This is a genomic window from Hyphomicrobium sp. (genome assembly GCF_041674905.1).
GTDB lineage: Bacteria > Pseudomonadota > Alphaproteobacteria > Rhizobiales > Hyphomicrobiaceae > Hyphomicrobium_B.
Genome location: NZ_JBAYUV010000001.1, coordinates 1 through 56,861, shown reverse-complemented (window position 1 = coordinate 56,861; position 56,861 = coordinate 1). Strand labels below are relative to the sequence as shown.

At 60.5% G+C, this 56,861-nt stretch carries 54 protein-coding genes and 1 pseudogene (1 of these 55 running past the window's edge); 28 read left to right on the top strand and 27 right to left on the bottom strand.

All coding sequences use genetic code 11. From position 1 onward, the window contains the following. Positions 1-374, top strand: the 3' portion of a protein-coding gene (locus WC026_RS00275; RefSeq protein ID WP_372708788.1) for an NYN domain-containing protein. It extends 271 nt beyond the left edge of the window; only the last 374 of its 645 coding nucleotides appear in the window; its start codon lies off the left edge, out of view; its stop codon occupies positions 372-374. Between the two features lie 32 nt (positions 375-406). After that, positions 407-1,078: a uracil-DNA glycosylase gene (locus WC026_RS00270; protein WP_372708787.1), complete on the top strand. Its 672-nt coding sequence runs from the start codon at positions 407-409 to the stop codon at positions 1,076-1,078. On the opposite strand, the gene WC026_RS00265 is transcribed toward WC026_RS00270, so the two are convergent. Genes WC026_RS00265 through dapA form a run of 4 tightly spaced genes read right to left on the bottom strand, consistent with a single transcriptional unit; the run spans position 1,059 to position 3,577 of the window. After that, positions 1,059-1,610: a peroxiredoxin gene (locus WC026_RS00265; RefSeq protein ID WP_372708786.1), complete on the bottom strand. Its 552-nt coding sequence runs from the start codon at positions 1,608-1,610 to the stop codon at positions 1,059-1,061. The genes WC026_RS00270 and WC026_RS00265 overlap by 20 nt on opposite strands. After that, positions 1,607-2,167, bottom strand: coding sequence for a peroxiredoxin (locus tag WC026_RS00260; RefSeq protein ID WP_372708907.1), 561 nt, complete (start codon positions 2,165-2,167; stop codon positions 1,607-1,609). The genes WC026_RS00265 and WC026_RS00260 overlap by 4 nt, the downstream gene beginning before the upstream one ends. 21 nt (positions 2,168-2,188) lie before the next feature. Next, positions 2,189-2,662, bottom strand: coding sequence for an SsrA-binding protein SmpB (smpB, locus tag WC026_RS00255; RefSeq protein WP_372708785.1), 474 nt, complete (start codon positions 2,660-2,662; stop codon positions 2,189-2,191). A 24-nt stretch (positions 2,663-2,686) separates the two neighbouring features. Further along, positions 2,687-3,577, bottom strand: coding sequence for a 4-hydroxy-tetrahydrodipicolinate synthase (gene dapA, locus WC026_RS00250; protein WP_372708784.1), 891 nt, complete (start codon positions 3,575-3,577; stop codon positions 2,687-2,689). Between the two features lie 294 nt (positions 3,578-3,871). On the opposite strand from dapA, the gene WC026_RS00245 reads away from it, so the two are divergent. Next, a complete protein-coding gene (locus WC026_RS00245) occupies positions 3,872-6,091 on the top strand; it encodes a lytic transglycosylase domain-containing protein (protein WP_372708783.1) in 2,220 nt (739 codons plus the stop codon). A gap of 16 nt (positions 6,092-6,107) precedes the next feature. Further along, positions 6,108-7,097: an alpha/beta fold hydrolase gene (locus tag WC026_RS00240; protein ID WP_372708782.1), complete on the top strand. Its 990-nt coding sequence runs from the start codon at positions 6,108-6,110 to the stop codon at positions 7,095-7,097. Here the strand turns inward: WC026_RS00240 and WC026_RS00235 are convergent. From WC026_RS00235 to WC026_RS00215, 5 genes are all read right to left on the bottom strand, one after another. Then, positions 7,037-8,983 (bottom strand): hypothetical protein, encoded by a 1,947-nt coding sequence (locus tag WC026_RS00235; protein WP_372708781.1) that lies wholly within the window; start codon positions 8,981-8,983, stop codon positions 7,037-7,039. The two genes, WC026_RS00240 and WC026_RS00235, sit on opposite strands and share 61 nt — an antisense overlap. Before the next feature lie 178 nt (positions 8,984-9,161). Continuing rightward, positions 9,162-11,312: an OmpA family protein gene (locus WC026_RS00230; RefSeq protein ID WP_372708780.1), complete on the bottom strand. Its 2,151-nt coding sequence runs from the start codon at positions 11,310-11,312 to the stop codon at positions 9,162-9,164. Positions 11,313-11,622: 310 nt separating this feature from the next. After that, entirely contained in the window at positions 11,623-12,705 is a 1,083-nt protein-coding gene (locus tag WC026_RS00225; protein ID WP_372708779.1) for a siroheme synthase, read from the bottom strand. A 179-nt stretch (positions 12,706-12,884) separates the two neighbouring features. After that, positions 12,885-14,642 (bottom strand): PQQ-dependent sugar dehydrogenase, encoded by a 1,758-nt coding sequence (locus WC026_RS00220; protein WP_372708778.1) that lies wholly within the window; start codon positions 14,640-14,642, stop codon positions 12,885-12,887. Positions 14,643-14,696: 54 nt separating this feature from the next. Further along, positions 14,697-15,629 (bottom strand): SMP-30/gluconolactonase/LRE family protein, encoded by a 933-nt coding sequence (locus WC026_RS00215; RefSeq protein WP_372708777.1) that lies wholly within the window; start codon positions 15,627-15,629, stop codon positions 14,697-14,699. 386 nt (positions 15,630-16,015) lie between these two features. Here WC026_RS00215 and WC026_RS00210 point away from each other — a divergent pair, with 386 nt between their 5' ends. From WC026_RS00210 to WC026_RS00190, 5 genes are all read left to right on the top strand, one after another. Next, positions 16,016-16,297: a hypothetical protein gene (locus WC026_RS00210; RefSeq protein ID WP_372708776.1), complete on the top strand. Its 282-nt coding sequence runs from the start codon at positions 16,016-16,018 to the stop codon at positions 16,295-16,297. Positions 16,298-16,987: 690 nt separating this feature from the next. Next, the gene (locus WC026_RS00205; RefSeq protein ID WP_372708774.1) at positions 16,988-17,185 is read left to right on the top strand and encodes a CsbD family protein; all 198 of its coding nucleotides are present in this window, start codon (positions 16,988-16,990) and stop codon (positions 17,183-17,185) included. Between the two features lie 131 nt (positions 17,186-17,316). Then, positions 17,317-17,685: a hypothetical protein gene (locus WC026_RS00200; protein WP_372708773.1), complete on the top strand. Its 369-nt coding sequence runs from the start codon at positions 17,317-17,319 to the stop codon at positions 17,683-17,685. Between the two features lie 497 nt (positions 17,686-18,182). Then, on the top strand, positions 18,183-18,383 hold the full coding sequence (locus WC026_RS00195) for a hypothetical protein (protein ID WP_372708772.1): 201 nt from the start codon (positions 18,183-18,185) through the stop codon (positions 18,381-18,383). A 78-nt stretch (positions 18,384-18,461) separates the two neighbouring features. Further along, on the top strand, positions 18,462-18,686 hold the full coding sequence (locus WC026_RS00190) for a hypothetical protein (protein ID WP_372708771.1): 225 nt from the start codon (positions 18,462-18,464) through the stop codon (positions 18,684-18,686). 45 nt (positions 18,687-18,731) lie between these two features. Here the strand turns inward: WC026_RS00190 and WC026_RS00185 are convergent, their stop codons facing one another. Beyond that, positions 18,732-19,166 carry a hypothetical protein gene (locus tag WC026_RS00185; RefSeq protein ID WP_372708770.1) on the bottom strand — a complete coding sequence of 145 codons (435 nt, stop codon included), beginning with the start codon at positions 19,164-19,166 and terminating at the stop codon, positions 18,732-18,734. Positions 19,167-19,380: 214 nt separating this feature from the next. Between WC026_RS00185 and WC026_RS00180 the strand changes: the two genes are divergently transcribed. Beyond that, entirely contained in the window at positions 19,381-20,346 is a 966-nt protein-coding gene (locus WC026_RS00180; protein ID WP_372708769.1) for an efflux RND transporter periplasmic adaptor subunit, read from the top strand. Continuing rightward, complete coding sequence (locus tag WC026_RS00175) at positions 20,333-21,859, top strand: DHA2 family efflux MFS transporter permease subunit (RefSeq protein ID WP_372708768.1); 1,527 nt, start codon at positions 20,333-20,335, stop codon at positions 21,857-21,859. The genes WC026_RS00180 and WC026_RS00175 overlap by 14 nt, the downstream gene beginning before the upstream one ends. Here the strand turns inward: WC026_RS00175 and WC026_RS00170 are convergent. The 3 genes from WC026_RS00170 to WC026_RS00160 form a co-directional block, all read right to left on the bottom strand. Further along, on the bottom strand, positions 21,856-22,290 hold the full coding sequence (locus WC026_RS00170; RefSeq protein ID WP_372708767.1) for a response regulator: 435 nt from the start codon (positions 22,288-22,290) through the stop codon (positions 21,856-21,858). The genes WC026_RS00175 and WC026_RS00170 overlap by 4 nt on opposite strands. 6 nt (positions 22,291-22,296) lie before the next feature. Next, a complete protein-coding gene (locus WC026_RS00165) occupies positions 22,297-22,719 on the bottom strand; it encodes a response regulator (protein WP_372708766.1) in 423 nt (140 codons plus the stop codon). Positions 22,720-22,866: 147 nt separating this feature from the next. After that, entirely contained in the window at positions 22,867-23,343 is a 477-nt protein-coding gene (locus tag WC026_RS00160; protein WP_372708765.1) for a hypothetical protein, read from the bottom strand. 124 nt (positions 23,344-23,467) lie between these two features. On the opposite strand from WC026_RS00160, the gene WC026_RS00155 reads away from it, so the two are divergent. After that, entirely contained in the window at positions 23,468-24,175 is a 708-nt protein-coding gene (locus WC026_RS00155) for a Crp/Fnr family transcriptional regulator (RefSeq protein WP_372708764.1), read from the top strand. Positions 24,176-24,294: 119 nt separating this feature from the next. Further along, entirely contained in the window at positions 24,295-25,470 is a 1,176-nt protein-coding gene (locus tag WC026_RS00150; RefSeq protein ID WP_372708763.1) for an NnrS family protein, read from the top strand. A gap of 10 nt (positions 25,471-25,480) precedes the next feature. Here WC026_RS00150 and WC026_RS00145 read toward each other — a convergent pair whose 3' ends face one another. Further along, complete coding sequence (locus tag WC026_RS00145) at positions 25,481-25,663, bottom strand: hypothetical protein (RefSeq protein ID WP_372708762.1); 183 nt, start codon at positions 25,661-25,663, stop codon at positions 25,481-25,483. A gap of 206 nt (positions 25,664-25,869) precedes the next feature. Between WC026_RS00145 and ybaK the strand changes: the two genes are divergently transcribed. Continuing rightward, the gene (gene ybaK / locus WC026_RS00140; RefSeq protein ID WP_372708761.1) at positions 25,870-26,349 is read left to right on the top strand and encodes a Cys-tRNA(Pro) deacylase; all 480 of its coding nucleotides are present in this window, start codon (positions 25,870-25,872) and stop codon (positions 26,347-26,349) included. A gap of 42 nt (positions 26,350-26,391) precedes the next feature. Here ybaK and WC026_RS00135 read toward each other — a convergent pair whose 3' ends face one another. The 3 genes from WC026_RS00135 to WC026_RS00125 all read right to left on the bottom strand — a co-directional run bounded on the left by WC026_RS00135 (position 26,392) and on the right by WC026_RS00125 (position 29,241). Beyond that, positions 26,392-26,721, bottom strand: coding sequence for a hypothetical protein (locus tag WC026_RS00135; RefSeq protein ID WP_372708760.1), 330 nt, complete (start codon positions 26,719-26,721; stop codon positions 26,392-26,394). Between the two features lie 231 nt (positions 26,722-26,952). Beyond that, positions 26,953-27,453: a nucleoside diphosphate kinase regulator gene (gene rnk / locus WC026_RS00130; RefSeq protein ID WP_372708758.1), complete on the bottom strand. Its 501-nt coding sequence runs from the start codon at positions 27,451-27,453 to the stop codon at positions 26,953-26,955. A 321-nt stretch (positions 27,454-27,774) separates the two neighbouring features. Further along, positions 27,775-29,241: a phenylacetate--CoA ligase family protein gene (locus tag WC026_RS00125; protein WP_372708757.1), complete on the bottom strand. Its 1,467-nt coding sequence runs from the start codon at positions 29,239-29,241 to the stop codon at positions 27,775-27,777. A 390-nt stretch (positions 29,242-29,631) separates the two neighbouring features. On the opposite strand from WC026_RS00125, the gene WC026_RS00120 reads away from it, so the two are divergent. Beyond that, positions 29,632-29,778, top strand: coding sequence for a hypothetical protein (locus tag WC026_RS00120; RefSeq protein ID WP_372708756.1), 147 nt, complete (start codon positions 29,632-29,634; stop codon positions 29,776-29,778). An 18-nt stretch (positions 29,779-29,796) separates the two neighbouring features. Here WC026_RS00120 and WC026_RS00115 read toward each other — a convergent pair whose 3' ends face one another. Together WC026_RS00115 and WC026_RS00110 are read right to left on the bottom strand one after the other, a co-directional pair. Continuing rightward, positions 29,797-31,050 (bottom strand): class I SAM-dependent methyltransferase, encoded by a 1,254-nt coding sequence (locus WC026_RS00115; RefSeq protein WP_372708755.1) that lies wholly within the window; start codon positions 31,048-31,050, stop codon positions 29,797-29,799. A gap of 181 nt (positions 31,051-31,231) precedes the next feature. Next, positions 31,232-32,746, bottom strand: coding sequence for a glycosyltransferase (locus WC026_RS00110; RefSeq protein ID WP_372708754.1), 1,515 nt, complete (start codon positions 32,744-32,746; stop codon positions 31,232-31,234). Positions 32,747-32,881: 135 nt separating this feature from the next. On the opposite strand from WC026_RS00110, the gene WC026_RS00105 reads away from it, so the two are divergent. The 5 genes from WC026_RS00105 (at position 32,882) to WC026_RS00085 (ending at position 36,763) form a co-directional block, all read left to right on the top strand. Then, entirely contained in the window at positions 32,882-33,739 is an 858-nt protein-coding gene (locus WC026_RS00105) for a transporter substrate-binding domain-containing protein (RefSeq protein WP_372708753.1), read from the top strand. Between the two features lie 252 nt (positions 33,740-33,991). After that, the gene (locus WC026_RS00100) at positions 33,992-35,203 is read left to right on the top strand and encodes a glycoside hydrolase family 3 N-terminal domain-containing protein (RefSeq protein ID WP_372708752.1); all 1,212 of its coding nucleotides are present in this window, start codon (positions 33,992-33,994) and stop codon (positions 35,201-35,203) included. A 112-nt stretch (positions 35,204-35,315) separates the two neighbouring features. Then, positions 35,316-35,630, top strand: a complete 315-nt coding sequence (locus tag WC026_RS00095; protein WP_372708751.1) for a chloride channel protein — start codon at positions 35,316-35,318, stop codon at positions 35,628-35,630. A 130-nt stretch (positions 35,631-35,760) separates the two neighbouring features. Beyond that, on the top strand, positions 35,761-36,525 hold the full coding sequence (locus WC026_RS00090) for an intradiol ring-cleavage dioxygenase (RefSeq protein WP_372708750.1): 765 nt from the start codon (positions 35,761-35,763) through the stop codon (positions 36,523-36,525). A 109-nt stretch (positions 36,526-36,634) separates the two neighbouring features. Next, positions 36,635-36,763, top strand: a complete 129-nt coding sequence (locus WC026_RS00085) for a hypothetical protein (RefSeq protein WP_372708749.1) — start codon at positions 36,635-36,637, stop codon at positions 36,761-36,763. A 141-nt stretch (positions 36,764-36,904) separates the two neighbouring features. On the opposite strand, the gene WC026_RS00080 is transcribed toward WC026_RS00085, so the two are convergent. The 5 genes from WC026_RS00080 to WC026_RS00060 all read right to left on the bottom strand — a co-directional run bounded on the left by WC026_RS00080 (position 36,905) and on the right by WC026_RS00060 (position 42,484). Beyond that, positions 36,905-37,936: a hypothetical protein gene (locus tag WC026_RS00080; RefSeq protein ID WP_372708748.1), complete on the bottom strand. Its 1,032-nt coding sequence runs from the start codon at positions 37,934-37,936 to the stop codon at positions 36,905-36,907. Then, the gene (locus WC026_RS00075; protein ID WP_372708747.1) at positions 37,929-38,972 is read right to left on the bottom strand and encodes an HAD family hydrolase; all 1,044 of its coding nucleotides are present in this window, start codon (positions 38,970-38,972) and stop codon (positions 37,929-37,931) included. Before WC026_RS00075 ends, WC026_RS00080 begins: the two co-directional genes overlap by 8 nt. Positions 38,973-39,048: 76 nt before the next feature. Then, positions 39,049-39,951 (bottom strand): formate/nitrite transporter family protein, encoded by a 903-nt coding sequence (locus tag WC026_RS00070; protein WP_372708746.1) that lies wholly within the window; start codon positions 39,949-39,951, stop codon positions 39,049-39,051. Further along, positions 39,951-40,613 carry a TlpA disulfide reductase family protein gene (locus WC026_RS00065; protein ID WP_372708745.1) on the bottom strand — a complete coding sequence of 221 codons (663 nt, stop codon included), beginning with the start codon at positions 40,611-40,613 and terminating at the stop codon, positions 39,951-39,953. The genes WC026_RS00070 and WC026_RS00065 overlap by 1 nt, the downstream gene beginning before the upstream one ends. Before the next feature lie 77 nt (positions 40,614-40,690). Next, entirely contained in the window at positions 40,691-42,484 is a 1,794-nt protein-coding gene (locus WC026_RS00060) for an ArnT family glycosyltransferase (RefSeq protein ID WP_372708744.1), read from the bottom strand. An 88-nt stretch (positions 42,485-42,572) separates the two neighbouring features. Here WC026_RS00060 and pyrE point away from each other — a divergent pair, with 88 nt between their 5' ends. After that, positions 42,573-43,151 (top strand): orotate phosphoribosyltransferase, encoded by a 579-nt coding sequence (gene pyrE / locus WC026_RS00055; RefSeq protein WP_372708743.1) that lies wholly within the window; start codon positions 42,573-42,575, stop codon positions 43,149-43,151. A gap of 828 nt (positions 43,152-43,979) precedes the next feature. Here pyrE and WC026_RS00050 read toward each other — a convergent pair. Together WC026_RS00050 and WC026_RS00045 are read right to left on the bottom strand one after the other, a co-directional pair. Further along, positions 43,980-44,651, bottom strand: a complete 672-nt coding sequence (locus WC026_RS00050) for a dienelactone hydrolase family protein (protein WP_372708742.1) — start codon at positions 44,649-44,651, stop codon at positions 43,980-43,982. 138 nt (positions 44,652-44,789) lie between these two features. Then, positions 44,790-46,436 (bottom strand): annotated as a pseudogene (locus WC026_RS00045) (phosphoenolpyruvate carboxykinase); the annotation flags it as partial. A 409-nt stretch (positions 46,437-46,845) separates the two neighbouring features. Between WC026_RS00045 and WC026_RS00040 the strand changes: the two are divergent. From WC026_RS00040 to WC026_RS00020, 5 genes are all read left to right on the top strand, one after another. Beyond that, positions 46,846-47,550: a response regulator transcription factor gene (locus WC026_RS00040; RefSeq protein WP_372708741.1), complete on the top strand. Its 705-nt coding sequence runs from the start codon at positions 46,846-46,848 to the stop codon at positions 47,548-47,550. Positions 47,551-47,578: 28 nt separating this feature from the next. After that, positions 47,579-49,417 (top strand): stimulus-sensing domain-containing protein, encoded by a 1,839-nt coding sequence (locus WC026_RS00035; protein ID WP_372708740.1) that lies wholly within the window; start codon positions 47,579-47,581, stop codon positions 49,415-49,417. Beyond that, on the top strand, positions 49,401-49,889 hold the full coding sequence (locus WC026_RS00030) for an HPr kinase/phosphorylase (RefSeq protein ID WP_372708739.1): 489 nt from the start codon (positions 49,401-49,403) through the stop codon (positions 49,887-49,889). Before WC026_RS00035 ends, WC026_RS00030 begins: the two co-directional genes overlap by 17 nt. 106 nt (positions 49,890-49,995) lie before the next feature. Next, entirely contained in the window at positions 49,996-50,397 is a 402-nt protein-coding gene (locus WC026_RS00025) for a PTS sugar transporter subunit IIA (protein WP_372708738.1), read from the top strand. Between the two features lie 15 nt (positions 50,398-50,412). Further along, positions 50,413-50,718 (top strand): HPr family phosphocarrier protein, encoded by a 306-nt coding sequence (locus tag WC026_RS00020; RefSeq protein WP_372708737.1) that lies wholly within the window; start codon positions 50,413-50,415, stop codon positions 50,716-50,718. An 80-nt stretch (positions 50,719-50,798) separates the two neighbouring features. Here WC026_RS00020 and WC026_RS00015 read toward each other — a convergent pair whose 3' ends face one another. Then, complete coding sequence (locus WC026_RS00015) at positions 50,799-52,229, bottom strand: VWA domain-containing protein (RefSeq protein WP_372708736.1); 1,431 nt, start codon at positions 52,227-52,229, stop codon at positions 50,799-50,801. A 411-nt stretch (positions 52,230-52,640) separates the two neighbouring features. On the opposite strand from WC026_RS00015, the gene ahcY reads away from it, so the two are divergent. Both ahcY and WC026_RS00005 read left to right on the top strand, forming a co-directional pair. Beyond that, positions 52,641-54,050, top strand: coding sequence for an adenosylhomocysteinase (gene ahcY / locus WC026_RS00010; RefSeq protein ID WP_372708735.1), 1,410 nt, complete (start codon positions 52,641-52,643; stop codon positions 54,048-54,050). Positions 54,051-54,318: 268 nt separating this feature from the next. Next, on the top strand, positions 54,319-56,829 hold the full coding sequence (locus tag WC026_RS00005) for an ATP-binding protein (protein WP_372708734.1): 2,511 nt from the start codon (positions 54,319-54,321) through the stop codon (positions 56,827-56,829). Positions 56,830-56,861: the final 32 nt, after the last annotated feature.

The following is a 56,861-nucleotide window of genomic DNA, read 5'->3' as shown; positions in this document are numbered from 1 at the left end:
GCAAAGTCAAAGGCAATATGGACATCGAGCTTACCGTCGATGCCATGCGGCTTGCCGATGCGCTCGACCACATCGTGATTTTCTCGGGCGACGGAGATTTCCGCAGCCTCGTTGCCGCCCTTCAACAAAAGGGCAAGCGCGTCAGCGTCATTTCGACGTTGCAGACGCAGCCGCCGATGGTCGCCGACGAATTGCGCCGCCAGGCCGACCATTTCATCGATCTCGCGGATCTTGAGGATCAGGTCGGCAGGGCTCAGAGTGGCCGCACCCCTCCGCGTGAAGGCGCTCGCAGCTATGCGGGTCGTGGATCGTCACAGTCGCCGCGCGACGTGGGCTATTTTGGAGACGACGACCTCGCAGAAGAGGAAGTCTGAGCGAGCAGGTTCTCTCAGAAGGCCATTGACGCATGGCAGGCCCGCTGACGGCTGACGTTACCGGGCCTGCGACGGCACCTGAGGCTCCCGTCAAATGCGGACGCTGTCCGCGTCTCGTCGCTTTTCGCCATGAGAACGAGGCCAAGGAGCCAACCTGGTTCAACGGGGCGGTTCCATCGTTCGGCGATCCCAACTGCAGACTTCTGATCGTGGGATTGGCGCCCGGTCGCAACGGCGCCAACCGGACCGGGCGGCCGTTCACCGGCGACTACGCCGGCGATCTTCTGTACGCGACGTTGCTTTCCTACGGCTTCGCACGCGGAGATTATCAGGCACGCAGCGACGATGGACTGAAGCTCGTCGACTGCATGATCACGAATGCGGTGCGCTGCGTGCCGCCCGAAAACAAGCCGGAGCCGAAAGAGATCGCGACCTGCCGGCCCTTTTTCCAATCACGTCTCGGGCATCTGCCGCGGCTGCAGATCATGCTGGCGCTCGGGCGCATTGCGCATGATCAGGTTCTGACGACGCTCGCGAAGCGCAAGGCACTCTTTCCGTTCGCACACGGGGCACGCCATGAGATCGAACCAGGCCGCGTGCTATTCGATAGCTTCCACTGCTCGCGCTACAATACCAACACCGGCCGGCTGACGCCCGCCATGTTCCGATCCGTGTTCGAAGATATTAGACGCGCGCTCGATTGAGCGAGAGCAGCAGCTCGCGGGCATGGGTCGCGGGCGGATGCACCGGATAGATCACCCGGTAGATCACGCCGTTTTTCACGATCATCGTCAGCCGCTTGAGATACGTCTCGCCGCCGGTTTCGAAGCGCGGCAATTTCAATGCGTCGGCAAACGCGAATTTCTCGTCGCTAAGCAAGAGGTATGGAATTCCGGCGCGAACTGCGAACTCGTGCTGCTCCGCGTGCGGTTGCGCACTCAGACCGAACACCTCGTAACCCAGCACTTCGAACTCGGCATAATAATCGCGAAAGGCTTCGGCTTCAGGCGTCGAGCCGTGAGCGCCGGGAATCGTATCCCAATCCGGCGGATTGGACGTGCCGGGCGTTCCCGTCATCGGATAGACGAAGACGACGGCGCGTTCCTGATAGCGTGCGAGGTTCACGTTCGCGCCGCGCGTCGCAGGCAGCGAAACGTCCGGCACGCGGGTGCCGGCTATCAGATGCTTCGCGCCGCCATCATCGACGGGAGCAGGCCAGGGCCGGACGTCTTTCATTGTGAGCGCCTGTTCGATTGCAGCCAGGAAAGCACGTCGCCTGCGTTCCGATCCGGTGGAAAGACAGGGTAGAAAACGTGGCTTACCATTCCATCATCAATGATGAGTGCGAGGCGTTTCGCCAAGGTCATGTTCTCGACGGTCATCATAGGCAGGCGAGCCGCGCTCGAAAATTCCAGATCCGAATCCGACAGCAAAGGGAACGGAAGATGCAGCCGTTCGGCCAATTCCTGCTGGTAGGCGAAATCCTGCGTTGAGAAGCCGTAGACATGTGCGGCGCCGGCTTCTTTCAGTTCCACGTAAATATCTCGAAACGCGCACGTCTGCGGCGTGCAGCCCCGTGCGCCCGGAATCTGATCCCATCCTTCGGGCAAAGCGATGCCCGGCCGACCCGTCATCGGATAAACGAAAACGACGGTGCGCCCGGTCAGCCGCGCCAGCGAAACGATGGAACCGTCGGTTGCCGACAAGGCGACGTCGGGCAGAGCTGCTCCGGTCAGGTGGCGTGCACCGCCGTCGTCAACGGGACTCGGAAGCGCCGACCAGTCGACGTCCATGAAATTCGCGCTCGGCACCGCTCAGCCTTTTTCGCGCATCAGGCGCGCCTTCTGTCGGTTCCAGTCGCGCTTAGCGGAATCCTGGCGTTTGTCCGCCTGATTCTTGCCCTGCGCCAGACCGACTTTGACTTTCGCCCTGCCCTTCTCATTGAAATAGAGTTCGAGCGGAACGAGCGTCATGCCTTTGCGTTCGACGGCGATCGCGATCTTGTGGATCTCGGTTGTGTGCATCAGCAGGCGGCGCTTGCGGCGCGGCTCGTGCGGGAACAAAGCGGCGCCAGGATATTCGGCGATATAGCTGTTGATCAGCCAGATCCCCTGATCCTCGACGGAGGCATAGCTTTCGGCAATATTCGATTGTCCACGCCGCAAAGACTTCACCTCGGAGCCCAGCAACTCGATGCCTGCTTCCCAGCTGTCGGTGATGAAGTATTCGTGACGTGCTTTTCGATTTTCGGCGACAAGCGTGCTGCCGTCGTCGCGTTTCGCGGCCATCGTTCAATAAACTCCAGGCGCGTTCTATTCGGCCGCTCGGGCGTCGATCAGATCGAGCTGACCCAGCACCTGGTCGACGGCCTTACGCGCAGCATCCGAGATCGGAACCATCGGCAGACGCATTTCGCCGGTGCCGAAACCCAATCGCGAGACGGCGTATTTCGCCGGTCCCGGATTGCTCTCAATAAACATGACCTCAAATAGAGGCATGAGCCGATCCTGCAACGCCAGCGCTTTCTTGAAATCGCCCGCGAGGCACGCATTCTGGAACTCGGCGCAGAGACGCGGCGCGACGTTCGAGGCAACGGAAATACATCCGGAGCCGCCGTGCGCCATGAAGCCCAGCGCCGTCGCGTCTTCGCCCGAGAGCTGACAGAAATCCGGCCCCAGAGCCGCGCGCGTCTGCGAGGGGCGCGCGAGATTGGCTGTCGCGTCCTTCACGCCGACGACATTCTTCAACTCGTAGCAGCGCGCCATCGTCTGCACCGACATGTCGACAACCGAGCGGCCGGGAATGTTGTAAATGACGATCGGAATGTTGATCGCGTCATTGATCGCCTTGAAGTGCTGGTAGAGGCCTTCCTGGCTCGGCTTGTTGTAATAGGGCGTCACGATCAGAACCGCGTCGGCTCCGACCTTTTCGGCATACTGCGATAGCTCGACAGCCTCGTCCGTCGAGTTGGAGCCGGTCCCGGCGATGACGGGCACGCGCTTTTTCGCCGTCGTAACGCACAGCTCGATGACGCGCTTGTGCTCGTCGAAGTCGAGGGTCGGACTCTCGCCCGTGGTTCCGACGGGAACGAGTCCGTGCGTGCCTTCCGCGATCTGCCACTCTACAAAACGGGTGAAGGCCGCTTCATCGACCTTGCCGTTTCTGAAAGGCGTGATGAGCGCCGTGATCGAACCTTTAAACATGCGTGCGCCTTGATTTGATTTCCCGAGCCGGGTGCTGCCGAGAAGGCCGAGATTTCCCGGTTGTAGGCATCAACTGATAAACTTGTCCTAAAAGGCCCCAGTCAACTCGAGCCAACTCGAGCCACGGTCTTGCCGCACGGACGTGCCAGTCGTCCGTTAAGCGCTTGCGTCCGTAGCCATCCCGCCGCTTAATGCGGCCGGACAAACACTTTTCGGTGCAAGCTCAATAACATTAGGCGCTCGTTAGGCTTGCTGCAAGATCGTGCATCCCTGCGTCCCACCGAATGAGAGACGATGCCTCTAAACCCTGCCGTGGCAACGCCAAATCTCTTTCGTGCCGGCGCTTTGAAGAGCGTCGCGGCATGCTGCCTCGCGGCCCTGTCGCTCGCTGCGGCGTTGCCCGTTTCCGCCGACTCACCCCTGAGCGATATCGCGGCGCCCCGGCCCCTTGCCGACGAGCAGAAGCAGCTTGATCGGCTGGGTTCGGCGCTCGCGCCCCTGTTGTCGGCCGAGCCATCCGCCAGCGACGCTAAAAATCTGCGTGAGGCGGTGGCAGCCGTCGGCGCACAGGATGACAATCGCTTCAGCGCCGCGCGAAGCAATATTTCCGATCCGGTGGCGCGCAAGCTCGCCGATTGGATACGGCTGCGCGCCGGACTTGGAGAGCCGGCAGAGTATCAGACGTTTCTGAAAGACAATCCGCGCTGGCCGTCGCGCGCGATGCTCGTTCAACGGCTGGAGGAGTCGCTTTTTACGAAGGGCGGCAGCTCCGGCGCGATCAAAAGCTATTTTGCAAGCGAGGAACCGCAGACGGGTGCCGGCACCGCGGCGCTCGCATCGGCCTATCTCGCGGAAGGCAATACCGCCAAGGCGCGATCGCTTGCCGCCAAGACCTGGCGGGAGACGACGCTTCCTCCGGCACTCGAAAACGGTTTTCTCGCGCGCTTCGGAAAACTCCTGACGGACGCCGATCACAAATGGCGTTTCGACCGCCTGGTGACGGACGACGTGCGTTTCGCCGATAACCGCGCCGCTCGCGTGGCCGCCGCGCGGCGTCTCATTCCGCTGCTGCCGCAATCCGAGCAGAAAAAAGCGACGGCGCGGCTCGCGGTCTTCGACAAGGCCAAGAATGCGCACGCGCTGATGAGCGCGCTCGCCGAACATGGTGATGGCGATGCGGGTCTGACGTTTCATCGCGCGCAGGTACTGCGTAAGGCTGGCAAGATCGATGAAGCCGCCGAGCTCATTCTCTCCGTGCCGCCCGACCCCAAAAAGATCGCCGAGCTTGACGAGTGGTGGGCGGAGCGACGCGAGCTTGCCTATGGCGCGTTGAAGCTCGGCAAGGCGAAACTCGCGTACCGGCTCACCAGAGACGCCGGTCCTCTGACGGTCAATCCGCTCAAAGAGCAGACGTTCATGGCGGGATGGATCGCCTTTCGCTATCTGAACAACATCGATGCCGCCGAGAAGCATTTTCGCGCCATGGCGGCGGCGGCCGACGGACCGCTCAGCATCGCGAAAGCGCAGTATTGGCTTGGGCGCGTAGCTGATGCGCGCGGCGACAAGGGCGCAGCCACGAAGGCTTACCGGCTCGCGGCTCAGAACACCGATACGTTCCACGGCCTACTCGCGATGCAGATGCTGCAGCCGGGGCGCACGTCGCTCGAAATCAAGCCGCCCGCCTACCCCTCGCCCGACCAGATCCGCAAGTTCATGTCGGACGACGCGACGAAGGCGCTGGTTCTGGCAGCGAAAGCGAAGCTCTCTCGTCTTTATACGCGAAGCTTCCTTGTCGCCCTGCATTCCGCGACGTCGAGCGAGGCCGAAGCGGGAATAGTCGCCTATATCGCACGTGCGATCGGCGATCCGCAGATGTCGCTGCGCATCGGAAAAACCGCCGTCGCCAAGGGCCAGAACCTGCTGACGTATGCCTATCCCGTCACGGCGTTCCCCGGTTACAAGCCGCTGCGCAAGCCGCCGGAGCTTGCGCTGCTGCTCGGCCTCGCGCGTCAGGAAACCGAATTCGACTCGCAGATCGTCTCAGGCGCCGGGGCCAAGGGTCTGCTGCAGATCATGCCCGGCACGGCGCGCCACGTCTGCCGCGACTACAAAATGAAATGCGATCTCTCCCGCCTGCTTTCTGATACACGCTACAACGTCTCTTTAGCATCGGCCTACATCGCCGACCGCATGGATGACTTCGACGGCTCGTATGTGCTGGGCCTCACCGGCTACAATGCCGGTCCCGGTCGCGCGCGGCAGTGGATGAATGAAAACGGTGATCCGCGCGAGGCACGCGTCGATACCGTCGACTGGATCGAACGCATTCCGATCACCGAGACGCGCGATTACGTGACGAAGGTCCTGGCGAACATTCAAATCTATCGCGCGCGCCTCGGGTTTTCGAAGAATGCGCTCCGCCTGCAGCAGGACCTCGTTCGGGCGCCGGACCATTCGAAACCTCCGGGCAGCAGTCAAACGCGCACGAACACCGCCAGCGACAACGAGGGCTAGGGGAGACGACGCGACCATGACAGCAGCCGCGCAAGGATATGAAGAGATCTATTTCACGTCCCAGGACGGCCTGCGCCTTTATGGCCGCCATTACCCGGCGCTCAATCCAAGCGGCGCGCGCCCTGTCGTGTGTCTTGCGGGACTGACGCGAAACAGCCGCGATTTTCACACGGTCGCGCTGACGTTGAGCGGCAGCTGCATGCCGCAGCGCGACGTCTTCACGCTCGACACGCGCGGGCGCGGCTTCTCGCAACATGACGACGACTGGAAAAACTACGCCGTGCCGATCGAGATGCAGGATGTGATCGATTACATGATCATGCTCGGCCTCAGAGACGCCGGCATCATCGGTACATCGCGCGGCGGGCTCATCGCGATGGTGCTCGCGGCGGTCCAGCCTTCGCTGATCGGCGCGGTCGTGCTCAACGATATCGGGCCGGTCATCGAGATGGACGGGCTGGCGCGCATCGCGGGCTATGTCGGACGCGTTCCCGTGCCGAAGAGCTGGGCCGATGCCGCACGGATCGTTCTTGATCTCACGCGTCGCGATTTTCCCAACCTTTCGGAGGCCGACGCCGAGGCCGTCGCGCGCCAACTGTTCAATGAAAGAAACGGCAAACCCGTCAGCGGCTACGACGCGAAGCTGGCCAAGTGCCTATCGGTGCTCGACGGTCCGATGCCGCAACTCTGGCCGCAGTTTGAAGCCTTGAAGCGGGTACCGCTGCTCGTCGTGCGCGGCGGCAATTCCGATCTCTTGTCCGAGGCGACGGTCGAAGAAATGCGGCGGCGACATCCGCGCATGACGTCGGTCACCGCGCCGAACGAAGGACACGCTCCGTTTCTGCGCGACGAGCCGACGATCTCCGCCATTGCCTCGTTCTTTGCTCAGTCAGACGAAGCGAACGCCGACCGGCGTTATGGCGTTCTGACCCGCAGCGACTTCAGTCACGTCTCGCGACTGGTGTCGACCTCGCCGCGGTCGACGCGGCGGGAAAATTCCGTCTGACCGCCATTGAGCAGAATGCGCGCCTGCTCGACCCAGCCCTCGCGTTCGATGCGGCCTTTGAATTCCAGCACCTGACTGACGCGATCGATGTCGCCGCTCGTCCAGTTCGCAACCTGCTCGTAGCGCGAGATGCCCATGGCGTTGAGCCGCTTCTCGATCAGCACGCCAACGCCGCGAATGCGTTTCAAATCACTATTCGGGCCTTGGCTCGAAGCCGGCATCGGCCTCGGCGGCTCTGCTTCGCTCGCGGCCGGAGCTTGCGCCGTGGCCGCCTCCTTGACCTTGATGGCGTCTGAGAGCTTCGCGGGCATCGATATTTTCGGATCGACCTTGGCCAGCGGCGAGATCGGTTCGATCGGCTTCAAGCCGCGCGTCACGCTTGCCGAGGCAGCGGCGATCGCGGCGGCGGCGGCGGCGGCCATTTCCGCGACCGAGCGTCCGTGGATCGCGGCGGCGACGCCGGAGAGTTGCGGTTCCGGCACTTTCTCGCCGGCGGCCGGTGCGTCAGTGCTGCCCGTTTCCGTCACGGATGCACTGACCGACGAAGATTGGGGCTTATCTCCGGCAATCCCTGACCCGGACGCGGGCAAGCCGACCAAGTCCGCGATCTGGCTCGCCGCCGGTTTTTCGGCGGGCGCGGCGGCCTTCAGTGCGGCCACGCGATTGCGCGAATAATAGGTCTCGCCGCCCTTCGCCAAAATCTGCGCCTGCTCGACCCATTGTTCACGGTCGATGCGGCCGGGAATATCAAATAGCCCGCTGATGCGCTTGACGTCGGCGGGGCTCCAGGCCGCGATATGCTCGAAGCTGTCGACGCCTTCCATCTTGAGCCGTTGCTCGAGATTGGCATCAATCGCGCGGATGCGCTGGAAATCGTCGCCGCCTTCGATCGGTTGCCGGATGATCGGCTTCGGCGCGATGAGCGGCACCGAAGAGACAGGCACCTCAGCGTGCGCCGGCTCTTCGATTTCCGGTTCGTCTTGTTCCGGCTCCTCGATGTCGAGGTATTCGCTTTCCGGTTCTTCGTCTTCCGGCTCGGCGATGACCGTTTCCTCAACGGGATCGCCCGCGTGGTCTTCGATTTTCTCGTATGCAATGTCTTCCGGCTCATCGGCACTTTGCTCAACGACGCCGAGCGGCTGAGCCGGCTCCGCCTCTTGCAACGGTTCCGGCTCAGGAGCGGGCTCTGGCGCGGGCCGTCTGGCGAAGGAGCTTATGGACGCGGCAGCGGCGGCCTTGGCGGCAGCAACCGCCGCAGCAGCAGCTGACGTAGTTGCGTCGCTCAGTCTCGACGTCAGTCTCGCCGGTTTTTCGCGCCGTTCGACAACGGGCTCGGGAGCAGGCTCGAGTTCAACGTCGGCAACAACCGGTGCCGGTTCGTACGGCTCCGGCTCTGGTTCAATCGCAATAGGCTCGAGCGGCGGCGGCGGAAGCTCCGGTTCCGGCTCAGGCGGCGGACCGTAGCTTCCCGGTTGATACGCGCCGGTCACGGGCTTCAAGACAACGGGGCGAATTTCCGGGATGGCGCGTCGCGGCATGCCTTCGTTCAGATCCGGCCCCATCAGCGCGCGCTCGAAACGCGACGGATCGACGAGTTTCGGCATCGGCCGCGGTTCGGGACGCCGGATGACATCGATCCTCGGCTGCACGGGATCGATGGAACGCGGAACGACCGGTGGAGCGAAGGATCTGGTCGGCACCGGGCGCGGAGCAGCGGCTGCGACCGGCGGATAAAGCGGCGCGTCGAACTCTGCCGGAATAGTAGCGTAAGCAGCCTCGGTTTGGCGCGAGCCCAGCAGAGCGCGCTTTGCGGTGCACGCCAGGAAAGCGCCAAAAAAATACGACGCGAGCAAAAGCAGGAATGTCTGCAGCAGCAGATACGTCATGTCCGAACCGGCTCCGCCATGCAGCAAACCATGAAGGCCAACGCGCGTTTCAAGGCTATTCCTCCCGGCATGTGATCCAGCCCGTGACCAGTCCGAGAGCGAACGCCAGTGCGATCCACCAAATGAGCTTCACAAACAGATAATCCATGAACCCGGTCCTCGAAGCGACTGTGCCTGCTCAATTGACTTTGACGTTGAATTCGATGCGGCGATTTTTTGCCCGGCCTGTTTCCGTCGCATTATCGGCGAGCGGACGGGTTGCGCCGTATCCGATCGTCGAAAGGCGACGTGCACTGACGCCATTCTGGGTGAGAAAGTCAGCGACCGCACGAGCCCGGCGATCGGAGAGCCGCTGATTGCGCTCGTCGGTGCCTTCGGCGTCGGTGTGGCCTTCGATTTCAATGCTGAAGGCTGGACATTCGTTGGCGACTTCGACGAGATCGCGCAGCGTCTGCGTGCTGTCGGCGGTCAAATCCGCCTTGGCGCGCTCGAAGTTGATCGTCCCTTTCGCCGATGTCTGGCGCATCAGCGTCTGGCAGCTATCGGCGGCTTTTTCGTCGACGTTCATCACTGTGATCGCGTCGCGGGCCTTGAAGCCCGGCGGCAGATCGGTCGAGAGGACGCTGCGAATCTCATTCGCGACGCGCTCGCTTTCGGCGGCGCCTTCGATCATCAGATCCTTTGCGGAAATCTCGACATCGCCGCGCCTGAGGCGCGCGAGTTGCTCCAACGCGACACGCGTCGCGGATTGCCACGGCTCGGGCGGCGCGCCGACGATCTTCATCTGATCGGTAATGCTTTCACCGGGATATATCCGTTGCGCCGTCTCTATGACGCGGACGCGCGCGGGATCGTCCGGAGCATCGCCTTCGAGCGTGATCATGCCGTTCGGCGCACGCGTTGCTTTCCAGGAAAGGTCCGTCTTCATCTTGCCGATGAATGCGACGTTGGCCGTCGTTTCGCAGGTCTGCCCGGCCGCCGCCTTGACGTCTCCGGCCACCGATTGCGACGTGGCGTAGTCGTCCGTCTCACCGGAAAGCTCGAGCTTGCGATCGGAAAGCAGCGACTTGCCTTTCGTCAGCCGCGACAGCGATGCGAGGCCCGCGACGACGCACTGCTGCCAGCCTTCGGGGGCTCCGGGCGCGACTTGCGTTTTGTCGTTCACCGCGCGTCCCGGGAACCGTGCCTTGACGGCGTCGATAAGCGCGGCCCTCGCCGCTTCGCTCGGCGTCATGCCGATCACGTCGATGGCTGCGCCGTTATTGACGACGCCCATCACGTAGCCGGAGCCCGCTGGAAACAGATCGGGCTTCGGATAGCGGATACGGTCGACGATCTTGAAGTTCTGAGGCACGTCGAGTTTCAGGGATCGGCTCACAGCCGCCGCGACCTGCTCATCGGCGGCCTCGCCCGAAAACGTCAGGTCTCTGCCGCTGAAAGCGACGTCGCCCGACTTGAGCTGCGCCAGTTGCTCGAGCGCGATGACGACGGCTTTTTCCCAGCCGTCGGGCGCACCCTCCGCAATGTCGGTGCGGTCGGAAAACGACATCTTGCCGAAGAGCGACCGGGCGCGCGCGACGAGCCTGCCTCTGACGTCATCGCCCGGCGCGTAGCCTTCGATCAAGAAGCCATCGCCGCCTTTACGCGCGTTCCAGGTGTAAGGCCGGGCGACCGGCAAGCTGATTTTTTCTTCCGCCAATCCGATGCGCGCCGGTCTCTGCTTCGCGAGCGCCGTTTTTGCACGGCGATAGGCGTCCGAGGTTGCGGCTTCGCCCCTGAGCGACAGATCGAGCGCCGCAAGTTCGGCCTCGCCGCGTTTCAATCCGGCGAGCGTCTTCAAACTGAATTGTGCTCCCGCGAGCCACGCGTCAGGATCGACAGACCCGCGTGCGAGACGCATCCCGTCGCTGACTGACGCGGACGGAAACGCGGCTTTCGCCGCCTCGAGCAAGGATCGCCGCGCCTGTTCCGAGGGAACGTCGCCGGCGAGCCTGAGCCGTCCTGAGCCATCGGACGCCGCCGACCATTGATAATTCGCGACGTGCTCGATCAGCCCCGACCGGTTGTATGCAACACGCACGCCCCACACATTGCGCGCATATCCTTCGGCCAGCATCGGGCCGCGCTCCTCTGGCGCCTTGCCCGTGAGCACGATGTCGCGACCGCTCACGTGCGGTGTCGCCCAGGTCAAGCCGACACGCTTCAGTGCTTCGGAGGTGCGCCGCGCGAGATCGCTTTCGATGTCCGCGTGCTGGACTTGCACGGCCACCCAGCTCAGCGCCGCAATCGGGACGACGCCCAACAGCCAATAGATGGGATTGCAGCGCATTCGCACGCGACTCCGAAACAAAAGGCAACGCGGAGCCACGACCGTGCAGTCAATGCCCCGCAACAAGGAGAGCGATGTGCCAATCGCCCGACCGTGGCTGGACTTTGAACCGAGCGGACCCCCGCGAGCAGTATAAACAAGAGCCAACACCATTCCAAGCCAAGCCTGGAGGAGCCGCCTTCCCATAACCAACTGAAATTAGGTAATATTTTTGTTCATTTTATGCCGACCGCGAGTGTGTTCGCGAAGTGTGGCGCGCCGGTCATGGCGATTTGTGTTCACAGCGGCCCGATGGCAGCGCCCGATAGGATTAGGAGGCATCCGAGGCTAGACGAGGCGCGAAGGTGATTTCCGGCATGTCCAGTCCGGCGTTGTGCAAGGCGCGCGACAGGGCGTTGCAAGATGCCTCAACCCTGCCGGATGAGCCGGCAATCAGACAAACGACGCGTTCGCCGTTTCTTGCCGCGTCCACGATGCGATCGACAGCGCCGGTCGTGCCACCGTTCGCGTCACCGTTAGCGTCTGGGCCGATGGCAAAGCGCTGAGCTTCGCGGCGCGCGAAATCGAGAACCGAAGCCGGTACGTCATCATCGAAGAAAATGCGGTCGGCGGTGCGCAGCACTCTCAAGGCGCGCAATGTCAACGTATCGGCGCTCTCTCCGACGGTGACGATCGCGACGGACGGAGGTGATTTGTCGGGCGCTCGCACGAGCGCATCGAAGTCGGCTTCGCGAGGTTCGCGCTCGGCCTCGTCGATCGCGAGGTCGACGAAGCGATTCCAGAACCTGCGTTTCGCCGCGGCGGTCGCGCCCAGCTGACCGCCTCTCGTTCGCCATAGCTTCGCCGCCTCGACCCAGCGCTTCAGACCATCGGGAAGCAGGGCTTCGACGAGCGACCGTATCGTCTGGGCAAGGACAGGCGCGGCTCCGTCCGTTGAAATCGCCAAAACCAGCGGCGAGCGATTGACGATGGCGCCAAACTGGAAATCGCAAAATGCCGGACGGTCCACGACGTTGACGGGCACGCCCGCCGTGCGCGCGGCAGCTGCGAATGCGGCCGCGTCTTCATTGTCGTCGCTGGCACCGATCGCGATCGCGGCTCCTTCGAGATCGGCAGGCGACCACGCTCTCTTGTTGAGCTTGACCGAGCCGCCGGGAGGCGCAGAGGCAAGGGCGTCGAACCCATCGACGAAGGTCTCCGCATAAACTTCGACATGGGCGCCGGTTGCAGCCATAAGTTCGGCCTTCCACAGTGCCGGTTCGCTGCCGCCCGCGACGATGGCGCGCTTGCCGGCAAGCTTGAAGAATACGGGTAACGTCGCAAGCGCCTGCATGCGCTCCGGCCGCGTCCGCGTACTTTTTTTCTGAGCTTCCTCTACGTCCGATACCGACATGTCTTCTACTTCGATGAACCCGGTCATTCGCGCAGGCAGGAACAATATTGAGCGGCTGCAGCCGCCGCTAAGGCCAACGCGAATAGATCATACACGATGATGCCGGACCGGCATCCGGGCGAATTTGCGGTCCGCCCGGAGGATTAACGTAGCGATGCAGGGCACGTCCGGCGCAGCAGCTACTTGCGGTGGCCGATGGCCCAAACATAGCTTGAGACCGCCGTCAGATCGGCTTGCGAGAGCTGCACGCCGCCCATCGGAGGCATGGCGCCCGGATGCTGCTTCGGCTCGGGCACACCGTCCTTGATGGTGCCTGTGAGGGCGGCGAGGCTACCGTCGCTCCACAACCACTTGCCGGCGTCGAGCGCCGGGCCAACCGGCGTTCCGATCCCGTCCGCTCCGTGGCAGCCGGAGCACGTTGCGCCCGCCACCTCGCCGTGAAAGATCTTTTTGCCGAGTGCAACCTGTTCGGCTGTTGCGCCTTCCGGCACAGGCAATGCCGCGTCTTTCCCCGCGTCAGGATGCACACCTTCCGGCGGTGATGCATTGGGAGACGTTTTCGCCGAGATCACGGGGGCGGGCGCAGCTTCGACGCCAACGCCTGCATCGCCGACGAAGGTCACGCGCCAGACACGGCCGCCCGCGTCGTCCGTTATGAAAAGCGCTCCGTCCGGCGCGACGGCGAGCCCCGACGGACGATGCGCGGCGCGTCCCGGATCCTTGTGCTGACCGGCGAACCCGTCCGCGAAGACGACGTAGTCTCGGGACGGCTTGCCGTCGGCCAAAGGCTGGAACACGACGTTATAGCCCGCTTGCGGCGAGGGCGCGCGATTCCACGATCCGTGGAATGCGATGAAGGCGCCGCCCTCGTAAGCTTTCGGGAAGTGCGTGCCCTTATAGATCTTGAGATCGTTCGGAGCCCAGTGCGCGGGATAGGCCGCGATCGGTCCTTCCGCCTTATCGCAGTCACCGATTTTCTTGCCGCCATCGCCGCCGTATTCCGGCGCCTGCACCAACTTCTTCTGAGCCGGATCGTAGTAGCACTTGGGCCAGCCGTACGACGCGTCCTTCTTGATGATCATGACTTCTTCAGAGGGAAGCTCGAAGCCCTGCGCGGCCGTATACAGTTTCGGCCAGTTCTCATGCAGCTGGTCGCGGCCGTGCTGCGTGGAATAGAAACGGCCGGCCGCATCGAAATCCAGACCTTCGGAATTGCGAATGCCCGACGCATAACGCTCTTTGGCCGAGAAAACCTGTCCCGGCTTGTTCGCGTCGTAGCGCCAGATTCCACCCCGCGTTTCGAGCTCGATGCAGGGATCTTTGCCTGGCGAATGCGGCATGCGGTTTTTGACTTCGCATGTGTTCGTCGCCGAGCCCATCGCAACGAACAAGTTGCCGTCGGCATCGATCGCGATCGGATGCATCGGATGATCGCCGGTGATCGGCATGCCGCTCAGGATGATCTCAGGCTTGGCGTCGGCGGACGGCGCGCCCTTGCTCACGTTGTAGCGCACGACCTGATCGTTGATCTCGGCATAGAGCCAGTTTTTATAAAGGGCGATACCGGTGCCGCCGTGGCCGCCTTCCGCGAACGTCGGTCCGAAGCGCGAGACGACATCGGCGCTGCCGGTTCCTTTCGTGTCTTTCAACGCAACCAGAAACCCGCCCTCATGCGGCGTATCGTTGTTGTAGTAAACGCCGCTCCAGGTGTTGAGATAGAGCGTCCCGTCCGGCGCGACCACGGCCTGGCGCGCGTGCCCGACCTTGTCCGCGAAGATCGTTGCGCAGAAGCCCTTGGGCAGCGTGATCCCCGCTTCCGATGCGGGACAATCTTTTTCCTGACTGTACGCGGACGGAGCGGCAAGCGGCTGCACCGCGAACACCGCTCCGCCGATCAACGCACAACAGGCGCCACGGCTCATTAAACGAATAGCCATCTTACCACTCCTTGCTTCGTTCTGTTCAAGCGTCGAGGTTCCGTTGCGGCCGATTTACTGGCCTGCGGGAACGGCAACGATCCTGAACGGGAGACGCGGAGGTCCGCTTTTAGCATCAAAAAGGTGGGCGAGCTGGCCCTCAGGCACCCAATAGGTATTGCCGACAAGTGCAACAGACGTCGGACCGGCGAGACCGTCCTTGATGGTATCAACAGTGACCTCGTCGCCCTTGACCGTCAGGCGATCGATGCTGCCGCTACCTTCAGCCATGATGAACGTCTGCTCACCGGTCGAACGCAAGCCGTCAGCGAGCTTCAGCGGCCGCGATGTCTTGAGCTTCGTGATGTTGCCCGGCTTACCGTCCTTGACATCGACGCGATACAATTCGCCGTTGGTGTAGGTGTTGACGTAAAGATTGCCGTCGCTTCCGAACGCAATGCCATCGAGGCCTGCACCTTCTTTCGGCTGATTGAAATCCGCACTTTCTAGCCAGACTTCAAGTTCGGATGCTCCGGGCTTCAGCCGCAAAATTTGCGGCGACGATGTGTTGGTGGCGAAAATCGATCCGTCCTGAGCGATCGCAAAATCGTTGCAAATGCTGCCGTCTTTTGGAAATGCAACGCTCAGCTTGCCTTCACCCGTCTTCAGGTCGAAGCCTTTGATGACGGCGCCTTTCGCGGCGCCGGGTCCCGGGACGCCGATGCCCGACGCATCATTCGAGCAGACGAGAAGCAATCCCTTCGCCTCATCGACGAGCACCCCGAACGTCGAGCGGGTGTCGAATGCGCCGGGCTTGATCCACTCTTCCGCCGTGGCCGCGCCGGGTTGAATGCGAAAAACGCCGCCCGAGGAAAGCCCACTCACATACAGCGTCCCGTCCGACGCCGCTGCTATGCTTTCAGGATAGACGCTGTTTCCGGGTAGTGGAACCTGCTTCAAATCTTCCGCGGACGCGGTCGAGATCAGAAATCCTCCCGCGACTATCATCGCAGCGGCTTTAGCCAGAGTTAGCCTGTCGATTATCATTTCGTCATTTGCTCCTAGGTTCATCGCGGCCGCGCAGCATTGCCGAGAGCCATGGCTTGCGACAATGCACGATCATGCGTATCAGCCATAACGATATGGCTATTAAGACACTGAAATGCGTCATACGCTTTATAGTTGCGGCGGGCGCTCGCTACATACCGCGAGATGGAGGCGGGCTCGCATGAAAGAAATGCGCGCCGAAGAACTGCAGACCGCGCCGAGATAAAGCAAATTTAGGAATAATAACACTTGCGGGAGACGGTCGCAGGCGGCAACTAATTTCGCTCCGAGGCGTTTTGCTCGCAGAAACGGGAGCGACGTTCCCGGCCAGGAGATAAGAGGCACAGATGAGAAAATACCTTTGCTCGATTGCTGCTGTTGGAGCCGCGGCGTTCGCGATGGTCGCCACCGTTCCGGCTGCCGATGCCGGTCCGCGCCAATATCGTGGCAAGCACTATTCCTACAACGGCAATCACGGCAATTATGGACGACACCATCGTCGTGGTCGCGGATACTGGCGCAATGGGCGCTGGATCGCGCTCGGCATCGGCGCCGCTATCGCTGCGGGCGCAGCCGGCGCTTACGAACGCGATTGCTACTGGAGAAATGGCTACCGCTACTGCGATTAGTAGCCCGTGCCAAAACGGTAAGCCCCGGCTCTCGTAAGAGACCGGGGCTTTTTCATGCGTGCTTGGGAAAATGTTGAAACAGGCGCGAGCGACGAGATCGCGTAATTGCCAAGTGGTGATGCGATCCCGTTTCGGAGTTCAAATGGGGAGTTCGGACTCGCGCTCCGTCCAATAAAGGTCAGCGAGACGATCTAGCAAATTCGTCGGTAGAGGGTTGGTAACGATTTCCGACTGAAAGTAATCGCCGAGGCAAATTGCCGGGCTCACTGGCGCGACAGACTGCGCGCCTCCGAAATCGCTCGAAACGCCAAACATCGAGTCTCGTGCAACACGCGATACGGCCATCGACCATATCCACACCGCCATCCAAGGATGCAAATCGGGCCTCCTTTCGAACACGGCGGTGACTGCGAAATCAACGCCGTTTAAAAACGCACTTATGTTCGGGTGTATCAAATGCACGAGGATGCCGATTTGTTCCAAGCATCATTCGCGCAGGCACTTAATGTGCGCGACGCAGACCAAAGATTTGAAATAAATCCGTTTGTTACGACGGTGCGTTGCAACCTTCTCCAGCATCCATATCCGCATGCGGCCGCAGACCGGCAGAGCAGAAAGATTGAATTGGGAACTAGCTCGCGTTCAAACCGTTGCTTCCTTCGATAAGTTGAACAACAGAGGAGGATGCAGATGAATTGGGATCGCATCGAAGGCAATTGGAAGCAGTTCACCGGCAAAGTGAAAGAAAAATGGGGCGATCTGACTGACGACGATCTGGCCCGCGTAAACGGAAATCGTGAGCAGCTCGAAGGCGTGCTGCAGCAGCGTTACGGCTACGCCAAGGACAAGGCGAAAGAGGAAATCGACAGCTGGTCGAAAGGGCTCTAATTCAAATTGTCCCCAGATTTTGAGAGAAAGGCCCGCATCCGGGCCTTTCTTTTTGTGAGTTAGAACGGCGCGCGTCGCAAATTTCGCGCGAATCTTGTTAGCGATTCTCTCTGACGGTGGGGAGAGCAGCTATGGCAGAGACATTTTTCGCCGACATGATCGCCAAGTCTGAGATTGATCGGGCAACCGCACGTTTGGAAATCGCGTTGTCAGATGCCGCCGGACACGTTCAGACAGTCAGCCTCGGTCCCGACGCTCTGGCCGCTCTCGTCGCGATCGCCTCGCAAGCCGCGCCCGCCGACATCGCTCATCCCGGACGGTTGACGAAGCTTCCAAAACGCTACGCCGTCGGCCACGGACGTCACGAGCCGGTCGTCATGCTCCGGTTTGAGGACGAGCCCGCTTACGGTCTCAGCGTGTCGCAAGCCGAAGATCTTGCTGAAGCTCTGCTGGAAGAAGCCGAGGCTGTCGCCGACACGAAATATTGCATGCGCCAGTAGAGACGACGCGAGCCGAAGGCGCATAGGTCAAAAGGCATAGGCCTGATGGACAGCTGGCCGATTCACGGCTCGCAAGACAGCAGCCTTTCGATCAGTATGGTTTCTGCCAGGGCTCTCCAGTCCCGGCAATCTCCTAGCTGGTGTAGCCCCGGCGGCAACGTCCGCCGGGGTTTTTTATGTGAGCCCTCTGCTGTTCTCGAAACTGTGCGTGAGTGGAGCTCTACCAAGCCCGCAACACACCTCCCCGCCGCCCCCCGGCAAACGGGGAGGTGCACGGAACGCCGATGCTGCCATCTGCATTCCGTTAATCGCTCGCGTGATGCGGAGCCGCGTTGACGAGACGCACGTCAGGTTTCGAATGCGGCCGAGTTGCGACTGTCCATGACATTGTGATCAACATTTCGAGCGCTGCGTTCACAACGCTGCTTTCGCCCCTCAGCTCGGAACCCGATGGCGGATTACGCCGTTAATAAAGGGAATGAACATGGGAGCTCGGCATGCGTAACAAGGCGATCAACCAAGTTTATCATGTTCTGAAGGCGGTCTGCGATCTCGAGAAGGATCTCAAAAAAGGCGAGTTTTCCGCATCGATCAACCGCGAAGACTGCTCGGAGCATTTGAAGCAGGCACGCCACGAACTTCATCAGGTTCTCGACGAAGTTTACGCATCCGATTATCGCACTTCGAAGGCCGCGTAATCTCAAATTGGAGCATGAGCCGTGGTGCGCAGCAGAGAGACGGCGATAGCAACGTGCCTGTCACGGCTGGAATGCCTTATGAAGTCCGTCGGTCGGCTTCAGAAGGCGCATGTCTCCCGCGGCGCGGATATCACGAACGAGCGGTCATTTCACGAAATCAGATTGGCGAAGGCTGCGATCGAAGCCGACTATCACGTGTTGAAAACGAAGCTTCATGAAATTCGCACAAGCCGCGACGACGAGGAACAGCGCGCCAAATCGAAACGTCGGCAGGTGCTGATGGAAAAGGTGTTTCCTCGTTGAGTCCCACAGCGCGCAGATTTTGCTCTCGTTGCGTCCACTCAATCTCTACTTTTTACAGATCGATGCTGGCTCCCAGATGAGTTGCTCATTGCGCGCGACAATCCCGGTCAGCCGATGAAGAATCGCGCCGTGGCGACTTTGGAGATCTGTCAGCTCGGCGAGCATCCGTTCATTTCTAACATTTGCGCCGGGCATCGCCGCGACGGAAAAGATTTCGACGGAAAGCTCATTGATGACTTCGCTATGCCAGAAGATCGCATCCTCGACGGTATGCGCGTCGAGGGCCCGCTCGCAGCACATCTGCAGATCGGTGGGATTCACGTCGGCTCCGGTGGTGAGCGAAAGCGTTAATTTCGAGGGTGTCCGTGGCAAGTGGGGGAAGACCCGTGCACTTAGAAATGCCCTCAAACTCCTGGCGCGGCGACGCCAAAACACCTTAACAGCCGGTTCGATCCGACCAGGATCGTAAGAGTGAGGCATCGGACGGAACTCCCATTCGTCTGACCAAGGCTAGACGCCCATCCCGCGTCGATGGTTCCCGGACCGCCCGACAAAATCCGACACCATGCGACGAATCGATCCCAGCCACCGCCGCAGATGAAGTATAGAAAGCCGGGCGCATCATAACCGTCTTCCTATACTCCGCCTTATACTTCCCAGGTCGCTGCTGAGCTAAAGCCGAATTTTATTTCGCATGGCGATTACCGACCACAAGCCGAACGAGGCCCGCATGCAGGATGCATCCCAAAAGGTGCTGCAAGGACAAAAGAATTCAAAAATGCAGCAAGGGCAGAAACCTCTGCCCAAAGCCAATCCAGCCTCTGCGGCGAACACTCCCGCCGTCCAGAAGCGAGATTTTTTGCGGAGCTGGCCGGCGATCGGCGGGCTGATCGCCACGCTCGCGGTCATCGCGGCGGGCTATGCCTACTGGCAACATTCGGCGCTGCATCCGTCGACGGACAATGCCTATATCCAAGCCAATATCGTCCCGATCGCTCCGCTGGCCTCCGGTCTGGTGACTGAGGTCAATGCCAAGGAATTCGCCACGGTCAAATCGGGCGATGTTCTCGTGCGCCTTGATCCCGCGCCGTTCGATGCCGCGCTCAAAGCGGCGGAAGCAAAGCTGACGCTTGCACAACAGCAAGCGACGGGCCCGGCGGCGCAATCACCGGCGGCCAAGGCCAACGTCGATCAGGCGCAAGCCGGCGTCGATCAGGCGCGTCTCGAACTTGACCATGCGACGATCAAAGCTCCGGTGGACGGCATCATCGGGAAAGTGCGCGTTCGGCCCGGGTCGATCGCCAAAGCCGGCATGAGCCTTTTCCCACTGATCGATACGTCGAAATGGTGGGTCGACGCGAACTTCAAGGAGACGGACCTGTCGCGGATCGAGGCAGGCCAGAAAGCAACGGTCACGATCGACCTTTTTCCATCACATGAATTCAACGGCGAAGTGGAAGCCGTGAGTCCCGCCAGCGGCGCCTCATTCTCGCTTCTGCCGGTGGAAAACTCGACGGGCAACTGGGTGAAGACGACACAGCGCTTTCCCGTGCGCATCGCGCTCACTCCGAAGCCGGGTGATCCGGAACTTCGCATCGGCGCATCGGCAGCGGTGACCGTCGATACCACAGCCAAGGGCTCCGGCAGTGGCGCTCGCTGACACCGCTCCTGAAAGCACGGCCAGAAAGGTTCTGACTGCGTCGGCCGTGCTTCTCGCGGTCCTGATGGTCATTCTCGACATGACCGTCGTCAACGTCGCGTTGCCCCACATGATGGGCGCGCTTGGCGCGACGCCGGATCAGATCACCTGGGTTTTGACATCCTACATCGTTGCCGAAGCGATCGTCATTCCGACCAGCGGCTTCCTTGCGGCGCGCTTCGGACGCAAGCACGTCATCTTTGTGAGCGTCGCGGGCTTCGTGGTTGCCTCGATGCTTTGCGGCCAAGCGCAGACGCTGGCCCAGATGGTTATTTTCCGACTTCTGCAGGGCGCATTCGGCGCAAGCGTCATACCTCTCTCGCAAGCCATCATGGTCGATACGTTCGAAGCCCGGAACCGGGGCAAGGCCATGGCCATCTGGGGTATCGGAATCCTGCTCGGTCCGATTATGGGCCCAACGGTCGGCGGCTTCATCACGGACCATCTCGGCTGGCGGTGGGTCTATTACATCAACGTGCCCATCGGTCTCATCAATCTGGCGATGATCCTCGTGTTTTTGAAACACACGCCGAAATCGCGCGCGGTCGCGGATTGGATCGGCGCATTGCTGCTCGCCACCGGCATCGGCAGTCTGCAAATGCTGCTCGACCGCGGTAACGGCGACGACTGGCTGCAATCGAATTTCATCATCGCCTTGATCTTCGTCTCGGCGTTCTGCCTGATCACGTTCACGGTCCGGAGTTACAATCGGCCGGATGCCATCCTGCGGCTCAGTCTTCTGCGAGACCACAATCTCGCAACGGCGACATTCATGATCATGGCTTTCGGCGTCGGAATGCTCAGCACGATTGCCTTGCAACCATTGTTCCTCGAGCATCTGCTCGGCTATCCGGCGGGCACCGCCGGTCTCGTCATGGCGCCGCGCGGTATCGCGGTCGCGATGGGCATGGTGTTCGTCGCCACGACCATCAATCGCTTCGAGCCCAGATGGCTGGTTCTCATCGGACTGACGCTTGCCGCCTCCGGCACCTACGCGACCACGTGGTACAATCTCGATGTCGACGTGTTCTGGATCATCGCGCCGGGCATCGTGCAGGGCCTCGGAATGGGCATGATCTTCGTGCCGCTTTCAACGCTCGCGTACCAAACGCTACCGCAAGAGGCAACCGACCAGGCCGCGGGCATCTTCAATCTCGCGCGCACGATCGGCGGTTCGATCGGTATCGCGATCGCGGCGACCGTGCTGACGCGTGCAAGCCACTCAAATTGGCAGAGCCTCGGCGCGGGGATCAATCCCTATAACCCGGCACTTTCGTCTTGGCAGGACGCAACCGGCCTCACCGTGCCCGATCCGAGTGCGATGCAGATTTTGGCGGTGGAACTCGGCCGGCAAGCGACCATGATCGGCTTCATCGAAGCGTTCGGCTTCGTGACGTTGAGCTTCCTGCTGCTCATTCCGCTCGTGCTTCTTCTGAAGAAGCAAGGCGATGCTCCGAGGCGTTCGCCGATCTAAACATCGCCGGAAGATTCGGCTTCTTCCGCAAGCTTACGCCGCCCCGCCAAAAGATTGCGGATCTCCATTTCAACGAGCGCGTGCTCGTATGGCCTTTTGAGATGCGGGCCTTTCGAACAAAGCTCCCCTGCCTGCTCCGCCGCTCGCCGGGGCGAACCTGCAATGACGACTTCCACGTTGGGCCGGTTCTCGCGAACCCACTTGGCTACCGCGAAGCCGCCAGTGCCGGATTCCAGTTCAACTTCCGTCAGAACGACATCGATTTTCATGTCCATCTGGCGCAAAACGGTCAGAGCTTCGGCGCTGCCGGCAGCTTCAACGACACGGTATCCGCAATGACGCAGATAAGCGGCAATTGGCGTGCGGACGAGGATGTCATCGTCGACAACGAGGACAGTCGCATCACTGTTTTTTGTTTCAAGCTCGATCACGAGGCCCTAACGGCTTTCATCACTCGACTGTTGTTCCGCTGGCGGTAGCAACTTTCGCACACGCGCGATCAGGTCCGACGGCAGAACGGGTTTGGACAAAACAGCATCGAAGGCCCGATCCATTCCGATTTCTACGTTCGCAGAAACGATCGCGATTTTGATCAGCGGCGCGTGACGCCGAACCCAGTTTGCGAGCCCGACGCCGTCCATGCGTCCAGGCATACGAATATCGGTGACGACGAGTGCAATATCAGGTGTGGTATTCAAGACGTTCAGGGCTTCATCAGCGTTTGACGCCTCTATGACAATAAATCCCGCGTGACGAAGATCATCAGCCATCGCAAGGCGGATCAAGATCTCGTCCTCGACCAGAAGAATCCGGGAGTTTGCTGAGGCCCCCCTCATTTCTGCAAGAGCCGCGTCGGCCATCTCCACCCTCACCCCCTTCCCAGCACTTAGCATTCCAGGAGGTAAGTCGTTAAATGCATTAACGAGGATAAAGTTCCCTGACCCGGATGGTTATTTGGAGGGGTTATAAAAATTCATTGCGGCTTCCGCTGCGGCGTGGTGAGCCGATCAAAATGCCGTCCATCCATGGCTCCCGGTCACCGCGCCGAACGTCGCGATAAGCGCCAGCACGAGGAGCACCCAGTGTGCCCGCTCCAGCCATGGAAACGCGATGTCCGGCCTTTCGGTCGCCCAGCGCCGGAACCGGCCATGCAGAATGAATGGTGAAGCGATAAAAAGCACAAAGGCGAACAGCAGCCAGACGCCGACCATCGCGTGCATCCACCAGTATTCGGCCGACGTGAAGCGGTCCCATATGTCGAGGCGGACAACCATATAAAGCCCGCTCAGGCCCACGATCAGGACGGCAGTGCGAGCCACCGGCTTGAAGCGACGTTCGATCGCGCTGAACGCCTTCAGCCGGTCGGGGCCGAGATCGCCCCGGCGAACCGCAGGCAAGATGATGCCAGTTGCCATTGCAACGCCGCCGATCCAAACCACAACGGCCAGAACATGCAGCGCGCGGGCTAAAATCACGTCATTCATCGTGTCACAGCCGGTTATGGCTCAGCCTACGGTATCGGTAGGCTATGTGGTTCCTATCCTCGTCCGTTTGCGTTGGCGCAAAAGGCTCCCCAGAGCCAGAGGAAACGGCTAGGGTGGCAGCACCATGAAGCCTGGCCCGCAATTTTCGCGCAACGACTTGTCATCGCTCGTTTTATTCGAGGGGCTTGCGGCGCCCGTCCTCGACGATGTGATCGCGGTCACCCGCTGCCGCGCGCTGGCCCGTGATACCCGCATTTTTAACCAGGGCGACGGATACGTGAGAGCGCACCTTCTGGTGGAAGGCAGCGTCCGTATCGCGCAGACCGGGAGCGATGGTGGCCAGATCGTCATTCGCTTCATCGGGCCGGGCGAAATGTTCGGCACGGTAGCTCTGTTCACCGATGGTAAATATCCGGCCGATGCCGATACGCTGACCGATGCCATCGAGTTCAGTTGGAGCGAAGCCGATCTCCTCAAGCTGATGAGCGCCCATCCGCAGATCGCGATCAATGCGCTGAAAATCGTCGGAAAGCGCATCCAGGAAGCGCAGAACCGGCTGCGAGAGCTTTCCACGCAGCCCGTCGAGCGCCGCATTGCTCATACGCTTCTAAGGCTCTCCAGGCAGGCGGGTCGAGATACTCCGGACGGCGTGAAAATCAGTTTTCCTTTGCGCCGCAAGGACATCGCCGACATCTGCGGGACGACGCTATTTTCGGTCAGCCGCGTCCTGACGACTTGGGAGAAAGCGGGCTGGCTGGTGACACGCGACCAGCATCTGACCATCGCCAAAATTTCCGAGATCCAACGGGTCGGCGACAACGAGACCGTTTGAGTTCGGTGCGAGGTTTGCGGAGCAACAAAGCGCTCCGGTATCGTTGCCCGTATCCGTGACGCAAGGAAAACAATTTCCCGAAGATACCACGAAAGGGACGCGCTGTGGGAACGACGGCGGTGGCCGGCAAGAAAAGCACGGCGGTTTGGACGATTGCATTTCGTCCGCTGTTTCTCGCCGCCAGTCTGTGGGCGACGCTGGCGCTGGCGCTGTGGATATTCGTCCTCACGCAAGGCCTGACGTTGCCGAGCCGATTTTCGCCCGTCGACTGGCACGCGCATGAAATGCTGTTCGGATTTATTCCGGCAGCGATCGCGGGATTTCTTTTGACGGCGATCCCGAACTGGACAGGGCGAGCGCCGGTCCGCGGACTCCCGCTCATCGGGCTGGTCGTGCTTTGGGTGGCGGGGCGCATCGCCTGTTTCGGGTCCGCATTGCTGCCGGTCTGGCTCGGCGTCGCCGTCGATTCCATGTTTCTTCTCGCGCTCTGTCTCATCGTGGCGCGCGAGATCGTGCTTGCCGGCAACCCGCGCAATCTCATCATGCCGGTTCCGATCGCCGTGCTTCTGATTGCGAATGTCCTCACACATCTCGAGGCTCTCGGCGTCGCCGTGCCGGCTGGGTTGGGACGGCGTCTCGCCATCACGGCCGTGGTCTTTCTGATATCGGTGATCGCGGGACGGATCATCCCAGCCTTCACGCGCAACTGGCTCGCGGTGCGCAAAGCCGAGAAACTCCCCGCGCCCGCGGGTCGCTTCGACGCCGTTGCTATCGCGGTTCTCGCGCTCGGCCTGCTGGGCTGGGTCTTTTTCCCAGCCTCTCCTGCATCCGGCGTCATTCTGCTGGCTGGTGCTGCCTTAAATGCCTGGCGCCTCGCGCGCTGGCACGGCATCGCAACGACCTCGGAGCCGCTGCTGGCGATCCTTCATCTCGGCTATCTCTGGATCGTGATCGGCACGGCGCTACTCGGCGCCAGCATTATCGGCGACCACGTTCCGGAACCGGCGGCGATCCACGCGTTGACGGCCGGAGCCATGGGAACAATGGTGCTTGCCGTAATGAGCCGGGTCTCTCTCGGGCATACCGGGCGAATGCTTCACGCCGACGCCATCACAACGACGGCCTATGCCGCGATCACACTTGCGACTTTAACAAGAATAGCAGCGGCTTGCCTGCCTTCGTTCTACCTGCCCCTGGTTTCGCTTTCCGGCGTGTTATGGATCGTGAGCTTTGGGATTTTCGTCGTCTACTACGGTCCGATGCTCCTATCACCACGGATCGACGCGCTCCGCTAGGCGAACACACTCACTTTTCGCGCATGAAGCGTAGCGCGGCGTTGGCGTCCTTACGCCGGCGGTCGGCCGCCAAAACCATCTTGGTCACGTCGCTTCGATCATCGAACTGGCGTTTATCCGTCCGCCGCCTGCGCGCGACGACGACGAACGCGGATACTACGAATGCTAGGACTGCAAAGATCCAAACTGTCATTCCCGGTCTCCGGTTGACGTCAGAAACGCGTCGACTCACATGGCGCGCCAGCCTGCAGATTGCCCAGCTCTCGCCTTGACATCAAGCCTCCGCTGAACGGGGTCGTTGTTGCGTGAGACGAACGAGAGGTTATTTTCGAACGATGTTTTTGCCGCGCCCGAGGCTTTGCTTTCAGCCGGGTGGCGCGTTGCTTCAGAGAATTTCGAATGTCAAAAACGACGCGCGCAACCGAAATGCTGGACCGAAGCGGCGTCACGTATTCATTGCATTCCTATGATTACGACCCCAGCGCGGACCGTATCGGGATTCAAGCCGCGAGCGCACTTGACGTACCTGCGGGTCACGTCCTGAAAACGCTCATGCTCATGGCCGACAACACACCGGCCTGTGCGGTGCTGCCATCCGACTGCGAACTCTCGATGAAGAAATTGGCTCATGCCCTCGGAGCAAAGTCCGCGCAGATGATGAAGCCGGCCGATGCGGAGCGCATCACCGGCTTCAAAGTTGGCGGCATCAGTCCGTTCGGTCAAAAACGCAATGTTCCGACGGTGCTGGAAGAGCGGGCTCTCGCTCTCGAGAGCGTTTTCGTCAACGGCGGCCAGCGCGGACTTCAGATCAAGCTCGACCCCAAACAGATCGTCCTGGTTCTTGGCGCCAAGGCGGCGTCGCTGATCGCAACGGCATGAAGCGATATCCGATCAGCGTGCCGACCTCCGCAAGCTTTTCTGTTAGCCGCTGATGCGCGAAGCGCATGGCCGCGCAACGACGACGCATTTTGCGGTGATCAGCGCGTTCTTCGCGCAATCCCAACGCACGCTCGCCGCACGATCGAAGTTCGCAAAGAGCCGGCCGTACTGGTTCTCAACGGCGGCTTCCCAATTGTCCACCGCAGCCTGACGAGCGCGCGCACTGCCTTCGCCGAATAACCCCTTGCCGGTCGCAACGCCTTCGAGAACCGGTTTGCACACTCCGCGCTTGTTCCAGCGCGCGTCGGCATTGGTCGTCTGTGCCGCCATGCCAAGGCCGATGAGCAGCGCAACACACAATTGTCGGTACATGAAAATACTCCCCGTTCCATACATTCGGCGGATAGCTCCATGCCCGGGTTGCGGTGTCAATTTGAGAATGCGAGCACACGAAAGAATTTCGTGAATTGCGGCGAACGGGTCACCGTCAACCGTGGCTCCCACTGGCAAAGGCAAGGCAGCCGAAAGCAGGGCGAATGCAACGCACACACCCTACCATGATCATGTCCGAGACACAGGAGGTTTTCCCGGCTTCTTCGGCGGTTACGCGGCTCGCGGCGGGCCGGGATCATCATCCCCCGCCGCCGTCCTCTTCGAAGCGACCTTTCGCCGATCCGCAAACGCAATGACGCTTGGTGCCTCGTCCGGCTGCTCGACCGCGATGACCGTCAGCGTATGCTGCTTGCCGTCGCGTGCGGTCCAGGTGATCGACTGCCCCGCGGCGAGGCCGATGAGAGCCACGCCAATCGGCGTCATGACCGAAATTTTATCCTGGGAAATATCCGCTTCGCCCGGGAAGACCAATTTCACCCGACGCTGCTGCGCGGAATCCGTTCGGAATTCGACGATCGAGTCCATGCGTACGACATTCGCGGGAAGCGCCGCGGCGTGCACGACTTCGGCCCTGCCCATCTCGATTTCAAGTTCCTGGGCAACCTCTGGAAGCCGGTCGATCGCGCCGAGCGCGAGATCGGTCAGACGCTTGAAATCGGTGTCGCTGACGACAATACGAGGCTTCGAAACGCCTTCATTCGAGTGGACCATAGCGTCCTATCTTTCCTGAGCTGACATGCGGATAACCAGCGCAGACTCCGCGCCGGGCCAGTCACATCGATGTTTATTGTGGGATGCCTCTAAAGAGGCCTCGCTCGCTTCGGCTAAGCACGTACCCCCAGGCTCGGGGCGCGCATGGCCGAGCACCAGGGGCTACACTTCCGTGAGCCGATGAATCCGAAGAAATGTGGCGCTTACCTTGGACATGCTCATAAAATGGGCGCTTGCCAAATTTTGTCAAGCCGGGCCACGCCAATAGGTGCCTGCTCTATGCGAACCGCCGTCTGGATGCCGCCCGTAACAGTCGCCTGCTCAGGCGATGACGCGCGATGAATTGCCGGGTGCGGGCTCTCCGTCGTCGGGAGCCGGACCGTACAAGTTCTTCGCGCGGCTGACCTTGCCGGACTTATCGGGCAGGATTCGCTCAACCAGTTCGATTTCGAGATTGACCACGTCGGCTATCCCTTCGCTCGCGAGTGATTGATGCACGTAGGACCGCAGTCGCTCCACCGATAGCGCTTTGCCGGGCTGTGCCGCGGCGCGCAGAACAAACGTATTGATCCCCGTCTGGAGGATCTGGTGCTCGGCAAGGTTCGTTTCGTTATCGAGAGCCGCGAGAAAAACATAGATGGGCAGATCGCGGCTTCGTCCGTTGATCTCGATCCAAAGCTGGTCCTTCGCGCGTCCGCCAACGGACTCGATCAGCGGCAACAGGTTTCCGCAGGCGCAAGGGGTCGCGCTCATCGTGACGATGTCATCGATCTCGTAGCGAATGATCGGCTGAACGAGATTATAGAGATTGGTCAGCAGGACCTTGCTGCCCGGCGTGCCTTTCGGAACCGGACGATTGTTTGCGTCGACGATCTCGAGAATGGCAAGATCGCTGTTGAGATGACTGCCACGGCAAACGGGGCAGCCGCAGCTAAGCGCCATGCATTCCGCCATGCTGTAACTGTTCGTGACATGCACGCCAAAAGCATTCTCGATGCGCTCGGCGACGGCTGCCGGAAGCGGCTCGCTCATGCTGTTCATCTGCTCGAGCTTGCCGCCTTCGCGAAGCCTTAGCCGGCCCGCTTCCTGCTCACGGACCAGATATTCCAGAGAACTCGTGTAGCCGGTGATGAAGGTCGGCTGGAAATCATTGAGGCGCTGCACGATCTCTTCGATCGGATCGAAGACCGACATGCGCTGAAGTTTGATATACGGCTCAGCCACGCGCGGAAAATAATTGAAAAACGTACTGCTCGGATAGAAGCCCGGCCGCTGCGTGATGATGACCATCCGCGCCGGATTTACGAGCCGCCCGATGTGAGGCAGGAATTTGCGTTTGACTTTATTGCCGCGCGCGAATTGCGCGGCAAAGCTCGTGATGATGGCGTGCTTGTCCTGCACGACCAGAGCCGGCTGGCCCTGGCTGCCTGACGTGTGGCAGAGCGCGTATTTGCCTTTGAAATAGACACCGAGATTGGCGTGATCGGAAATGAAAGCTTCGATATCCTCTCGTCGCAGGGACCTGTCGGTAAAGACGTCATCGAGATTTGCCATCATCTCGGACTTACTGAGTGTCGGCAGATCCTCGATGTGACAGGTTTCGAGATCGATCCCCTGCAATCGCCGGCGATGGAAAGGAGACTTTTCGCTTGCGTAGCGGAGGAGATGACGAAGCCTCTGCTCTCGGAGTTCCATCGTCCGGTCGATATCACCGGACCGAGGTGGGATGAGCTTGTGCAGCTTCGTGCTGAGTTCGAGCAATTCTGAGGCCGCAGCCAAAACGCCCATCAGGAAAACCTCTCGATCGAATTGGAACTAGCGATACTACGAGTCACGACCGCCGGTCTTGCGACGAACGCGCCGCGTCAGAAATTCCGCGTTGAAATTCGGTTCGATTGCTCAAGGTGAGTGAATTCCGGACGCCAATGACCTTTGCGAATATGCACGCGGCGTGCGGGTCGGGAGTTCCTGGTTCTGGCTATTTTAGCGCAATGCGGGGCGTTATCACAGATAATCAACGACCTTCCAATGCCAGCGCATCTCATGTCGTTTTTTCGACACGCGCAAAATTATCGCACTGGCGGTGGACTGAAATGCGGAACTCCACCCCGCCTTCCCGAGTTTGCTCCGTTTGTTCGCAAGCCCTGAGATAACTTGGGGTGATTTGAGTTCCGTCATATGCACAATCTTTTTCCAAAGCATTGGCTCAACCTTTCCGATCCGGATCAGTCGGACGGTTATTTTCTATTTGTCGCTTTGATATCGGCGTTCGTGCTTTCGACGTTCGCGATCATCATCGGATTGGGATTTGCGCTGATCGCTTGATGAAGCTGAAATCGACGTCTACTCCGCAGCTATTGGGCAAGCAGCCTTCGCCTGTTCAGTTTGGCGGAGCCGCGCTTCTGCGGTCGCGATGTAGTCGCGCGTGCGTGGAACGGTGTCGAGTTTCCTTGCGAGCTGAATTTGAAAAACCATCAGTCCGCCGTAACGGAATCCGGCTTCGGCGGATGCGAGATAGAATTCCCACATGCGACAGAACCTGGCGCCGAGAACAGCTTTCGCCTCATCGCGATGACTAAGAAACCGGCTGCGCCATGCGGCCAGCGTATCGGCATAATGAAGTCTGAGAATTTCAATGTCCGTAACAATCAATCCGGATTTCTCGATCGACGGTAGGACTTCGGCCAGTGACGGAACATGACTTCCAGGAAAAATGTACCTCTCGAACCACGGGTTCGTCGGGCTCTTGCCGTCGAGGCGACCGATGGAATGCAAAAGCGCGATCCCGTCGTCCTTCAAATTGCGCCGGACTACGCTGAAGAACGTATCGTAGTCTCGCGCCCCCACATGCTCGAACATGCCGACGGATACGACACGATCAAAGGCACAATCGAGAGCGCGATAGTCCTGCAGGCGGAACTGAATATGGTCGGCCAGCTTTCTTTCTTTCGCGCGCCGCTCGGAAACCTTGAGCTGCTCGGGCGAAAGCGTCAGACCGGTTACGTCGGCTCCGCAAACGTCCGACAAATAGATCGCCAGACCGCCCCAGCCGCTGCCGATATCGAGAACGGACGCGCCTCGAGAAACAAGCAGCTTGGCCGCGATGTGCCGCTTCTTTGCGAGCTGCGCTTCTTCGAGGCTCACTTTCTCGGATGCGAAATATCCGCACGAATACTGCCGGTCGGAATCCAGAAAGAGCGAATAAATGCGGTCGTCGATGTCGTAGTGATGATGGACATTGGTCCGCGCAAGTTTTTCGGAATTGCGCTGCCGCCAGCCCTCGAACACCGTACGCAACGCGTGACGAACTCGTCCGATCTGCGGCGGCGACAGAGCATCGAGATTGTGCCCGAGCAGTTCGAGAACATCGTAGATCGAGCCGCCTGAAACGAGCAGGCGCCCGTCGGTATAAAGTTCGCCGAAAGCGAGTTCCGGATTGAGGACAAGCTGCCGCCCGGCGCGGCGGTCCGTCAACGTCATCGTCAGTGGCTGTCCTGACCCGTCACCAGCTTCCAGCCGCTCGCCGCTAGGCAAAACGAGGGTCAACGATCCGCGTCGAATACAGCTATTGAGCAAAGATTGAAGTGCAAGCTTCATGTCGATCACCTCAGCATCGAATGCTGCGCCGCGAGCTTGAACATCGCGCGGCGCCTCCGAGTTCCATGGCGGGCTGCCGTCTTATAGACCTAGCGTTTCAAATCCTGTTTTCCAATAGTATAGGCGGCATTCAACATATCGGCGGGTGCCGGTAAAGTGACGTTAGTGATGACTGAAGCGATCAGGATTTCGGCAAAGCAATCCTGTGGCTGGCGCCTGCGCCGTGGGCCGTCTTTTCCCAATGAAAGGGCCTGAAGATCAAATCGATCACCGCACAATAAGCCGCCCACGATATCGCCAGCCAATAGATGGGCAGCCACACGGCCGCCCAGAGCCCGGATATGGACCCGCGCGCCGTCACGATCGTCAGCAGCCACGCTGCTCCATAACCGATCGTCAGATGTACTCCGAAAATCCATCGCAGAACGGAATTGGCCGGCGCCAACTCGCTGCCGCTGAGCGCGCCTTCCGCGAGCAGAATGTAAAACCATGGATGGACGAGGATCGATAAGATCATGCCGCCGATCATCACCTGGAAGCCCAAGAACTGCCAGGTTCCGAGGTCACGCCACAGCCTCGTAGGATGACGCATGTGAACCAGATACGTCTGTATCCAGCCCTTGATCCACCGCGTACGCTGTCCGCGCCACGTCCGCCAGGCCGCCGGAGCTTCTTCCGACGTTTCCGATCGGATGACCGTGACGTCGTAGCCCAATCGCGCAATGCGAATGCCGAGATCGGCATCTTCGGTAACGTTGAAGGGGTCCCATCCGCCGCATTTCAATAAAAGATCGCGCCGGAAGTGATTGGAGGTCCCGCCAAGCGGGATCGGCAGCTTGAGGAAGGCGAGCGCCGGCAACAGGCCACTGAACAGAGCCTTGTATTCAAGAGCGAACTGCCGGCTAAAAAAAGATTGCTTCGCATTATAGATCGCGAGTTGTGCCTGCACGCAGGCCAACCGAGGTCCGCCTGCAATGAAAGCGTCGGCCGCCCGGCGAAGCTGATCGCGGTCGGGGATGTCCTCCGCATCATAGACAGAGATTAAAATTCCGCGGGCTTCCTGCAATGCGTAGTTCAGCGCACGCGGCTTCGTTTGCGGCTCGCCAGCGGGCACAGTCAAGACGCGCATGTTTGGGGCAAGACCCGTCTTGAGCAAGGCATGCCGGGTCGGAAGATCGTGCTCCTCGGTGATAAACAAGATTTCAAAGCGATCGAGCGGGTAATCCAGCCGGTGCATCGCCGCGACCAAACCCGGAATGATAGTCTCCTCCTTGTACACGGGGATCAGCACCGAAAACGTCGGAAGCCGGGCATCGAAGCGGCGGTCGTCGACCGGCCTGCGCCGGTACTTCGGTTGCCGCCTGAGGACGTACCAAACGGCGACCATGCGGATGCTCGCAATCAACAGAAACGGAAGCGCGAGCGCGAGCCACCACAGGATGAAGGCCGCCTCATCGATCAGAATGAGCGCGGCCGTGAACATCGCGGTGACGGCAAGAATGACCGTCTGCTGCCAGATTGGAAACGGGGTCGCCGCCGAAAAATCCGGTGCGCGACGGCGCAGATCATTCACTGCGCGATCGAGCCGCCGAATGGCACGCAGGAAAGGCTCCCAAGGAACCGGCGGGCGCGGCGGGGCGCGCGGCGGCTCGCTCGGCCGACGAGGCCGCAGCCTCTCGTTTTCCACCGTGGACATGGACGCCCCCAAGCCGATCCCGTGTTCCACCGGGTTAACTGGGCGCGGAGTATATGCTCTGGTTTGGAACCAGCAACGGGACTAAGACTGCGAATCTCATTTTCGTCGCAAGCCATCACTTATAGTGCAGTGCAAATGAAAATCGGACCGCACGTCGCTCGACTGTCTGCCGTGCTGCTGGCGATAGCGCTTGCGGACTTCGGCGGATGGGCTGTCGCACAGAACGCAAAAACGCTTCCGTCGCTCAGCGATACCCGGGCCGCGCCGCAGCAAACCGAGGCTGCCACCCGGCGGGTCGTCATCCGGTTCCTGACGGACAGCGACTTCCCACCGTTCGATTTCTACGACGAAGACGGCGTGTTGATCGGCTTCAACGTCGATCTCGCGCGGGCGATCTGCCTCGAACTCAACACCTCGTGCGATATCAAGGCACGGCCCTGGGATGAGCTTTTCGGCGGCCTCAAGAACGGTGAAGCCGACGCGGTGATTGCAGCACACCGGGTGACGCCCGCCGCGCTGAAAGACGTCGAATTCACGGACCGGTACTTCCACACACCGGGCCGTTTTGCCGGCCGTAAGGACTCGCCCAAGGTCGAAATGACACCGAGCGGCCTCGACGGCCAGCGGATCGCGGTCGCCCGGAGCACGGCGCACGAAGCGTTCCTCAAGGCCTTCTTTCGCGACAGCCCGCTGGTCGTCTTCGAAAATGCCGACCTCGCGCGCGAGGCGCTGGCGGCCGGCAAGGCCGATTTCATCTTCGACGATGGCATATCGCTGGCCTTCTGGCTGAACGGCACACTCTCGCGCCAATGCTGTGAAATGCGCGGAGGCCCTTATCTCGAACCGAAATTTTTCGGTGACGGCTTAGCCATTGCCGTTCCCAAGAACGATCCCCAGATCAGGCTGCTGCTCAATAAGGGGCTGGACCGGGTGCGGGCTTCCGGCCGCTTCGAGGAGCTTGTGCAACGGTATTTCCCGGTCAGAATTTATTGATATTAAGCGTTGCGTGACGCCGGTATCGGAAAAGCAACCTAAATTCGATGCTCTGCCTCAATCTTAGCCGTCTGCAGGCTATCATGGTCGGCGATGCTCCGTAGCTTCACCGCCGCAGTCATAGGTTTTGCCTTCCTCGCAACGCTTGTAGCGCTGCCTCCGGGGGCGGCCGACGCGCGATCCTATCGAAGCCACGTGTCGGCGAAGAAAAAAACATACTGGGCGCGAAATCGAGCACGACACCGAGCTGCCATGCGCGCCCGCAGCAAGGCGGCTGCGGCCGTCGGATCACAGGCTGCAGGCACGCCCGCTGCACCGCTGCCGCCGAAACGGCCGCTGAAACTCCTGACACGCGCCGAAATCCTTGCCTCCGATCCGGAGCGTCTCGAACGTCTTGGACGCCGCATCATCGTCGGATTTCAGCGCTTCGATGAAGTACGGCCGCTCGTCGAGAAACGCGCCGTCGCCGGTATTTTCATCACCGATCACAACGTCCGCGGGCGCAAGGCCGATGACGTCGCGAAGGACATCCAGAGTCTTCAGGACATTCGCAAAGCGCAAGGACTGCCCCGGCTGATCGTCGCCGCCGACCAGGAAGGCGGGTACGTGTCGCGCCTGTCGCCGCCATTGAAGCAGCAGCCATCGCTCGGCGCGCTCGTCGCCAATCTCAAAACCGATGAGGAGCGCGAGAAATCCGTCCGCGCCTATGCCGAGGTTCAAGCGCAGGGGCTCGAGCGTCTCGGCGTTACGATGAATTTCGGGCCGGTGGTCGACCTCAGACTCGGATCGTCGCGACGCAACGACGGAGAAACGCAGCTCTTCTGGCGCGCCATCGATAGCAACCCGTATCTCGTCGCTAAGGTTGCCGGCTGGTATTGCGACACGCTGGTTAAATTCGACATCATCTGCACGCTGAAGCATTTTCCAGGTCTCGGACGCGTCGCGCGCGATACCCACGTCGTGACGGGCGAAATATCGGCGACCACCGCGCAGCTCGAGCTCAGCGACTGGCTTCCATTTCGCCGCCTGATGGGCAAGCCCGGCATCGCGACGATGATCGGGCATGTGCGTGTCACCGCCGCCGACAAGGAAACGCCCGCATCCTACTCCGGCGAGGTCATCAACGGATTTATCCGGGCGCGAACGAACGGCGATGTGCTGCTCATCACCGACGACCTCGGCATGGGCGCCGTGACACGCTCGAAGGACGGCCTCGGCGGCGCGGCAGTCAAAGCCGTCAATGCGGGCGTCGACCTGCTGCTCCTTTCCGACGCCGCGCAATATTACGACGCCGTCCTATCGGCATTGATCGAAGCCGACACCGGCCATGAAATCGATCAGGCTCGTCAGATCGAGGCGCGCGAGCGGCTTTCAAAGTATATCTTCGTGGACGATTCCCCGTCGCAAGCTGCTTCTCCGCAGCATGCGCAGCAGGAGCCTCCGCACGCGCCTCCGGCAAATTGATCGGCAGCTAACCTCGGCCCGACTGTTCCCTCGGGAACAGTCTCCAGTCGGCAATGGTGCAAGGTCTGCTGCTTGCGCGGGCCCTGACATGGACTCGCAAAGGAGAGCCGCCATGCTCGACATCGTCCATGGATTTCTGGTCCGCAGCTCCGTCATCGTCCCTGTGCTGATGATCGGCAGCATCGGCGCGTGGATCATTCTGCGCAAATTACACATGATGCGCCTCGACGAGCCGTTCGACGCCGCCGACATGCGCACTTGGCCGCTGGCCTACGCAATGGCCGATGCGGCCGTCTTCGCCCTGGTCTTTTCAGCAATCGTCGCAACCTTGGGCGACGGGCAGCTCAACGCGGCGCTGGCTAGCGGCGGCGGCGCGCTTGTGGCGCTCGGCGCCGTTCCCCTGCTGATCGCAAAATTGAAACGCTGACGTCGTCAGCTTGCAGGCCGAATGCCGTACCGCGCCGTCTGACAAAAATCCGACAGAAGAACCGGCTTCATTTGCCGTAGGGATGGAAACGTCTCCAACCCATCGCCACATTGGAGACATGACGTTCCCTATGACGAGATTTTTATCGCGACGACAAGCCCTGTGTACGGTCCTCGCCGCACCCGCGACGGCCGTTCTGGCGGAGACCGTTCACGCGGCCGAGGCAACGCCTGCGGCAGCCGATCAACCGCCGGGTCAGTGCCGGTTGTTTCCGCAGGCCGTGGAAGGCCCCTTCTATTTCGACCCGAAGTTCGTTCGGTCCGATATCGCGGACGGGCGAGCGGGCGTGCCGTTGCGCCTTGAACTGCGCATCATCGAGAGCGGCACATGCGCGCCGATCCCGAACGCACGCGTCGACGTCTGGCACGCCGATGCGGACGGCTTCTATTCCGGCTACGCGGGCCAAGGTGCTGGCCGCAGCGTATCCACGAAGGGCGAGAGCTTCCTACGCGGTACGCAGACGACCGACGCTGATGGCTACGTCAGATTCCAATCGATCTATCCGGGCTGGTATCCGGGGCGCACGCCGCACATCCACGTCAAACTCTTTATCGGCGACAAGCGGGTCGCGACGGCGCAGGTCTATTTTCCGGATGAATTCAGCGCACGGATCTACACGACATACGAGCCGTATAAATTGCGCGCTATCGCCGACACGACCAACGACGAGGACGGCATTTTCCGCAGCGGCGAGCGCGACGGCGGCGGCACCGTCCTTGCCGTGAACCAGGACGGAGATGCGGTCGTCGCGGCGCTGCTCATCGGCGTCGACAGGACGGGCGAAGCCGCCGACCATGCAGAACGCGGGTTTCTCCGCCGTATGCTCGGGCTTTGAGCGACAGCCTCACGACAAGCGGCGCGACGGGTGCGCTTGACTTGGCGTTCACCGCATGGCGATTGAATATCGAGTTTAGATTCGGATCGCGGCGCGGAGACATTAGACGATGGATACGAAATCACTCATCATCGGCGTGCTCTTGGTCGCCGTCGGCGTGCTGAGCTACCTAGTCTACGACGCCAACCAGACCAAGGTAAAAGTCGATCTGCCGGGGATCAAGATCGAGGGGCGGTGAGCGCACTCTGTTCTGATCCGCGACCGTCATCCTCGAACGGGTGAGCCTGCGAGGCCGTTCGGGGATCCAGCATTATAAGTGCTGAAGGCTCAATATTGCGTCTGCGACGCGCTTTGCGCTGGATCCCCAGCTTCTTGAAATTTATGCGGACAACGTTCGCTTATATCGTTCCAAAAATTCGAAGCACTTGAGATTGGCAGAAGTAACATTCGCAGGATTGTATTTTCCTCTATGCGGAGTAAAATAATGTTTGAGGCTCATGTTGATTTCCTCGGCATCATTCTCCGACATGCCATGCGATGTAAAATAAATATTTTTAGATTCCCCGAAAGCATTGCCTCCTTGAGGCTGAAGAAGGCTCATGTTTTGCGGGTGAAACGCAAAACCCAAAAATATTATATTTTCTGCGCCTTCGATTAAACCGCGAATTTCATCCACACCTGTCGCTTCGCATTTTTCGGTATAAGTTCGTATTTTCTCCGCAGACAGAGCAATGCGGCTCGATAGGTCCTCACCAAAAAAATTTACAACAGTTTGCCAGCTTTTATCTCCGATCTGTCCATATGGATGTCGAACATCAACAGATGAAAGCAACTTCAGTGCTTTGGAGCTATCAATCGCGTATATTCCCATCAGACACTGATACAGAAACCATTCCAGGCAGCGATCATAATTGAAGGAGATAAAATCAACTTTCTCGAAAGCAGAACTGATTGCAGTTGCCGGCACCTTTTCAAACAGCACGTGCGCCAAACCTTGATACCAAGTGTTGGCGAGCTTGGATGAAGATAGTCTACTATAGGCTTTCGAACGGTCGATTGCGAGTTTCGATGCTTGCTCGCCTTTGGAAATTAAATAGGTAATGGCGCATTTCGCGCAAACTTGAACGTCTTCATCGTCCGCATGAATTTCAAGAAAGTTATCAACCGAGCTTACGAAGCCAATTCCTGCGGACACTTTACTACACGCAGCAATCATTCGCTGCACATCTCTCTGAAAACGTTCGCAACGCTTTAGCTCGCCGACAAATTCACTTCCTCGAACTAGATCCCCGCGTTCAAATTTTAAATCGGTCAGCTTGGAAATTTGCTCTTTTAATATCGAGCCGATCGGCAAGCCTGCTTCGAAGCTCGCACCTGCGCCAATGACTACAACTGTATTGCTCTTAAACACTCAAATCTCCCAGCCCCCTCGCCTCTGCTCGCACGCGGACGTCGGCGATGATCCGATCGAGCAGCAGGCATGTGCGTTTCCATAAATCGGAGCCCTTGCGGTAATCCGCAACCGCGTAGAAATCGCAGCGGCCGGCTTTGAAAAGCTCGACGCATTTCGCTTCGTTCTCATCCGGCCCGTGCACGGCAATCGCCTGGCCGCCGTTCTTTTTCAAAAGCGCCATCGACGGCACGTCCGTGTCGCCGTCACCGAAATAGATGAAATTTGAAAACGGGATCGGCCGCTGCGCTTCGGGCATATGCGCGTTGATGCTCTGGCTCAGGTCCTCAAGACCCTTGTTGATGCGAAACAGAAACTGCGTCTTTCCCGTATCGGAGATCACCCGCTTCGGAAACGGCAGATCGTAGGCGTCGAACCAGTATTCACTCGCGAACACGTTGGCGAAGTGCGGATAAATCTTCGTGCCCTCGATAATCTCGGTCAGGCCCGACGAGATCAGATAATGCTTCACCGTGATGCCGCTGTCGCCCGCGCGCTTTTTCACATACGCATGCATCGCGTCGAACCACGCTGCGACGCCTGGATAAAGCTCGACATGCTTGCCCTGCGCGACCAGATCGGCGCGGTCGATGCGGACGCCTTTCTCCTTCGCCTTCTTGTAGAGCAGATGCATGTAGGTGATCAGCGCGTCGGCGCGCTCGGCCTGCGAGACGCGCGTGCACTCCGCCCAGAACGCTTTCGGATCGATGCCGAGCTTCGGCAGAAAGGCGTATTCCTGCATCGGTTTCGGCGACAGCGTGCCGTCGAAGTCGTAGACGAGCGCGATGGTTCTTTTGTTGGGCGCAACCGACTCCGCTTGGCGGAGCCGGCCGGTTGCACCGGGAAAGGTGTTGGGCGCAACCGACTCCGCTTCGCGGAGCCGGCCGGTTGCGCCGGAAGGGGCGTTTGGCGCTCGCGACTCGCGTTCCGCGAGCCGGCCGGTTGCGCCGGGTTTGCGCGCGCCTCGCGATTTAGAACGGCTTACTTCCTCGACCATCGGCCGCCTCGCTTCCGCTTCGACTTGTAGGGCGGAGAAAAGCGTGATTCGGGTGGCGTTCGTAAGTCCGACCGGCTCAGCTTTCCGAGGGATCGGCGTAGATTTCCTCGCGCACCTGGGCGTAGCTCAGCACCGAGAACAGAACCGTGCCGCCGAACACGTTGCCCGCCAGCGTCGGGAGGAAAAAGCGGAAGACCGCCGTCTCGGGTCCGATGATGCCGGTCGCCACGCCGTAGATCGCCTCGACGCTGCCCGCCACGATATGCGTAAAGCCGAACAGCGCGATCAGATACGTCAACAGCGTAATGACGACGAATTCAACGTTTTCGGTGGACGACAAAATCCAGACGAGCGCCGCGATCAGCCAGCCCGCGCCGATGCCTTTCGCAAACATCTCCCAAGGCGAATTGCTCATGACCTTCGTGACGATGTCGGCAAGCGCGGGCACGACGTCCGAGGGAACGACCGGCAGATACGCAAGCGCCATTGCGAAGATGATGCATCCCGCGATGTTCGCCGCGAGCACGGTGCCCCAGAGGCGCAGCATCTTGAGCAGCCAGTGCACCTGCTTGCGCGCCATCACCGGCAACACGGCGGTGAGCACGTTCTCGGTAAAGAGCTGCTGATGTCCGAGGATGACGATGAGGAAGCCGACGGCATAGCCGAGCTTGGCGATAATCGGCGACCATTCGGATGCCGGAAGATGAGCCGACAAGGCCGCTTCCGTCAAAAACGAGAAGCCGATGGAAATGCCCGCCGCGACGCCCGACCACCACAGCGCCGACCACGGGCGCCGGAGTTCGATCTCACCCTGGACGCGAATGATCTCATAAACGACGGCTGGGCGATGCCGGACGCTCTCGCGAACCTGCTGCCGCTCCTTGCGGCTAAGACCCGATCCTGGCGGTGGATCTTGCGCTGGCGATGCGGGCTCGTCCTGCTTGGGTTTCGCGCCGTCCTTCGGCGCCTTATCCGCCATTAGTGTTTGCAGTCCGGACCGTGGACGTGACCCGGCTCGCCGTGATCATGCGCATGGTCGTGATCATGATCATGGCTGTGATCGTGGCCGCAGCCGCACGCGTCGCCGTGCTCGTGATGATGATGCGCTTCCGGATCGACGAGCGCCGCGCCAAGCTTACGCTCGATCGCAATGGCCATCTCGCGCGGACTATCCTTGTCCTCGATCAGCAGCGCCATGACTTCCGCGCCGAGGCGCATATCATCGACAGCGCCGAGGTAGTGGCGGCGCAGGCGCCCCTGCCGGTCGAAGATCAGAAGAGCGGGCGTGCCCTGAAGCTCGTAAGCTTTCATCGTCTCAGGCAAGTCCTCGCCATTCGGCTTGTCGAGCGCCACCGGGATCGTGATCTCGTTCTCGGTCAGATAGGCTTCGACCTTGTCCGGCGTCTGCTCGGCGAATTTCTCGAACGGCATATGCAGCGCCAAGACGGCGACTTCATCTTCCTCGAACGCGCGCCTGAGCCGCATCGCCTGCGGCAAGCCGAATTTCTGCGAGCCGGGGCATTGAAGCTGCCAGATCGCAACGACGATGACTTTGCCTTTCTCAGCTTTCAGCGTGCGCTTCTTATCGGAATTCAGCCAGCGTTGCGCGATGATCTCGGGCGGGTGTTCGGGATTGAACATCGAATGATCCTTGAATGGCTTTGACGGTATATAGCATTCCGAAGTCTGATGTGCAGAGCGTGCGGTTCGACAAAACGTCAGTCGCAGTTTCCGGATTTCTGAGGGCCAGCAGGCTCCGCGTTTGGCAGGCACGCGAACCTCGCCGGAATCTTGCAAGGCTGACCGGCCTCCATATCGTAGATCCGGAAGTGCACCGGACATCCGCGCATGACATTATAGGCTGAAACACAACCGCTCGGGCTTGGCAGCGCCGCCTTGGAGCTGGTTGCCAGCGCCATGTTCATCCGATTGATCCAACGATCCTCGACGATCAAAAGTTTCGCGGCAGATCCCGCAGGTTCGCTCGCAATGGTTTCCGGCGCTTGTCGGTCCGGAGAAACGCCGAGAAGGAAGCGACTCGACGGCTCACGGAAGCCGACGAGATCGATCGTTTGAGGCTGGCAGGCCGCGACGGCGCGCTTGATCTCGGCCGACGGCCAGATCTTGTCGATCGACGGCAGCACGACGCCGAGCAGCGTGATTGCGAACAGCCCCAACGCCGCGACACCGATGGTCGCCCAGCCGCGCAACAGCCCTTCATGGATCAGACGGCCGCTCCAGATGAACAGCGACGCGATGATCGCGATCAGCACGGCGGGCATGACGCCCGGCAGTTCATAAGCGAAACCGTAGACCGCGGCGAACACCGCAATAGGTATTGCCGCCAGCGCAGTCGGCCACACGAATATGCCGCCTTCGGGCCGCTTGCCGTGGCCCGTCTCGCTGACGACGATCGATGCGACGGCGAGCGCCAACGCCGGAAACATCGTCTGCACCATGTACGTGCCGGGCTTTGACGACAGGGCTTCGAGATAGATGAGATATCCGATCACCCAAGCGAGTAGAAAGCGCGGCAGCCTCTGGTCGCGCGTGCGCCAGAAACGCTTGAATACCACTCCGAGCAGCGCCGTACCGGGAAGGAAGCCAAGTAATAACGCCAGAACGAACGTCCCCGGGAAAGCACGCAGCTTCATGTCTTGCGCGCCGCCGAGAGCCGCCAGGAATTCCGGCCAGCTCATGCCCGCGAAGGGCGTGCCGTCCTGATGCGCTCGCACGAGAAGCCACGGCGCCGCAACTGCGAGCGCGATCGGGACGCCGAAAAGCGGCCGCAACCGCTTCAGCCATGAAAAATCGCGATCGAACGCAAAGAGCGCCGCCAACGTCGCGACAACGAGAATCGGCACGAGCAGCGCGTTGATGAGAATTCCCGCGCCGATTGCGGCCCAGAACAGCAACGCCAGACCCGTTTCTCCGCGTGCGGAGAAACGGCGGGGATGTCGGGCGAGCGCCTCCGATGCGACCGGCGGCGCGGCCGTCTCGTAGAACCAGGCAAGCGTCAGCATCGCGATGGTTGCCGGAAGCAGAGACAATCCTTCCGCGATGGCGAGTTGCGACACGAGCACGGTCAGCGGCGCCACCGCAAATAATGCGGCAGCGATCAATGCCGCCTCGGCTCCGATGATGATGCTCCCGAGCCAGAACACCGCCAGCACCGCGAGCGTGACGAAAATCAGCGAAGGCAGGCGATAGACGCGGATGTCGCGGGCGTTGGCCTCCCCCGCAATCGAGCGGCTCACTGCCTGGGCCCAGAACGTGCCGATCGGCCGATATTGATGCACGGCGCTGCCGAAGCGCGGATCGGCCCAATCGCCCCGCGCGACCATATCGCGCGTGGTCTCGGCATAGATGGCTTCGGTGCGATCGACGGCCGGAAGGCGAACGAAACCCGGAAGGTAAACGGCGAAACACAGCAGCAGAAGCGCCATGGATGCGGCCTGCGGGCGCGAGGCCAGCGCAGCCCATCCTTCCATCATCGAGCGGCGACGCTCCACCACAATATTCTCCCAAATCTTGACAGTCTTTTCGATCCGGGGTGTTTGCGCATCCTGAACCGAAAAACGCAAGAGGCGCATCTATCGCATGGCACAAAATCCGTCCGAGGGCGCGGCCAAGCGCGCACGCCTGATCCAGCTCATCAAGGCGCGGTCGTTCCAGGAAGGGCCAGCGTTCAAGCTCGCCTCCGGCAAAACCTCGCCATTTTACTTCAACATGAAGCCGACGATGCTCGACAGCGAGGGCGCGTTCCTTATTGCCTCACTCATCCTCGACGAGATCGAAGGCGTCGACGCGGACCTGATTGGCGGCCTCGAGATGGGCGCCGTGCCGATCGCGTCGAGCGTCGCGGCCATCGCCTACACACGCGGACGCAAGCTCCCGGCATTCTTCGTCAGGAAGCAGGCAAAGGAGCACGGAACGCGCGCGCTCGTCGAAGGTCTTGCGAAAACCGAGCACCTTGCGGGCAAGAAAGTCGTTGTCGTCGAAGACGTGACGACGACGGGCGGGTCGGCGCTCAAGGCCGCCGAGGCGCTGAAAGCCGAGGGCGCGACGGTCGTTCGCGTCATCACCATCGTCGACCGGCTCGATGGCGCGATGCAGACGTTTTCCGATGCGGGCTTCGCCTTCACGCCGCTTCTGACGCTTGAGGATTTCCGCAGCTAGGTGCGCGACACGCCCTCCCCGCAGTGGAAAAGAGTTCCGGTCGCAGCATTCCGATAACGGCGCGCGACTGCACTCGCGACCGATCGCGTGTTCGACTTACCGGAATTCAGAAATCCGATATCACGCGCGTTTCTTCACCCCACCCCTAACCCCTCCCCTGATGGGAGGGGCAAGGTGGGACGGCGGCACGCGGCCGCGCGATTGCTCCGCTCCGGGAGACGAATTGACACCAATGGGTGACAGTTGATTCGACGCAGTGTGTCGCCCCTCCCCAGCGGGGAGGGAATGGGGTGGGGAGAAAATCCAGGAGAACACTCGCGACCGATCGCGTGTTTTACTTTCCGGAATTCAGAATTCGGATATCACGCGCGTCCTTCACCCCACCCCTAACCCCTCCCCTGAGGCGAGGGGAAAACGTGAGAGCAATGCTTCGCCCCCCTTGAGCCGACTGGAAAATTTGGGAGCAATACTTAGCCCCTCCCCAGCGGGGAGGGGATGGGGTGGGGAGAAGCCGCTCGCGGGATTCAGTTATTTTCTGCGCCGGTCCTTCCGGTTCATTGGGCGAACACCACGCGTATCAATGCATGTTCGATGTATCGGGATTCAAATTCGAACATCCCGACGGTTCTTCTCCCCACCCCTGACCCCTCCCCGCTTGGGAGGGGAAAAGTGGGATCGACTCGGTGCGACTGATGCTTCACGTTTGCACTGTTGAGCCACCGATTCTCAGAACGATGGCGGCTGAGCCTAAATCATCAAGTTGCCTGCGGCGTACCGCGGTTCATGCTCGCACGTCGCTTCGAGAGAGCAGAACTTGACGTCGCGCGGCTAACCCAAATGCTTCGTCAGGAAATCGCCGACGCGGCCCCAGGCACGTTCGGCGGACTGTCGGTCGTGCACCGAGCGCTGCTCGTTCATAAAGGCGTGGCTCGCATCGTAGCGATACGCCTCGAACGGCTTACCGGCGGCCTTCATGCCTGCCTCGAACGCGTCGGCCTTTTCGGGGGTGACGAAATCGTCTTCGCTCGCAAAATGCGCTTGCAGTGGAATTTTCACGTCGGCCGGTTTGGCGACGGAGTCTGGCGGCAATCCGTAAAACGCAATAGCGGCAGAGAATTCCGGGACTCGCACGGCCGCGAGAACGGCGACTGCGCCGCCCATGCAGAAGCCACAAACGGCAACTTTTGGGCTTGAAACCAGAAGATATTGCGCGGCACCGCGCACGAGCTGATCGGTCGCGTCGAGGAAGTTCAGCGAATTCATTTCGCGGCCTGCAGCGTCGGCGTCATGATAGGGAATGACGGTGCCTGCGTAGAGATCCGGGGCTAGCGCATCATAGCCGGCCAGCGCAAAGCGATCGCAGATGCCTTTGATCTGGTCCTGCAGTCCCCACCATTCCTGGATGACGACGACGCCCGGCGCGTTCGCCTTCGCCGACTTCGCGAGATAGCCGTCGCCCATCTTGCCATCGGGGCGCGTGAAGGAAATTCGAGTACCCATTGCCGCTGTCTCCGTACCGCTCAGAGGTTCGGCGGAATGTCTATGCGCCACAGCGGCAATGATCAACGCTCGGCGCGCGGAAGCCTGCCCATTCACATCATTGCCGGGTCAAGCCCGGCCAGGAGTTCATAATGGAATTTACTCCGCAGCCACCTGCCGGCCCACGGACGGACCCGCATTGATGACGTCGGCGCCGACGTGACGGGCGAATTTTGCGAAGTTCTCGTGGAACATTGCCGCGAGCTTCTCCGCTGCCTCGTCGTAGGCTCTCGGGTTATCCCAGGTTTCGCGCGGGGTCATGACCTTGGGATCGATGCCCGGGGGTGCCAGCGGCACCTCGAAGCCGAAGACGGGATCAACGCGCATCGGCTGCTCCTTGAGCACGCCCGACAGCGCCGCATCGAGAAGCCCACGCGTGACCTTGATCGGCATGCGCGTTCCCTCGCCGTACTTGCCGCCTGTCCAGCCGGTATTCACGAGCCAGCAATCGACTTTGTGATCGGCAATCAGCTGACGCAGCAGGTTGCCGTAGACACTCGGATGGCGCGGCATGAACGGCGCGCCGAAGCACGTCGAGAAGGTCGGCTTCGGTTCGTTGCCCATGCCTTTCTCAGTTCCCGCGACCTTCGCCGTGAAGCCCGAAAGGAAATGGTACATCGCCTGGCTCGGCGTGAGCTTCGCGATCGGCGGCAGCACGCCGAACGCGTCGGCCGTCAGCATCACGATATTCTTCGGATGACCTGCGGTCCCTGTCGGGCTGGCATTGGGGATGGCGTCGAGGGGATAGGCGGAGCGCGCGTTTTCAGCGAGCCGGTTGTCGTCGAAATCGGGCAGACGCGTCACCGGATCGATGACGACATTTTCGAGCACCGTCGCGAAACGGTTCGACGCTTGCCAGATCTCGGGCTCGGCGGCTTTCGACAGGCGAATGGTTTTCGCGTAGCAGCCGCCTTCGAAATTGAAGATGCCTTTGTCCGACCAGCCGTGCTCGTCATCTCCCAAAAGTTCGCGTCGCGGATCGGCGGAAAGCGTCGTCTTGCCGGTTCCGGAAAGTCCGAAGAACACGGCCGAATTGCCGTCCTTGCCGACGTTCGCCGAGCAGTGCATCGGCATCACGCCTTTGGCCGGCAGCAGATAGTTCAGGAACGAGAACACGCTTTTCTTGATTTCGCCGGCGTAGCTCGTACCGCCGATCAGAACGATGCGCCGGGAGAAATCACAGGCGATGACGGTTTCGGTGCGCGTGCCGTGATAAAGCGGGGCGGCGCGGAAACTCGGCAGGTCGACGACGGTGAATTCGGGGACGAAGCTTTCAAGTTCGGATGTTTCCGGGCGGCGAAGAAGATGCCGGATGAAAAGCGAGTGCCAAGCATATTCCGTTACGATCCGCGTATTGAGACGATGTTCGGCATCGGCGCCCGCGAACAGATCTTCAACAAAAATTTCCTTGTGGCGCGCGAACGCAATGAAGTCGGCGAGCAGACGTTCGAACTGCTCTTCGGACATTGCCTTCGCATTGTCCCACCAGATCGCCTGATCCGTTTCGCGATCGCGCACGACGTATTTGTCTTCGGCGGAACGCCCGGTGTGTTGTCCCGTCTCGACGACGACGGCGCCACTTGCCGCAAGACGCCCCTCGTCTCGCCGGATGATGGCTTCGATCAGTTCCGCCTCGCGCATGTTGCGACGTATCTTTTGACTTGGCGCGATCGGAAACAATTGGATGGTCATTACGGAGTGTACCCCTGCCGATCCGGGCGCGGCGGAGTGCCGGCCGGACAATAAATCTCGCGATGACGCGAACGCATTCAATTCGAGCGCTGGTGTGTGTACTTCGGGCCTACCAAGACAGTTTAGGTGCTTAGAAAACCAAAATGGCAAGCTCAAGCTGTGCGATGGTCTTAGCCGTCCTGCCGCACGACAGAATTCGTAACACTATGTTACCGCTAAAAATATTCGAAGACTGTATGTCGAGCAATAGGCGCAATGCAGCGAGTAAAAAAACGGCGCCCGCAAATTTTTGCGCAAGAATTTCTTCGGCGTTGCTTGCGGTTACGACTTAGGTCGCATATTCAGGTTGCATTCAGCCTTCGGCGTCCATTGGACGTAGCGCCACAATTGGTCCACCATCCCGCCATAAGCGCCATGTGCGGCGCGGTGAGGGCCACCGCTGCCGGGGGCTTGAGAGGAAAATATGAAGGAAAAGAGCACCATCGCACTCGTCGACGACGAGCGAAATATTCTGACGTCGTTGAGAATGGCCCTGGAAGCGGAAGGCTATAAGGTCCGCACCTACGGCGACGGCGTATCGGCGCTCGAAGCCCTGACTGAAGAACCCGCCGACCTCGGCATCTTCGATATCAAGATGCCGCGCATGGACGGCATGGAGCTGTTGCGCCGGGTTCGCCAGCAATCGGCAATGCCGGTGATTTTTCTCACCTCGAAGGACGAGGAAATCGATGAGCTGTTCGGCCTCAAGATGGGCGCCGACGACTACATCGCAAAGCCGTTCTCGCAGCGCCTGATCGTCGAGCGCGTGAAAGCGGTTCTGCGCCGCGTCGCGCCCAAGGACGGCGCGACGGTCGAAGACGAAGCCAAGCGCGTTCTCGAACGCGGCAAGCTCAAGCTCGATCCGGAGCGTCACACCTGTCATTGGGACAGCAAGCCCGTCACGCTGACGGTGACGGAATTCCTCATTCTGCAGGCGCTTGCGACGCGGCCGGGAGTCGTCAAAACGCGCGACGCTCTGATGGATGCCGCTTACGACGATCAGGTCTACGTCGACGACCGGACGATCGACAGCCACATCAAGCGGCTGCGCAAGAAATTCAAACAGGTCGATGACGACTTCGACGTGATTGAGACGCTCTACGGCGTCGGCTACCGTTTCAAAGAGTAGTGGGCACGCCGCCGTCAATGGGGATTGGATGGCGCTCGACAGCAACGACATAGCCATTGGCGCAACGCTACCCGGCGCGAACGCGCCGCAGCCGTCCGCAGCCGAAGCTGGGTCTCGCTTCGACGCGCGCCAGTTCGTCATGTCGGCGCTGACCGGTGCGGGCCGGCTGGTCTCGCGTGGGTGGATCGCGCGGGCCATCGGCAAGAGCCTTAGGCGGCGCATTCTGCTCGCCAACCTGCTCGGCCTCGCGGGCCTGCTGTTCGCGATGCTCTATCTCAGCCTGCATCACGGCTGGCTGCTGGATGCGAAGGTCGACGTCGTCAAGACGGTATCGCGCATGACGTCGGAGGCGATCGCCTACCGTGCCGTCAACGAACGCGCGATCTTCGATCCGAACCGGCTGCCCGAAAAGACGACGACGTGGGCCCAGCGAGACGACGCCTTCGCGGCCTTCGAATTGCCGATCGATCCGCATCAGGCGGCCGTCGTATTGAGAAAGCTCGTCGGACCGGCAAGCCTCAAGGCGCGTATCTATTCCACCAAGGGCACGCTGATCCTCAACAGCGAAACGCTGTTCTCCGACGATCCGAAAGCCAATACCGGCGCGGACAACAGCCAGACGCCCCGGCTCAAGAACTTTTGGACGCGCCTCAACTACTGGGTGATCAACAAGGAGCTGAAAGTCTATCGCGAGCTCGGCACGACAAACGGTTTCCTTTACCCGGAAGTCAAGAATGCCGCGCAGCGCGGAGTCGAAACGCCGATCCTGCTGCTCAACAAGCGCGGGCAGCAGATCGTGTCGATGGCCGAGCCGATCAAGCGTGGTAACAAGATCCTCGGCGTGCTGCTCGTTTCGACCAAGCCCGGCGACATCGACGACGTGCTGTGGGACGAACGCTGGCTGATCCTGCAGATCGCGGCGATGGCGCTCGTTGTCTCCATCGGCAGTTCGCTAGTTCTGGAAAGAACAGTAGCGGTGCCGATGCGGCGACTGTCGGAAGCCGCCTACGACGTGACGCAAAACATCTCCGCACGCCAAGAGCTTCCAGATCTGACGGAACGCCGCGATGAGGTCGGCCAGACGAGCCGCGCTTTCGTCGCGATGACGAATGCGCTCTACCGGAGGATAGAGGGGAGCGAAAGATTTGCGGCCGACGTGGCGCACGAATTGAAAAACCCGCTCGCCGCCGCCCGATCGACCGCGGAAGCCATGGCCTATGCGAAGACGGACGCCGACCGCATGGAACTCGTCACCGAGATCCAGAGCGAACTCAAGCGCCTGAACCGCTTGATCAACGACATCTCGAGCACGTCACGGCTCGATGCCGAACTGGCGCGTCAGCATATGGAAACGGTCGACGTGCGTGGCGTCCTCGAGTGCATCAATAGTCTCTTCACCGACATGCTTGCCGACGACACCCGAAAGATCGACCTTATCATCGAGCCGGCGGCTCCGTCGTCCTTCAAGGTGCGCGGTAATGACGGACGGCTTGGTCAGGTCTTCACGAACCTGATCGACAACGCACTGTCCTTTTCGCCCGAGGGCGGCAAGATCACCGTGCGCGCACGCCCGAACGGCAGCAAGATCGAGATCAGCGTCGAGGACGATGGGCCTGGAATACCACCCGACAAGCTCAGTCAGATCTTCGACCGGTTCTATAGCGACCGGCCGCAAACCGATGCTAAGCGCGGCAAGAATTCGGGCCTCGGGCTATCGATTTCCCGCGAGATCGTCGTCAGTCATCATGGAGAGATATTCGCTGAGAACCGCCTGCAAAATGGTTCGGCGGTCATGACCGGCGCACGTTTCACGGTGCAGTTGCCGCTTATCGCTAACGTTGGAGACGGACTTGCAAGGCGAAGCTGATCGCGTGCATGCGACGGCTATTGCGGTCGGCGACCGTGGCGTGCTGATCCGCGGTCCTTCCGGTTCCGGGAAATCCGATCTCGCGCTCAGATGTCTGGCGTATGGCCCCTCGACGCTACTTCGCGATCCCGTGATGCTCATCGCCGACGATCAGGTTTTTCTCAGGAGCGATCGATCGCAGAGCGCGCCCCGCCTCGAGGCAACGGCACCTGCGACACTGCGCGGCAAGATCGAAGTCCGTGGCGTCGGCATCCTGGAGGTTGCCGTCAGAGACGCGGTCGACATCGCACTGGTCGTTGATATCGCGCGCGAAGGCTCCATCGAGCGGTATCCGGAGCCCTGGCCTAAGGTCGTATTGTGCGGCGTCAAAGTCCCCTTGATCCGGCTTTTACCTTTCGAAAGCTCGGCGCCGCCGAAAATATTCGCGGCTCTTGACATGTCCAGCCTGCCACGTATCGAGGTTAAGGAGTAAGTTCGTCTACAAACCCCTTGCGCAGGGGGCGAACAGTTGCCACCTTCCGCGCCACATGGCGAAGCATGCGAAGCTTTCGCCGAATGAGGTTTAACGGCCGGCGCTCATGATCGGACTTGTCATCGTCACGCATGGCGGCCTTGCCCAGGAATTCCGCAACGCGCTGGAACATGTTGTGGGTGCGCAAACTGCGCTTGAAACAATCGCCATCGGCCCCGAGGACGACATGGAAGCGCGCCGGGTCGATATTCTCAACGCCGTGCGCTCGGTTGACGGAGGCGACGGGGTCATCATTCTGACGGACATGTTCGGCGGCACGCCTTCCAACCTCGCCATCTCGGTGATGGATGAATCGAAGGCCGAGGTCATCGCGGGTATCAGTCTCCCGATCCTGGTCAAACTGGCAAGCGTGCGCGGCGAAGTTCCATTGCCCGAGGCCGTCATCATGGCGCGAGATGCCGGCAAGAAGTACATCAAGGTCGCGAGCCAGGAGCTTTCCGGCGGCTGATGATGCGAGAAAACAATGCCTGAGCTTTCCAACACGCTAAGACCCGAAGCCGTCGTCACCATCCGCAATATCAAGGGATTGCACGCGCGCGCCTCGGCCAAATTCGTGAAATGCGCCGAGCGCTACGATGCGACCATAATGGTGACGCATCATGGCCAATCGGTCGGCGGAACCTCGATCATGGGCTTGATGATGCTGGCGGCCAGCCCCGGCTCCGAACTGCATATCGTCGCCATCGGTCCGCAAGGCCCGGAAGCGCTGCAGGCGCTGGTCTGTCTGGTCGAGGCCGGTTTCGATGAGGAATGCGTCGGCGACGCGTGACGACGCCGAAAGTCAGCACCGAAACAAAAAGGGACGCCGATGAGCGTCCCTTTTGTTTTTTTGCGTCGTGAGATTCTGAATTACTGCGACAGATACAGCGTCGAGATCTTCAGCGCGATATCGCGGAACGCGGCTTTCAGCGCGTCGCCGGTCGTGGAATTGTAGAAGTGCGACGTGTCTGTGGCGCACTTTGTCAGTGTGTCAATCGCGGTCTGGTTATCGAGCTGGAATCCGACCGTGTAGACCTCAATGCCTTTGGCTTTCATTGCCGTGCACTGAGAGACAGCCTGCGCGCTCGAGCAAACACCGTTCGCGGCATTCGGACACTTCGTCAGTGAATTCGATCCGTCCGGGATGCCTTGTGAGGTGTACTGCGTGTTGTACTCGCCGTCCGTCATCAGCACTGCGATCTTGCGCAGATTGTCCGCGCCATACGCTGCCGGTTTGCTCGATGCCGCCCACAGCGTCGACCAGCTCGGCGACAGCATGTACCAAGCCCACGCCGTGCCGATGTGGCCCGCCGTGCTGCCCGCCGTCTGCAGGCCGTTGATCTTCGAGAGCAGCGTGGTCTTTTCGCTCGTCAACGGAAGCATTTCAGCGCTCGCCGCAACGTCGCAAACGCCCTTTTTGCTCGAGCCGGAACCGGTCGTGCTGGATGTGTAGTGCGTCATTACATACTTACCGGACGCCGGGGCCGCATCGGTATACTTTTCCGTTCCGGTACGCTCGACGACGCAATCGGAAGGATAGTAGTTGGTTCCGCTGATCTTCACCGCGCTGGTCGAGACGGTGCCGCGCGCCTTGGTCAATGCGGCGCTCGGCGGTCGAACGTCATAAGCAAACGGAACGATCGCGACCTTCGAGGTAAATTTGCTCTGATCCGTCCAAACGACGATATTGATCAGATCGCTGGCCGCGGACTTCATGTCGACGAGCTTCTGACCCGCCATCGAGCCCGTGATGTCGAGCATCATGGAGATCTCGAGATTGAGTTCGGCGTTGCCGCCGACAGCAAGAACGGCCTTCGAATAATCTGATCCATCCTTGCGCAGGATCGGCAACGATGCCGTACCGGCGAGCCCCATGAACGGCGTGGTGATGATGGCATTTCCGGTCGTCACCATCGCCGTCGCATTGTCGGCGATGGCGAAGTTGATGGTATCGGTGCTCAGCGAGAGACGACTTTTGGTCGCCTGCGCATAATAGCTTTGCGCGACTTTGAGAGCCGCCGCCTGGTCGCCGCCGTTCGTCTGCAAGGCGCGTGCGCCAGCAAGGACAGCCGCATCGGTCGCCGCAATGGTCTGGCTGCGTGCGTTGACAAAACGCCCGTAATCGACCGCCAGGCCGATCATCGCGAACAAGACGAGCGCCATCAGCCCGAACAGAATTGCGACGTCGCCGCGCGTATCGCGAGCGAATTTCTCTATCGTGCGGCTGCCCGCAACTCTCAAACCAACAATAACTGCATACGGCTTTCGTGCCGGCCGCCGGGAACCACCACCGCTTATCATCGCCGTCTCCTAAGCGTTTTACTTTCGCTGAGGCTAACGACGAAGTTATTTAAAGCGAATTAATGGGAAAATACATCATTAGAGTGAGATTAATACGGAGCTATTCTGTTAAATACAATTAATATCAAATTCTATGCTTTTATGTAATTAAAAATACATCATCATTACTTTGTTAAACAAAAGTAATCATTTGACTGAACTTGCGAATTCGCAGCTCGCCGAACAACGCCCTCACACCGCCGGCAACGAGACATAAAGACTTGTTTATGTGTTATTGCGCGATCCTGTCGAGTTCGGTATAGGAGCGCCGACGGGCCCCAAATAATGTGGATGCGACATTTTTGCGGCGAGAGATCATGACGGCCGCGCGCTTCAGGCGTCCGGTCCGGACCACCGCGCTGAGGAGCACACATGAGTTCGAAGTTCACGGACTACATCGTCAAGGATCTGAGCCTGGCGGAGTGGGGACGCAAGGAAATCGCGATCGCCGAGACCGAAATGCCGGGTCTCATGGCAACACGCGAGGAATACGGTTCCTCCAAGCCGCTCAAAGGCGCCCGCATCGCGGGTTCGCTGCACATGACGATCCAGACGGCCGTGCTGATCGAGACGCTCACAGCGCTCGGCGCCGACGTCCGCTGGGTATCCTGCAACATCTATTCGACCCAGGACCATGCGGCCGCCGCCATTGCAGCCGCTGGCATCCCGGTGTTCGCCTGGAAGGGCGAAAGCCTCGTCGAATACTGGGATTACACGCGCAAGCTCTTTGAGTGGGGCGACGGCGGCGTGCCGAACATGATCCTCGACGACGGCGGCGACGCGACGCTGTTCATCCATCTCGGACTGCGCGCCGAGACGGGCGATACGGAGTTCCTCGACAAGGCCGGCTCGGAAGAAGAAGAGGTTCTCTTCGCGCTCATCAAGAAGACGCTGAAAGAGAAGCCGAAGGGCTGGTTCGCGACGGTCGCGACGAACATCAAGGGCGTCTCGGAGGAAACAACGACCGGCGTCCACCGCCTCTACGAAATGCAGAAAAACGGCACGCTGCTGTTCCCCGCCATCAACGTCAACGACAGCGTCACGAAGTCGAAATTCGACAACCTGTACGGTTGCCGGGAAAGCCTCGTCGACGGCATCCGCCGCGGCACCGACGTGATGATGGCCGGCAAGATCGCCATGGTTGCGGGCTTCGGCGATGTCGGCAAAGGCTCGGCCGCGTCACTGCGCAACGCCGGCTGCCGCGTCATGGTCTCCGAGATCGATCCGATCTGCGCCCTGCAGGCGGCGATGGAAGGCTATGAAGTCGTGACCATGGAAGACGCCGCGCCGCGCGCCGACATCTTCGTGACCGCGACCGGCAACAAGGACATCATCACGGTCGACCACATGCGCGCGATGAAAGACCGCGCCATCGTCTGCAACATCGGCCACTTCGACAACGAGATCCAGATCGCGGGTCTCAAAAACTTCAAGTGGAACAACATCAAGCCGCAGGTCGATGAAATCGAATTCCCGACCGGCCGCCGCATCATCCTGCTGTCGGAAGGCCGACTCGTGAACCTCGGCAACGCGATGGGGCATCCCTCGTTCGTCATGTCGGCGTCGTTCACGAACCAGACGCTGGCGCAGATCGAATTGTTCACGAACCACGGCAAGTATCACAAGGAAGTCTATACGTTGCCGAAGCACCTCGATGAGAAGGTCGCGATGCTGCACCTTTCGAAAATCGGCGTGAACCTCACCAAGCTCCGGCCCGATCAGGCGGCCTACATCGGCGTCAAGCCGGAAGGCCCGTTCAAGGCCGATCATTATCGCTACTAGGCCGGCGGACGCCGAGCCAGCGCGCTGCGACACTCGAAAGGGGCTTCCACGGAAGCCCCTTTTTCTGTTCCGCGGCAGTCCTTGCTCCTTGATCGCGGCGCGGGGGGAACACTTCAGCGCCGTTTCGTCCTAACGGATTGACCGCGCTGGTGATCCCGCCCGGCGCACCCCATACTCGCGATGATTCGTACTGCGTCGTTTGAAGCGATGAAGCGCTCGTGCCGCCTGCCTGAGGCGCGCGGGTGCATATGCGGCTGCAGTGGGACGGATGCGCCTTTCATATCCCCAAGACCCGAAACTGACCACGCGACTGCAGCTGGCGCTGCTGCTTATTGCGGCGATGGCCTGCGTCGCGACGATGCTCGCAGGCTTTGTGAACGGGCATGGCATCGGATCGGTCGAATTCGATTTTCGCCATACCTGGTTGTTCCTCACCGTCGCCGTTGGAGCGTTAGCGGCCATCGCCGTCACCTGGCGCATAGGGAGCGTCGCCCGGCGCGAGGCGCGGGCCGCGAAATCTGAAAGCGTGCATCTGCGCCGTAATCTCGCCGCCGCCGATGCGATCATCCGCGCCGAGCCGCAGGTGTTGGTGTTCTGGGAGCAAGGGCAGGCCGTCCGCATCGTTTCGCACACGCTCGCGAGCGTCCCCGGATTGCCGGAGCACCATGCGGAAATCCTGCGCTTCGGTCAGTGGCTGGAAAGCACGTCCGCGCATGCGCTGAAGGCGGCGCTCGACAAGCTCTTCGTCAACGGCCGATCGTTCAGCATCATCCTGAAGACGATCGCAGGGGGCATCATCGAGGCCGAAGGACGGGCGGCGGGGGGCCGCGCGGTTCTGCGTCTCAAGGAAGTCTCGGGCTACAAGCTCGAAATCGCCCGTATCGAAGACCAGCACGCAACGCTCGCCCGCGATATCCGATCGAGCCGCGCGCTTCTCAACACCTTGCCGATGCCGGTTTGGTTGCGCGGTATCGATAACCGCCTGATCTGGGTGAACGCCGCCTACGTCCAGGCCGTCGACGCGAAGAGCGAGATCGAAGTCCTCGAGCATCAGATCGAGCTGCTTGAAGGACGGCAGCGCAAGTCGGTCTCGCGTATGCTCGCGGCGGGGCAAACCTACAGATCGCGCATTCATCTGGTCTCGGGCGGCGAACGCAAGGCGCACGACGTCGTCGTGCTTCCCGTCGACGGCATGACCGCAGGCGCCGCCGTCGACGTTACCGATATCGAAAGCGTGCAGGGCGAGCTCGAGCGGCAAAGCTCGGCTTATGACCGCACGCTCGATCGCGTCGAAACCGCCGTTGCGATCTTTAGCCCCGATCACAAGCTCGCCTTTTACAATGCGGCTTTTGCAAAGCTCTGGTCGCTCGATACCGACTGGCTTTCGTCGCACCCGAGCGACAGCGTCATTCTCGATCGGCTTCGCGAGATCGGCGTGCTCGAACCCGTCGTCAATCATCGCGATTGGAAAGCCCAGGTTCTAGGCTGCTACCAGACGGGCACGCCTTTCGACGACACCTGGAATTTGACCGACGGCCGCATTCTCCATGTCATGGCTGAACAACGCCCGGACGGCGGCGTCACGTTCCTGTTCGCCGACGAAACCGAACGCCTGGCGCTCGAAAGCCGCTATAACGCTTTGATCGACGTGCAGCGCGAAACACTCAACAGCCTCAAGGAAGGCGTTGCGGTGTTCGGCACCAATGGCCGTTTGAAGCTGTCCAACAAGGCCTTTTGCAGCATCTGGCAGATGCAGCAGAAGCGGCTCGCCGAGCTGCCGCACGTCGGCGAAGTTATCGCCGCCGCCCAGACGCTTCATCCCGACAACAACACCTGGCTGCGGATCAACCGCGCGGTTACCGCGTTTCTCGATGAACGCGAGACGTTCTCGGGGCAGATGACGCGGGATGACGGCGTGGTTGTCGACTATGCCCTTATGCCGCTGCCCGACGGCGCGACGCTGATGACGTTCGCCGACGTGACAGACGCCAAGCGCGCCGAACGTGCCCTCGTCGAGCGCAACGAAGCACTGGTCGCCGCCGATCGCCTGAAGACGAAAATCATCGGGCACATCTCCTATGAGCTTCGGACACCGCTCCAGACCATCATCGGTTTCACCGAGCTGATGGCCGACCGCGCGTTTGGAGATTTGACCGGCAAACAGCGCGAATATCTTGCCGACATCATGTCGTCGTCGAACACGCTGCTGGCCATCATCAACAATATCATCGATCTCGCGACCATCGACGCCGGCGTCCTGCAGCTGAAGCCGACACCGGTTGGCGTGCGCGCGCTGATCGACGCCGCCATCCTCGGCATTCGCGAGCGCGCCGTTCGGAACCGCCTCACCATCGAAATCGCCGTCGCGGACGAAGTCGACGAGTTCGTCGCCGATGAATCCCGCATGCGTCAGGTGCTCTACAATCTGCTTTCGAATGCCGTCGGCTTTTCGAAGATCAACGGTACGGTGCAGCTTGCCTGCTGGAGCGACAATGGCACGATCATCTTCCGGGTCGAGGATGATGGCGTCGGCATTCCCAAAGACCGGATTGGGCGTATTTTCGAACGTTTCGAAAGCCAAAGCAGCGGCTCCGAGCATCGCGGCGCCGGCCTCGGCCTTTCTATCGTCAAAAGCCTGGTGGAATTGCACGGCGGCACGATAGAAGTCTTTTCGGAAGAAAACCGGGGCACCCGCGTGACGATCCGACTGCCGGAACACCCGGTCACCCCGGCCAGCGAGGGCTCGGCGTGGTTGGCAAGCGGCGGGCGGGCAGCATAAGTTCAAGGTCCGATGAGTTCATTTCAGTTTCG

Bases quoted from the DNA above. Each gene is read 5' to 3' on its own strand.
- WC026_RS00235 (WP_372708781.1), bottom strand. From the start codon at position 8,983: ATGACGTATCTGCTGCTGCAGACATTCCTGCTTTTGCTCGCGTCGTAT.
- rnk (WP_372708758.1), bottom strand. From the start codon at position 27,453: ATGGTCCACTCGAATGAAGGCGTTTCGAAGCCTCGTATTGTCGTCAGC.
- WC026_RS00240 (WP_372708782.1), top strand. From the start codon at position 6,108: ATGACAGCAGCCGCGCAAGGATATGAAGAGATCTATTTCACGTCCCAG.
- WC026_RS00265 (WP_372708786.1), bottom strand. From the start codon at position 1,610: ATGAAAGACGTCCGGCCCTGGCCTGCTCCCGTCGATGATGGCGGCGCG.
- WC026_RS00155 (WP_372708764.1), top strand. From the start codon at position 23,468: ATGAAGCCTGGCCCGCAATTTTCGCGCAACGACTTGTCATCGCTCGTT.
- WC026_RS00085 (WP_372708749.1), top strand. From the start codon at position 36,635: ATGGATACGAAATCACTCATCATCGGCGTGCTCTTGGTCGCCGTCGGC.
- WC026_RS00105 (WP_372708753.1), top strand. From the start codon at position 32,882: ATGAAAATCGGACCGCACGTCGCTCGACTGTCTGCCGTGCTGCTGGCG.
- WC026_RS00115 (WP_372708755.1), bottom strand. From the start codon at position 31,050: ATGAAGCTTGCACTTCAATCTTTGCTCAATAGCTGTATTCGACGCGGA.
- WC026_RS00210 (WP_372708776.1), top strand. From the start codon at position 16,016: ATGAGAAAATACCTTTGCTCGATTGCTGCTGTTGGAGCCGCGGCGTTC.
- WC026_RS00180 (WP_372708769.1), top strand. From the start codon at position 19,381: ATGGCGATTACCGACCACAAGCCGAACGAGGCCCGCATGCAGGATGCA.
- dapA (WP_372708784.1), bottom strand. From the start codon at position 3,577: ATGTTTAAAGGTTCGATCACGGCGCTCATCACGCCTTTCAGAAACGGC.
- WC026_RS00230 (WP_372708780.1), bottom strand. From the start codon at position 11,312: ATGCGCTGCAATCCCATCTATTGGCTGTTGGGCGTCGTCCCGATTGCG.
- WC026_RS00225 (WP_372708779.1), bottom strand. From the start codon at position 12,705: ATGTCGGTATCGGACGTAGAGGAAGCTCAGAAAAAAAGTACGCGGACG.
- WC026_RS00065 (WP_372708745.1), bottom strand. From the start codon at position 40,613: ATGTTCAATCCCGAACACCCGCCCGAGATCATCGCGCAACGCTGGCTG.
- WC026_RS00090 (WP_372708750.1), top strand. From the start codon at position 35,761: ATGACGAGATTTTTATCGCGACGACAAGCCCTGTGTACGGTCCTCGCC.
- WC026_RS00025 (WP_372708738.1), top strand. From the start codon at position 49,996: ATGATCGGACTTGTCATCGTCACGCATGGCGGCCTTGCCCAGGAATTC.
- WC026_RS00035 (WP_372708740.1), top strand. From the start codon at position 47,579: ATGGCGCTCGACAGCAACGACATAGCCATTGGCGCAACGCTACCCGGC.
- WC026_RS00260 (WP_372708907.1), bottom strand. From the start codon at position 2,167: ATGGACGTCGACTGGTCGGCGCTTCCGAGTCCCGTTGACGACGGCGGT.
- WC026_RS00050 (WP_372708742.1), bottom strand. From the start codon at position 44,651: ATGGGTACTCGAATTTCCTTCACGCGCCCCGATGGCAAGATGGGCGAC.
- WC026_RS00095 (WP_372708751.1), top strand. From the start codon at position 35,316: ATGCTCGACATCGTCCATGGATTTCTGGTCCGCAGCTCCGTCATCGTC.
- WC026_RS00185 (WP_372708770.1), bottom strand. From the start codon at position 19,166: ATGCCTCACTCTTACGATCCTGGTCGGATCGAACCGGCTGTTAAGGTG.
- WC026_RS00160 (WP_372708765.1), bottom strand. From the start codon at position 23,343: ATGAATGACGTGATTTTAGCCCGCGCGCTGCATGTTCTGGCCGTTGTG.
- WC026_RS00205 (WP_372708774.1), top strand. From the start codon at position 16,988: ATGAATTGGGATCGCATCGAAGGCAATTGGAAGCAGTTCACCGGCAAA.
- WC026_RS00245 (WP_372708783.1), top strand. From the start codon at position 3,872: ATGCCTCTAAACCCTGCCGTGGCAACGCCAAATCTCTTTCGTGCCGGC.
- WC026_RS00145 (WP_372708762.1), bottom strand. From the start codon at position 25,663: ATGACAGTTTGGATCTTTGCAGTCCTAGCATTCGTAGTATCCGCGTTC.
- WC026_RS00195 (WP_372708772.1), top strand. From the start codon at position 18,183: ATGCGTAACAAGGCGATCAACCAAGTTTATCATGTTCTGAAGGCGGTC.
- WC026_RS00200 (WP_372708773.1), top strand. From the start codon at position 17,317: ATGGCAGAGACATTTTTCGCCGACATGATCGCCAAGTCTGAGATTGAT.
- WC026_RS00120 (WP_372708756.1), top strand. From the start codon at position 29,632: ATGCACAATCTTTTTCCAAAGCATTGGCTCAACCTTTCCGATCCGGAT.
- WC026_RS00110 (WP_372708754.1), bottom strand. From the start codon at position 32,746: ATGTCCACGGTGGAAAACGAGAGGCTGCGGCCTCGTCGGCCGAGCGAG.
- WC026_RS00040 (WP_372708741.1), top strand. From the start codon at position 46,846: ATGAAGGAAAAGAGCACCATCGCACTCGTCGACGACGAGCGAAATATT.
- ybaK (WP_372708761.1), top strand. From the start codon at position 25,870: ATGTCAAAAACGACGCGCGCAACCGAAATGCTGGACCGAAGCGGCGTC.
- WC026_RS00015 (WP_372708736.1), bottom strand. From the start codon at position 52,229: ATGATAAGCGGTGGTGGTTCCCGGCGGCCGGCACGAAAGCCGTATGCA.
- WC026_RS00005 (WP_372708734.1), top strand. From the start codon at position 54,319: ATGCGCCTTTCATATCCCCAAGACCCGAAACTGACCACGCGACTGCAG.
- WC026_RS00075 (WP_372708747.1), bottom strand. From the start codon at position 38,972: ATGGTCGAGGAAGTAAGCCGTTCTAAATCGCGAGGCGCGCGCAAACCC.
- WC026_RS00215 (WP_372708777.1), bottom strand. From the start codon at position 15,629: ATGATAGTCGCGGGAGGATTTCTGATCTCGACCGCGTCCGCGGAAGAT.
- WC026_RS00100 (WP_372708752.1), top strand. From the start codon at position 33,992: ATGCGCGCCCGCAGCAAGGCGGCTGCGGCCGTCGGATCACAGGCTGCA.
- WC026_RS00070 (WP_372708746.1), bottom strand. From the start codon at position 39,951: ATGGCGGATAAGGCGCCGAAGGACGGCGCGAAACCCAAGCAGGACGAG.
- WC026_RS00020 (WP_372708737.1), top strand. From the start codon at position 50,413: ATGCCTGAGCTTTCCAACACGCTAAGACCCGAAGCCGTCGTCACCATC.
- WC026_RS00270 (WP_372708787.1), top strand. From the start codon at position 407: ATGGCAGGCCCGCTGACGGCTGACGTTACCGGGCCTGCGACGGCACCT.
- WC026_RS00135 (WP_372708760.1), bottom strand. From the start codon at position 26,721: ATGTACCGACAATTGTGTGTTGCGCTGCTCATCGGCCTTGGCATGGCG.
- WC026_RS00220 (WP_372708778.1), bottom strand. From the start codon at position 14,642: ATGGCTATTCGTTTAATGAGCCGTGGCGCCTGTTGTGCGTTGATCGGC.
- ahcY (WP_372708735.1), top strand. From the start codon at position 52,641: ATGAGTTCGAAGTTCACGGACTACATCGTCAAGGATCTGAGCCTGGCG.
- WC026_RS00125 (WP_372708757.1), bottom strand. From the start codon at position 29,241: ATGGGCGTTTTGGCTGCGGCCTCAGAATTGCTCGAACTCAGCACGAAG.
- pyrE (WP_372708743.1), top strand. From the start codon at position 42,573: ATGGCACAAAATCCGTCCGAGGGCGCGGCCAAGCGCGCACGCCTGATC.
- WC026_RS00190 (WP_372708771.1), top strand. From the start codon at position 18,462: ATGAAGTCCGTCGGTCGGCTTCAGAAGGCGCATGTCTCCCGCGGCGCG.
- smpB (WP_372708785.1), bottom strand. From the start codon at position 2,662: ATGGCCGCGAAACGCGACGACGGCAGCACGCTTGTCGCCGAAAATCGA.
- WC026_RS00165 (WP_372708766.1), bottom strand. From the start codon at position 22,719: ATGGCCGACGCGGCTCTTGCAGAAATGAGGGGGGCCTCAGCAAACTCC.